This window comes from Psychrobacter sp. NG27 (assembly GCF_016106655.1).
In the GTDB taxonomy this organism is placed as follows: Bacteria; Pseudomonadota; Gammaproteobacteria; order Pseudomonadales; family Moraxellaceae; genus Psychrobacter.
Genome location: NZ_JADGIN010000002.1, coordinates 173,015 through 230,685, shown reverse-complemented (window position 1 = coordinate 230,685; position 57,671 = coordinate 173,015). Strand labels below are relative to the sequence as shown.

Genomic DNA, 57,671 nt, shown 5'->3' with positions numbered 1-57,671 from the left:
GCTTCTTGAGAGGCGCTATTATGAGAACTACTGTCGTTTTGATAGCCGCGCTTTACGTTTTCTTCTATCCAGTTCAAGCGTAGTGGGTTAATCTCGTGTAACGTAGCAAATGCACCCGTGTTGCTCCACCATTCACCAGCCAAGTTATTAAACTTTTCTACTTCGCTGGGATCTACATTGATGATAGTATTTGGTGTATTGTCGAGCGTGCTGCTTGTCGTATCGTTCGAAGAGGATAAAGCTTGGCTCATAGCAGGTTTCCTTGATTGTCTTTCTTGATTTCTGTTATCGTTGTTATCGTCTACATTTCGTAGTTATGCATTTAATATTAGCATGAGCACAGTGGTTTTGCCGTAAGTACATCGTCACCGATTGTGAATAGTTTTAGCAATGTTATGTTATCTCTAGGGTGAAACAACTTCAAAACAAGCGAATGAAAAGTTAACCCATAAGGAAATAGTCATCATTAGCCTAATGGCTCACGACTATTTATGCTTTAAGTAAGACGCCTTAAATAATAGCTAACAGCTTTACAACTATCGGTTAAGAATCCGATTCACAGTCACGTATGTTTTACGTTATCATAGTCGATACTTGAGTATCGTTGGATTATACTCGACGCTGCGTCATGTAGGCACTCTAAAACTGTATATTTAGAGATTGCCTGCTTTAAAGATTATAGATATACCAACCTCTTAACCAATTCTAAATCCCCACATCTCAAGGATAAAGTATGAAACGTGTCATCACACTGACTGGTTTGGCCATGGCCATTGGCCTTTCCTCTATGGGCGCACAGGCTGCGGACTATGTCGCTGGAAAAGATTATCGCGTGATAGACAACCCAGAGACCATCAGCGGTGATGCTATCATTGTTCGTGAGTTTTTCTGGTATGGCTGCCCGCATTGTAATGCGCTCAATCCGCATATGGAAAAGTGGGCAAAAACCAAAGATAAAGATGTTGCATTTTTCAAAACGCCAGCAGCACTGAATCCTGTTTGGGAAGCCAATGCTCGTGGTTTTTATGCAGCACAGTTGTTAGGTTTCGAGAGCAAAACGCATGATGCGCTATTTAATGCTGTACATAAAGATGGCAAAAAACTGTTTGATCAGTCTTCACTCAGCAAATGGTATGCAACTAAAGGCGTGAATGAAAAGAAATTCAACAGTCTTTATAACTCATTTGCTGTTGGTACAAAAATCGGTCGCTCACAAGAAGGTGCCAAACGTTATCAAATCACGGGTGTCCCATCTGTCGTCGTACAAGGCAAATATGTGGTCACAGGCGAAGATGCTAAAGTTGTCAAAGTTGTCGATTACTTAGTTGATAAAGTACGTGCTGAAAAGAAATAATATCCATATAAGTCGCATATCTTTTTATTAATTCTAGAAAATTATGACACAAAAAAGCCAATCATTCAGTGATTGGCTTTTTTATTTGAGCATATCGCTGTTATTTCTTTACCTGTGACAATATAGCCACTTCACGAATATAACTGGCCAAATCTGCTTTTGACTCAGACATCAGCTCTTCATCATTGGTATGCTTGGCATACTCAATCCAGAGTAATAACTGATACATACTATGGTGCTCAGAAGCTTTGTATTGTTTGACAAATTGCTTGAGCGTACCTTCATCGTTGATGTTTAAGCGATCATACCAGCTCTCTATTTTTGAGACCTGCTCTTTCGGAAAAAATGCATCAAATAATGCTTTTATCAGCTCATGGCGATTTTCTTCAATCATAAGCTTGCCAACACGTTTGGTCTGACGATTGCGTGCATTGGCGCTGGTGATATCAGCCAGTGCCATTAGCTCTGCCATAAAATAATCACTGGCAGGCAAGGCTTTTAGCTGTTTTTTCGATAAACTCGCAAGCGGTATCGATAACTGCTGCAAGCGCTCATGGGCTTTTTTGAGTTCTGTGCGCGAGACGCGCATATCCTGTTCTTTCCAGTCGATCATAAAAGCTTTCCAAAATAATAAATAATAAAATGAATAGTGTCTGCTGTTACCAGCGACTTTTTTCGCGATGTTTAGCCAACACCTTGATGCCTGCTGGCATAGTATCTTTAAGACGGCGCTGCAAATGATCAGTGATAAACACTGAACGATGCTTGCCACCTGTACAGCCAATGGCCACAGTCACGGTGTGACGGTTATTGTGTAAAAATTCTGGTAGCCAGCGGGTCAAAAATCGATTGATATCATCTGTCATCTCAGCCACTTCTGGATAGTCGGCAAAGAATGCCCCAACTTCAGAATCGAGACCAGTCGACGCACGCAGTTCAGGATTCCAGTGCGGATTGGGCAGAATCCTGACATCAAAGACGAAGTCAGCATCGATAGGACTGCCATATTTAAACCCAAACGATAGTAGATTGATAACAATCTGATTGTCAGCACCGATATATTCACGCAAAGTGTCTTTTAATTGGTGAATATTCAGACTGCTAGTGTCAATTTTAATGTCGGCATGGCCCGCAATTGGCTCTAGTAATTCAATTTCTTTTTTGATCGCAGCTGGCAGATTGGATGCTATATGTTTAGCATTATCACTGTCGACATCTTGCGACATTAATGGATGCACACGGCGGGTCGCATTAAAACGGGCAATTAGTGTACTTTCTTGTGCGGTCACATAGAGCACTTGAACCGCATCTGCGCCATACATTTTTTTGAGCAGATCACGTGTTTGTGCAAAGTTGGACAAATCAGCACGCGGCGTGCGAATATCGACACCAAGCGCAATACGGTGAATACCGCTTTCGTTGACCAATTTATGCGCCGCATCCGGTAATAAAGACAGTGGCAGATTATCAATAGAGTAATAGCCCAAATCCTCTAAAATATTCAGAACCGACGTCTTTCCTGATCCTGAACGTCCTGACACTACCAAGATACTCAGCTTATCGCTTGATACTTGGTCTGTCATCACCGTATCTTTACGATCTTTTTGATCTTGACTCACATTCATGACTTACCCATTCCGTTTCACAGCGGTTAGTACCATACGGTTGTAACAATACTGACTCGCCCGCACTCATTTATGATAGCTCATTCATTGATTATAATTAATCGACTGCTACTAATGGATTGTCACTAACTGATAGTTAATTAGTGACAGTTACTAATTGATTGTCCAGTAAACGTGCCTGTCCTAACCAAGCAGCGACTAAGATCACAACGTTTGTGCTGCCCGTATTGAAATCTGCTACATCACTGACGACAGGTGTTAGCGCTTCTGTTTTTACGGCCAAATAATCAATGGTAAAGCCAGCATCACTCATACGAGTTTGCGTGTCTGCCAGTGACCTCTCAAAGGCTTGCTGACTCATTTTGCCACTCTCTAACTGCTGTGCCAACACTTGTAGTGCTTGATGCAGTACAGGTGCTGTCTGCCGCTCAGATTTGCTTAAATACTGATTGCGTGAGGAGAGCGCCAAGCCATCATCAGCACGAACAATAGGTGCGCCAATGATCTCAATAGGATAGCTCAAGTGGCGTACTAGCTGCTTGATAATAGCGAGCTGCTGATAATCTTTTTGTCCGAATACCGCCACATCTGGTTGAACGATATTGAATAATTTAGAGACAACAATCCCAACACCATCGAAGTGTCCGGGACGTGATTGGCCACAGAGTTGCTCAGTAATGACACCAGCTAATACAGAGGTCGGCAGCGGCAATACTGGATACATCTCATCGATACTAGGCGCAAAAACATAGTCCGTGCCGACGGTTTCTAGTTTGGCAATATCTTCATCTAGCGTACGTGGGTAGCTGTCAAAATCTTCTCCCACCCCAAACTGCGTAGGATTGACAAAAATACTAACCACTACAATATCGGCGTGTTGCTTGGCGATTTTTACGAGCTCAAGATGACCGTCATGCAGATTGCCCATGGTTGGTACTAAAGCAATACGCTGTAGTCCATCTGGTTTGTCATTGTTTTGACCACGATAAGGCTGCAAAGCAGTACGTAGTGATGAGATATGATGATGAATAATAGGAGACATGATTACGGTTCTTTTTCAGACATTTAGTGGTTCAATGGCTTGTATGAGACTAGCTAAATTGGTGCTGTTCGGTTGGGAAACTGCCTTCTCTGACCGACTGCTGATAGAGTGCAAATGCCCCTTCAACACTATGTTCAGTATTGCGCTCATCCGTCAAAAAGTCATGAATAAAGCGTGGAACACGGCCATGAGCCATGCCGAGCATGTCATGCATCACTAACACTTGGCCATCAGTATCTGCGCCAGCACCAATACCAATCACAGGTACGGCAACGGCTTCGGTGACTGCTTTTGCAAGCTCAGCAGGGACACATTCCAATACTAGCAGTGCCGCACCTGCCGCAACGACAGCCTTAGCATCAGCAAGCAGTTTATCTGCGGCTTCATCACCGCGACCTTGAATCTTGTAGCCACCAAAGACATTGACCGACTGCGGGGTCAGACCAAGATGTACGCACGTTGGTGTGCCCGCTCGCGCTAAGGTTGTGACCAATTCACAGAGCTCATTGCCACCCTCAACTTTGATCACATGTGCGCCTGCTTGCATTAGCTGTCGGCTATTAGCGATGGCTTCTGGTAATGTCACATAACTCATGAATGGTAGGTCAGCTAAAATAAGCGCATGTTTATTACTACGCGCGATATTGGCGGTATGATAGGCCATATCATTGACTGTCACCGGTAACGTTGATTCATGGCCTTGCACAACCATGCCTAAGCTATCGCCAATCAGAATCGTATCAATCTGCGCGTTTTCCATCATACGTGCAAACATCGAGTCATAGCACGTCAAACAAGTAAACTTGGTACCGTCTTTTTTAAATTTATTTAAAGTGGATAACGTCGTCATATGACCCTCAATTATTCTGCTGTGCGGCTACTCATTAATATCGTTCATCAGTTGTTAGTAACGCTAACGACGACTGTTTTGACATTTAAAATCATGCGTCGTTTGACAATAACTTTAAGCCTGTCCAGTCATAACTCTGTGGATGGTCAGCTATTGGCTTGTCCATAATCATTAGATTTGGTGCCAGCTCACGTAGCGGCACCAGTACAAAGTTACGCTCACATAATCCCGCATGCGGTATCGTGAGTTGAGGCTCGGTTATCTGCAGCTCACCATACAATAAGATGTCTACATCTAGGCTACGCTCACCCCAGCGGCGTAAGCGAGCACGTTTGGCTAACTGCTCCAACTGCTGACAAAAGCTAAGCAGCTCAAATGGCGTCAATGTTGTCTCAAAACCCGCAACAGCATTAACGAAGTCCGGCTGATCTTGTGGCCCCATAGGATCTGACGCGTAAAGTGAAGATACGTCAACATTACGTATTTGTGCATGTTGACGCAGGCTCTTGACTGCTTGTTGCAAATGCTCTGCAGGTGAGCCCAACTCATTGGTCAGATTACTGCCCAAGCCCACATAGCTTATAAACCAAATCGGCTCATCCATATCGCTTTACCCAACTGTCTATAGATCATACTTAAGCGTTATCAGTACTTGGCTGACGGCGGCGGCGTTTCGATGGTACAGGGCCTTTGTTGTCTGTCACTTTGATAGCAGGCATTTGACTATCCGCTTGAGCGGTACGATCAGACTTTGCGGTGGTCGCTTTGACTGGTTCTTTAGCTTTTGTAGCAGTCGCGCTACTTTTTATTGCTTTCGGCTCTACAGATTTAGCACCTTTGGCATCAGCTTGATTGTTCATCTGATCCGCTGGTTTCGGCGCTTTTTTGGCATATTGCTTAGTCGTCTGCTTTCTCTCACTGCCTCGTTCATCAATACTGTTTGTCACTTCAGTACTGCTATGTGCTTCGACAGTGTTACTAGTATCCACGGTAGGCTGACGGCGGCGACGCTTATACGGTACCGGCTCGTTGTTCATACTCACTAATGCAGGCGATCTTGCAATAGAGCGCGTAGGACGTGCTTCATCAGATGCTGGCGCTGCCTTTGGCTCATGAGCTTTAGCGGATTGAGCATTGTCTGAACGAGTGACTTTAGCCGTTTTCGGTTGTGCTACTTCGCGCGTTGCTGATTGATTCTTAACAGGAGCAACCGTAGGCTTTGACTCGTCACGATTCGATAACTGCTTTTGTAGCGGCGGTACGACATTGCCGTGCTCGATCACAAACAGCGGCGCAGGTTTAGAGTGATGGCGCTTGTTCGATGATGGCTGACTATTCGCAAGAGACAACTGCTGTAGCTGAGCGAGCTCATGACTGTCTTGTTTCACTTGCTGCCTATTGCTATCTTTACTGTCATTTTGAGCCGCTTTAGAATGACTGGCTGCGCGGCGACGGCGTGCTGGTATATTAGATGGATCGTTCACTGTCGTCTGACCATCTCTGCTGTTTTCTGCACTATCCACTATACGGCTTTGCTTAGTGTTACTCTTCTTGGCTGGTGCGTTGTCAGTATTTGCCTCAGGCTTTTGACGACTGCGTCCGCGACCGCCTTGGGCTTTTTTGTAAGCACCGCGGCGAATATTTTCATCAAAATCATCAATCGCTTGCTGCTGCTCTTGCTCAGACAAAGTCTGATATGTCTGCCACCAGTCACCCATGTCATTGGTTGATTCTGATAGTGGATGCTCAGCATCACCGCATTGCTCACGCAGTAATAAAAAGTCAAAACCTGCGCGAAAGCGTGGATGCTCAGATAGCTGGACGATTTGTTTGCTACGCGGCGCCGCCAATTTTGGCTGTAATATCCAAATGTCACGGATAAACTGCTCTGCAAATTTTGGAATCGCGGTTTTAATACGCTGACGATCAATCACTTTGCCCGCGGCATGCATTTGCGCTTCAGCAAAAGGCATATTGCGTTTTTTGGCTTTTGCCAATTGATGCAGGTAGTTTTCCCACAGTAACGCTGCATAGAAAAATGCTGGATTGATACTCTTGCCTGATGCGATACGTTTATCAGTATTGATGGCCACCTGATTTACTAACGCGCTTGGCTCAGCCGGTGGATAGATGATTAGACTATCAATCGCACCTGACTCAAACAATAGCGGCAACAATGGCACAAGGTAGCCGCCAGTAAACATCTTTTGCGTTTCATCATAGAGACGATGCGGTGATATCTGCTCAAGCAATGCCCAATTACCATCATGGAACTGCTCAGATAACGCTTCATCAAACTCAAAGCCTAACTTGGCTTTGAAACGCAAGGCACGTAACAGGCGTACTGGATCTTCTTCAATACGCACAGGTGCATGACCCAATAGGCGGATGATTTTGTTATCGATGTCATCAAGTGCATCACAAAAATCATGGACAATGCCTTTGAGCGGTTGATAATAAAGCGCATTGATAGAAAAGTCGCGACGGGAGAAATCTTGTTTGATGTCACCCCAAACATTGTCGCGCAAAATCATACCGTCTTGATTGGTATTGGCATCATTGGTTGGTGGACCACGAAAAGTAGCCACTTCTATCAACTCTCGACCAGAATATACATGCGCCAACTGAAAGCGGCGACCGATAATACGGCAGCGCTTGCCAAAGACATCTTTGATCTCATGTGGCTTGGCATCAGTAACAGCATCGAAATCCTTTGGACGTAGGCCCAACAAGGTATCACGCACGCCGCCGCCGACGATATAGGCATCAAACCCAGCTCGGGTTAATGTGGCAATCACTTCAGTAATGGAATTGGGTAATTCAGATTTGTTCAGTTCTAACTGCTTGGCGGCACGCTCGGCCATGCATCTACTCCTCGCCGGTATTCTTTGACCACCCCTGAATAACACAGCGTTTATCAGGCGGATGTACCTGCTAGTTTAACAAATTTTGTGCGTGGTGGGTGTGTTATGACATTTACTTACATGCTATTTTGTCAATATTGGGGTTGATTCATACAAAATATCGCCTTTAATCTTGCACACTCAACCGTCTTCGATTTTTCTCAACCGTTTTTTCACCGATACCTTTGACTTTTGATAATTCATCAACCGTGGTAAAACCGCCAAACATCTCACGATATAAGATAATTGCCTGCGCTTTGCTACTACCGATACCATCTAACGAAACCAGCTCGCCTTCGTTTGCTCGATTGATATTCACAATATATTGCTCACGCGCTTGGGTTTTTGCCGCTTCTTGTGACAATAGATAATCATAGGCCTTTTGCGGGCTATCAAAACAAGGGGCAGCATGACTGTTAGTAACCGCCATAGTCGCCAATATCGAGCAAACCAAAACACGTGTCATCAAGCTAATGGGTATAGTCAAACGAGCAAATAATGCTTTACGAGGATCGTTCATGCTGTTTGGCTTGCTCCCACAGTGCTTCCATCCCTGTTAAGTCGCTATCCTCTAACTGCTTGCTAGCGAGCGCTAACTGCTCCTCGATATAACCAAAGCGTGACTTAAATTTATGGACACAGGTTAAGGTTGCTGTCTCTGCATCCAGATTTAATTTGCGTGCGACATTGACCAGCGCAAACATACAATCACCCAGCTCTTTTTCAATTTCTCTAATATTGGCTTTGCTTATGTCATATCCAACAGCAGTTGTAGAATTATCTGTCAGCTCATGCTTTAGCTCAGCAATCTCTTCATCCAGTTTATCAAAAGCACCGCTAACACCTTCCCAATCAAAACCCAGCTTTGACGCTTGTTTTTGTACGTCTTGTGCTTGCATGAGCGCACTACCCGCTTTGGTATTATCCAAACGTCGCTTTGGTTTACCGCGTGCCTCGCGTGTTTGCTGCTCCTCCGCTTTAATCTCATCCCAGCGTACTTTTACCGCTGCATCGTCTGTTAGTGTTTCGGCTTCAAAAACATGCGGATGACGACGAATCAGCTTCTCTTGTAGAGTAGTAATAACGTCATTCATATCAAAGCGCCCTTGCTCAGCATACATCTGACAATGAAACACCACTTGTAGCAGCACATCACCCAACTCACCTTTGATATCTTCATCATCATCGCCCTGTACCGCTTCGCCTAGCTCATAAGCTTCTTCGATGGCATAGGGAATGAGACTGTGATTGGTTTGCTTCTGATCCCAAGGACAGTCTCGGCGTAGACGCGCCATCAATGCTAAAAGATCATCAAGCTGGCCTGTGGCTTCTGGTGTTCCTTGTACTGGTACAGGCACTGTGATTTTATTATCAGGAGTATTCATAAGGAAGGCTCTTATCGTTTTGTTTGTTATTTTATTCGGTGGCTTAGTATAAAGTTAATCAATAACTATTGGCGCGCGTTTGATTTATCATTGAGTGGTTAGTGTATCATTGAACCCTGATTGGCCTATAATTGTGCTATCTATTTTATTATTTTACCACTGCTCACGCGCAAGGAATTTTTACTATTATGTCTACTTCTGCGACCATTAGCTATCAGCCAAAAACTGAATTCAATCCTATTACGATCAGCTCATTCAAAGCTTATGATATTCGTGGTGAGCTTGGCGTTAATTTGGATGAAGAAATTGCTTACCGTATTGGGCGTGCTTTTGCTCAGATTTTGTATCAACGTTATCATGCCGCTAGCACTCAGCCCGATGATACAACGTCGCTACGACCTGCTATCGTTATCGGTAGCGACATTCGTCACTCGAGTGAACAACTAAAGCAAGCAGCGACCGCAGGTATGATGGATGCAGGTATCGATGTAATCGATCTGGGTATGAGTGGTACTGAAGAGGTGTATTTTGCCACCAGTCACTATCAGGCGTTGGGCGGTATCGAAGTCACTGCCAGTCACAACCCTATCAACTATAATGGCTTAAAACTGGTGAAAGAACACTCAAAGCCGATCAGTGCCGATGATGGTCTGGCAGAAATTCAGGCGCTTGCTGAGTCTGGGCAATTCACGACTGACAACCCATCAGGCAAATTACGATTATTGACTGATAAAAGTGCATATATTGACCATGTCATGACATTTAGCGATACTAAAAAACTACGACCGCTCAAGCTAGTAATCAACTCAGGTAACGGTAGTGCAGGTCCTGTGGTTGATTTATTAATTGATAAACTGATGCAAGTTGGTGCACCAATTGAGGTAATCAAACTACACCACACGCCTGATGGTAGCTTCCCCAATGGTATTCCCAATCCCATGATTGAAGCCAATAGAGTCGCGACCAAGCAGACTGTGTTAGAAAACAATGCTGACCTTGGGATTGCTTTTGACGGGGATTTTGACCGCTGCTTTTTATTTGATGAAAAAGGCGAATTTATCGATGGAAGCTATGTGGTCGGTATGCTTGCGCAAGCCTTTTTGAATAAATACCCTAACGAATCTATCGTCTATGATCCACGAGTGATTTATAATACCGAAGCCGTTATTAACGACCATGCTGGTAGCGCTGTCATTAGTAAATCAGGGCACTCTTTTATTAAGCAGGTCATGCGTGACTCAGGTGCAGTATACGGTGGCGAGATGTCAGCGCATCATTACTTCCGAGATTTTTTCTATTGCGACAGCGGCATGATTCCGTGGCTACTGACTATTGAACTACTGTCTATCACTGGTAAGACCTTGTCAGAGTTGGTCGCAGGTTATATCGAGGCATATCCTAGCTCAGGTGAACTGAACTTTCGCCTCACCACTCACGATGCGCCAGCTATCATTAACGCGATTGAAAAGAAGTTTAGCGTGCAGAATCCAGTCAAATCAACGCTAGATGGCTTAAGTCTGAATTTTGGAGAATGGCGCTTTAATTTGCGAGCATCTAACACAGAGCCATTGATCAGGTTAAATATCGAAAGTCGCGGTGATAGGAAATTATTGGTTACTAAAATACAAGAAATTCAACAGTGGCTAGCAGAACAAGGTGCTGTAACAGCGTAAGACTATAACTTTGAACAAAGACAGTTTGGGTTATTAATCGAAAAAAGCTCGCTAAGTATTATTAGCGAGCTTTTTTAATGATAAAAAATCTTGAATAATATTTTCTTATATAAAGCTATTTGGAACGACCAATACCCATGTAATCACCCACTAGGCTATCTATCTGCGACCGAGTAAAAATATTTTGCGCATCAAATACTGGCATCGCGTACTGATGGATTTTAGCAATATCCAACTGATCTCTGGGTGACCAGCTAATGATCAAAATAGCCTGAGCACTATCCAACTGATGATAAGGATGATCAACCAGCTCAAGCAGTGGTTGCTGCGTATAAATAGCGGCAAGTTCATTCTGTGCTTTATCGCTATAAACGAGCGTACGGATATTATAAGACCACAATAGTGCGAGTAATGGATGGATAGCCGAGCCTGCTGTACGCCCCGAACCTGCTTTGTAACTACCGCCCCAGATCATCACGGTTTTATTATCAATAAATCCATCAAAGTATTGCCAAAACTTACGAAAAATCAGCTCTTTCTGGTCTTCATTGATATGCATAATAGATTGCAAAAGTGGCATATCTAAACTGTGCGTTTGGCTTGATTGCTGCAGTTTTGCCAGTTCAGTCGGTAGCGTGTTGCCACCAAAACCCCAACCTGCCTGTAAATAGCTGCTACCTACTCGCTCATCTAGCCCCATGATACGACTCACTTGACTGATATCAACCTGCTGACTATCAGCCAAGCGTGACATCTCATTCATAAAGCTCACTCGCGTTGCCAGCATCGCCATGATACTACTACGAGCAAACTCTATCGTAGCGATATCTGCATGATGAGCGGCGCGTGCATGCTCAATTAGTGGCTTTAAAACATCTAAATGCTGGCTACTGTCTGCTGTTTTTTCGCCGAGTAACCACAGTGAAGGATTTAACATCGAACTATAAGCATCACCATCTTGTAAAAACACAAATGGTATATAGTAGACCCAAGCACGCTGTAAACGCTCAGCCAGTGCTGAGACAGTACCCAGCTTTTCGATACCACTCATCACGATAGGCTGCGTTTGCTGATGGCTATGATTGAAAGCCGTAATCCAGCTCGCCTCTGTCCATACGGGTTTGATACTGTCTAAAAACAACCAATACAGCGTGACGATATTCTTTACTTGTAGAGTGATACCATCAATGTCATTACTAGCACTACTTGTTGTCTCGTAGTGCTGTATCAGTGTATCAGGACTGTCTGGCAACGCTTGACTGATAATAATCTGCTGCTGCGCATACATCTGCCACAGCGCTTGCAAATGATGCTCAAAGCTATATTGCTGTATCTGCTGAGTTAATAAATCCATATCTGCATACAAATGGACGCGTTGACCTAGACTTGCCAGCACCACTGCACTAGTAATAGCTTCAATGCTGTGGCCGATAAGCACACAGACTGGATCGCTTTGAGCATTTTGCGATGTAGGTTCATGCATAGTATTGTTTATAGAATCAGCGCTCATGAGCTTACCTTTTAATTTGACTGACATATCGGTAGCAGTATTAAGACAGCTGTTTAATATGCTGTAGCAATTGGTCAGTGGAGGTATCAAATTGACCTTCGACATCTTGCTGCATGGCCTGATGTACAGACTCTGCCATTTGCTTACCCATCTCGACACCCCACTGATCAAATGGGTTGATATCCCAAATACTGGCCATGACGTAGACTTTGTGTTCATACAGCGCTATCAAAGATCCCAAACTGTGCGGCGTCAGCTGATCGATAAGCAATGTGGTTGACGGCTGGTTACCATGATAATGTTTGTACTTATCTGCTCTAGCCTCACTTTGAGCGTCCATGCTTGCAGTGCTATTCGCAAGACCTTTGTCAGTATCTATAGCAGGACTTGCAACCGCGTCATTGCCAAAAGCTAAGACTCGGCTTTGTGCCAGACAGTTGGCTAAAGACAGCTCATGCTGCTGCTGTAATGAGCTGTTTTGCACCTCGTCACTATAACGACGTACACAAGCAATAAAGTCGCAAGAGACCTGCTGCGTACCTTGATGCAATAATTGATAAAACGCGTGCTGAGCATTGGAGCCAATTTCACCCCATAAAATAGGACAAGTATCATAGTCGATATGATCGCCATGCTGAGTCACAGACTTACCATTACTCTCCATCTCAAGCTGGGTCAGATAGCTTGGCAGATAGCCTAGCCTGCCATCATAAGGCAGTACCGTATGCGCGTTCACCTGCAAAAAAGTACTGTTCCAAACCGCGAGCAAACCGAGTAACACGGGCAAGTTGTTTGAAAATTCTGCCTGTGCAAAATGCTCATCCATACTATGAGCACCGGCCAACAACTCTTTGAAACCAGACATACCGATACGAATAGCAATGGCCAGTCCAATCGCGGACCACAATGAAAACCTTCCACCAACCCATTCCCACAATTGCAACTGATGCTCAGGATGGATACCCCAAGCACTCATTTTTTTACTATTGGCTGAGATACCAATGAAGTGTCGGCGTAACACACTATCTTCAGTACCTGCCCGCAGTTTTGCCGTCGCGAGCAGCCACGATAATGCCGTCTTAGCATTGGATAACGTATCGACAGTACCAAAGGATTTGGATGAAATGATGAATAGCGTGGTCTCAGGATTCAGATGTTTCAACAAATTATCAAGTTGCGTGCCATCCATGTTGGATACGAAATGCACTTCTATCTCAGTATCCGCCCACTCATCAAGTGCGCTAGTTGCCATGAGCGGACCAAGATCAGAGCCACCAACGCCAATGTTGACCACATCGGTTATAGCCTTACCCGAAAACCCACGCCAGGTGCCTTGACGCACACGCTCAGATAGGCGCGCAACTCGTGACAAACTATGATGCACATCAGCGACGACATTTTGCCCATCTACGTCTAGTTTGGCAGACGCTGGCAATCGTAGTGCTGTATGCAAGGCAGCACGTTCCTCGCTGGTATTGACCATCGCACCTTGCATGAGCCCATTAATACGCGCACTCAAGTCGCAACTGTCCGCTAAGTCTAGTAGACCGGACAACACCGTCGTATCGATACGCTGCTTGCTATAGTCCATATATAGCGCGCCAGCTTGCACACTAAACTGCTTAGCACGATTATCATCCTGTGCAAACAACTCAACAAGCGACCACGGCTGCTTAGCAAGCGTCCGCAGTTGTTGCCAGTATTTGGAATCACGAGCGCTGTTATAGACGGTACCGCCGTTCATATCATTCATCAGCTACTCATCATCGGCTAATTGCTGCTCAGCAAAATAGATAAACGCCTGCATATATGAGCGCATATCGCCTGCATCATAACTGTCACCGCACATGGTCGTCACATTCACACCATATTTACTAATCAAGGCATCAATAGCATCGGTCAGCTGAATCTCACCACCGACAGAGGCTTTGGTATTGGCCAGATAATCAAAGATTTGATTGCTGAACACATAGCGTCCAACGACTGCTAATTTAGAAGGGGCCTCGGCTAAGTTAGGCTTTTCTACAAAGCCTGCTACTTTAAAGCTGGCATTCACATCTGTTTTATTATCGATCTCAATAGCGTCGCTCAGCTTAGCAATACCGTATTTATGCACATCTTCATCGGCAACATTATCGACCAATATTTGTGAATGGTTGTCTTTGCTAAAAGCATCAATCATAAAGGCTAAGTTATCAGCAGCCATATCGCCAGTAAATGGATCAAGCACGACATCTGGGAGGAGAACGGCAAAGTCATGCTCACCAATGATTGGTCGAGCAGCCAATACTGCATGCCCCAAACCTAAAGCTTTACCTTGACGTATCATCGACACTGTCACATCGTCTGGTAGCCAGTTCAAACTATCAGCCAAGGCATCTTTACCTTTTGCACGTAGTTGACTGTCTAGCTCAGCATTGATATCAAAATAGTTTTCAATCGCACTTTTTTGCGCATGACCGACCAAGACGATATGCTTGATACCTGCAGCGATTGCCTCTTCGACGACGTAATGAATAGCAGGACGATTACCAAGCGGCAGTAGCTCTTTTGGTACGGATTTAGACAATGGGAGCATACGAGTACCAAAGCCTGCAACGGGGACAACAGCGTGAGTGATTTTATTCATACTTCAAAAACCCTATTAATTTAATACTTATAATTAGTATTTATCAAAAAATTTTGTCTAAAAAATTAATTTAGCACTTATTTGATGTACAACATATTATATTCAATACTAGCCAATATTTCGATCAATGTTTCCACTAAGGTAGTGAAATTACTAAAAAACCACTTGACCTAAATCTTAAAAAAAACTATAGAAAACTTTAATACAATAACTTAGAGAAAGATTATACTTACTTAAGTGGGAAGGACTTAATAACTCTGTTTTGTATATTTTCAATTTGGTTAAAATATTTAAAATTAGAGATCTGAGGATTCACATCTGATAATGATAAGATATCATCAGGATTGACATTATCCACATACATCCTGTTTATACCTGAAAAATAGTCAAAGAACTTCCACTGACCACCTCTATGCAAATTCCCCTCCCACAGCCAAACATTAGGTATACAATAGCTATCGGCAACGATCAATCCATGTAGACTAGTTGATGCAATATTCTTACAACTGGATATTTGAGCCATTAAATCAGCCATATCTTCATTTTTTACATCAATCAAAATAGAGTTGGGAGTGTTTTTAATTAATTTTTTAACCCATGGTTTCTTTGCCTGAGTAAAATGAACAATAATCCCCCAGTCATGTACCTGTTGAGGATTTTTGCTCCATAAAGTACTCGCTAAAATCCCTGGATCTCCATAAGGGATGATTGATTCTTTTTTCAATAAAGACTTAGTAAGTGGTCCTCTTAATAGAGAAATATTGTAATCTTCGTCATTTAGCAACTCTGTAGGACCTAATGTTCCAGACCCCCATACTTCATAAGTATTTTTCCTTTTAGGAAACCAATTCAGTATACTCCCAATACCCACCAAATCAGTCTGCCTTTTTTCTACACGCTTTACTTTCTTATTACTTAAGTGAGAAACAATATATAGATTTAGTTCATCCCCAAAATTCGTGAAACCCTTACCTCTCCACCAATATAAATTTACTGTATCAGTATTTTTGTAAGTTTTAAGAAAGCTTATGAAGTTGGAAAAAAATCCACTATTTTCTAGTAGCACTACTTCTAAATCAAACTCTTCCCACTCACGAGCTACAACTCTATTAGCAACAAATGTATTTTTGTAGTTTTCGGAACTTAATGGCTTACTAGAAAAGTACATATTTTGATCTAAATTTTTAAATGAGTAGCTATTAACTTTTTTAGCTACTTCTACAAATGAATATATCTTTTCATTATCATGAATAAATCCATATAAATCATCATTTATTGTTAAGTAAACATTCGGATTTTTGTCTTTCATCATAATTAGTTCATTATCTTGAACCACTAATGAAGTAGATTGACTTTTTCTTAATATCACGTACGAACTAATTTTCATAATATTCACCATAGCTTTATTTAAAAAGTACAATACCGCCTAAAAAACGAAATATTTTTTAAATTATTTAGAATGACATTAAATAAAAAATATCTATCATTAGATAACCCAATATTAATAGAATCTAAAACCATGAAGATTATTTTTTGCAAAGATCAATCTATATGTAATAATAAAAATTACGTAATCCATAGAGATATATAAGTTGTTTTCTGTTTTTTACAAAGTAAGATAAAGTTTTCGATGTATACATCCCCCCCATCTAACTAAGATTATTAGTTATAACCATTCGGATTCATTCTCTGCCAACGCCACGTATCTTGACACATATTGGTGATAGATAACTTTGCTTGCCAGCCTAATAACGATGTCGCTTTATCGGCACTGGCATAACAACTGGCAATATCACCCGTGCGACGAGAAGTAAATTGGTAAGGAATAGCCTGTCCAGACACATCAGCAAAGGCAGATATTAATTCCAATACAGAAGTGCCTTTGCCCGTTCCTAAGTTAATGGGTAAAAATCCTACTGAACTAGATTTAGAAATGGTTTGCTTTGTATTGACCGTATCTAAACAGCTTTTTTCTAGGCTCGTTTGTTGCTCTAAATAATTCAGTGCGGCCACATGACCTTGCGCCAAATCAATCACATGAATAAAGTCGCGTACACCCGTACCATCTACGGTAGGATAATCATTTCCAAAGATGCTGAGCTTATCAAGTTTACCGACTGCTACTTGAGAGATATAAGGCATCAAATTGTTAGGAATATCATTTGGGTCTTCCCCGATTTGTCCTGACGAATGGGCCCCTACTGGATTAAAATATCTCAGAGCTATCAGATTCCAACGGTCATCAGATTTTGCTAAATCTTCTAAGATATGTTCAACGGCTAGCTTGCTCTGACCATAGGGATTGGTACAAGAGCGTGGTGATTCTTCATTGATAGGTAGGCTTTCAGGGTCACCATAGACAGTAGCAGAGGATGAAAAAACGAAGTTTTTCACATCATACTCTGACATGACTTCTAATAGAGCAATAGTACCACTAACATTATTGTGATAATACATTAGCGGATTAGCCACCGATTCTCCAACCGCTTTTAAACCAGCAAAATGAATGACGCCAAAAAAATGATGTGCGGCAAATACTTTTTTGAGTGATTCAGCATCTCGTATATCACCTTCGATAAACTCAATAGGCTGATCAATAAGCGTAGAAACTCGCTTGATCGCTTCAGGGCTACTATTAGATAAATTGTCATATACGACAATATCATAGCCTGCTTCATGCAATGCGATACACGTATGAGAGCCTATATATCCCGCACCACCAGTGACTAGTATTTTTTTACTCATGAAATAATCCAATAGTTTTTTGAGCTCATTTTTTCAAAATAGGTATTCATCTTTACTTGTACATGCAACTATACTGGGAACTATAAAACATTGCCAACATAAATACCTTAATAGTGTTTACTTATTCGCCCTCTATAATCCTGAGCTATTAACCATATTATGAAACTCAATACCTACATTCAGCCACTTTTATCGGGCTATTATAAACATTACTGCCATTCCAAACAGCGTTTAGCGTTAGTCGTTGGCATGCAGCCATGGCGAGATATGGTCGACGAGTGGGTATTAGAGTCAGCACATATTCGAATACAAAGGCATTTTAATAAACGCTATTTTAATCGATGGCTTAAACCCTTTATCAAGCGTGTCAATCCTGTTATCTATATTTGGGGCTATAAAGCCCCTGATTACTTTATAGAGTATGTACGAGAGCAGAATTTAGATATTTTCTTTTTAGAAGATGGTTTTATCCGTTCAGGCCCTGATGACGATAGTAGTACACCACCGCTGTCTATCGTGATGGACAGTCAAGCACCCTACTTCGATACCACTCGTCCAAATGATTTAACTGACTTGATTGCCAACTTTGACTTTGGGCAAGATGGTTATAATGAGGTACTAGCCCAAGAAATGCTCGACTACTATGTCACACATCGAGTAAGCAAATATAATCATCAGCCATATGTGGACATTGTACCTATATACGGTATTAAGAATAAAAAACGTATATTGGTACTTGGGCAGGTACTATACGATGATTCATTGAAATACGGTGATGGTATCGGTATTACGCTACTTGATGTGGTCAACAAGGCAATTGATGAAAACCCTGAAGCACAAATCATAGTAAAACCACATCCTATGACGTTAGACAACCCTGACATTGTTAGCACACTCACTGAGCTAGATTGTCTGATCCTGACCCAGTCTATTCATCTGGTTGACGCATTAGAGACAGTTGATCATGTCTACACGATTACGTCACTAGGTGGCTTTGAGGCTTTATTAAGATGCAGAAGGGTCACCGTATTAGGGCGACCTTTTTATTATGATCTGACTAACAGTGTTACATCACTCGATACTAACGATAAGCGCAGATTGATATATTTGTGCTATTACCTCTATCAAAAAACCTTATAGATGAATATGTTGTTAATAGCAATTTTAAATACTTTTTCTATATTTTATCTGTGAAACTCTGTCTTTTTCAACATATTGGCATAACCATTCAATTCTTTTACCGAAACTTGCATTTTCTAAAAAACCTTCATGATAACTTTCTACATAAGAAGAAATAGATTCGGGACTAGTAAATACCATCTGATTACTATTGCCATCTAAATAGAACATACTATCTAAATAGTATGTTCTCATTCTTTTGGGAACTATTAACTCTTTATATCTGTGCTCATTTGCTACTACCATAGTGGGTATTTTTTTCACTAGAAGTTGTACTTCCATTGCTGAAATATCGGAGATCGCATGCGATACATCAATTTTTTTATTTGGAGATATGTACCTAAACCCAGTATAAAAGGCTCTTAGCTTCTCCTTAGTAGACACAATATTTTTTACTATAGAAACTTTTATATTGTTACTAACAAGTGTTGACACAATATTTCCTAGAGATAATATATAGCTTTTATCTCGATGGCCTAAGTTTGGATGTTTTTGAATAATAATATTTTTAATATTGTTATTTTTAATAACTTTTACTAATAGATCTTTAATATTATTTGTAATTGATGAGAAGTTTTCATCTGGCACTCCCCCCTCCCATGTAGGTGCATATAATAAAGTACGACTTTCTTTTTTATAAGAATAGTTATTTTGTCCCACAAAGGTACTACCTAATCTAATAACTCTATTATTTTCTATATCAGATTCAGTAAAAAGACCCGCTTTTAAGTATCTATCAATACCAACCTGTCCCGATGTTATGACATGATCATAAATACGTACTATTGGTTTGACAGAAGATTTTTTGTTACTTTCACCATGTGTAATAAATACGTGTGATACATTTCTAAAAGCAACCATACGACAATTAGATTGGGCATTAAATAGATAAAAAACCACTTTACCATCATCAAATGAAATGTCTGAATATTTCTTGATAAATTTATAACGGATATTATGAGTTTCAAATAATTTTGAAATTATTTTATAATTCTCTTTATAGTATTTTGCATAAATAGCAATACATGCATTAGCATTGAAAACATTCGACTGAAAATAACTTAGTAGCTGCTCAATAGCTCCCTGTATCTTTGTATCAATATAAATATAATAAAGGTCTTTGCTCATATCACCATCTTTCATCGTTGTTGCTCATAATATTACATAATATAAGACTATCTATAGAGGCATAGTTAAAATTTATGAGGAAGCAATCCTACTCAAATAGATTCGGATAACATCTATCGTTTTATTTTTTTCTTCTAGGTCGCCTTCAAATATAAGTATTTTTTTATCTTTTATTCTGATAGCACTTTCCTTTAGGGAATCTAACGAGTCTGCATTATTTCTAGAGAACAACCAAAGCTTTATAGATTTTTTATTTTCTTCTACCTCTAAATCAAAAGCTATTTTATTGTCATCAATAACAAAGTCTAGCACTACAACTTTATTTTTAAATACCCATACTTTATTAAAACCCTCTTCTTTTTTAAAACTATCTTTAATATTTTTTTCAATATCATTGATATTTTTTGATTCATTTACTATTTTATGAAATTGTTTGAAATCCCCTGCTAAGAGCAGTAAGACCAACATTTTCTCATTTTCATAAATTTGTGATAAATCGAAAAAATCTTTTCTAAGATTAAAGTAGCTAGAAACTAGTTGAAACATATGATCGAATTTATTATTCTTAACATTTACTTTTTTAGCAAAGTCTCTTAACCTCTCTACACTTCTTAGCAACCAAGCATTGTAGAGCATTATTTTCTTTTTCTCATCTAGATTAGACATATATATACTGTTCAAAGGTATTAATATAGTATCCATAAAAGAATCTAGGGTGTGCTTAGCTTTTGAAAGATGATCTCCTTCATGTGCTTGTTGAATATAATATGTCTTATCTGCTAAAATTGAAACGATATTACTTTTTGACAGAGCTTGAATAAAAAATATTTGATCTTCAGCTTTCACGATTGAAGGGTTATATAGTATATTATTATCTAAGAGCAATTTTAGCTTAACAAACTTAAATGGCGCTAAAGTTCTTATCAAATGATTTTCTAAAGGATTGGCATCATCTATATTTCCTTTAGTAAAAGGTTTCGATGTCATATGTCTACCTATCGCTTTAACTTTAACATACACCATGTCACTATCATTCTTTAGTGCCATAGCCATACCATTTTCTAAAAGTTTTGAATCAACATAATCATCTGAATCTAGGAAAAATACATACTTGCTTGGGCTGGCGTTTATGCCTTCATTTCTAGGTGCAGAGGCATTTCCTGAGCCTACTGGTCGCCTAAGTATTCTATAGTTTACATTTTTATCGATTAAAGACTCTATAGCATCTATGGAATTGTCTGTTGATGCATCATCTACAAAAATGACTTCCCATTTACTTTTATCATAGGTTTGTGAGTTGATGGATTCAATACAAGGTTTTATGATCTCTTCTCGGTTATATACGGGTACTATTATGCTAACGTCATACTGTTCCATTGCCACTGAATCCTTTTTAGTTACCTATTTATCAATTATATAATTATTTCAACATCATATTTATAAAATACTATCTACCATCTTTACGCACATCAATGACAATACCTGTTTTTTGAGAAAACAATGCTTTCAAGCTAATTCTAGCCACATGTTCAGCGTCTAATAAGAGTTCAGATGGTTCAACTCCAAAATTGGTAGTCCTCATAGGTGTAGCCGTACGTTCTGGATTGATACAATTAATTTTGATCCCATCACTTACCCACTCTTCAGCCAGTGCTTGCGTAAAATTCACAATAGCAGCATTAGTAGATGAATATAGAGCATAGAAAGCACGTCCCCTCGTATAGGAGCTAGAAGTGAAGTTCAGCAGCATACCTCTACTTTTCTTCAAATAAGGCTTACTGGCTATGGCAATATTGACAGCACCTACATAATTGATATTGATTAGAGATGAGATCTCTTCTAATTCAAGTAAATCGATAGGTTTTTTTATGAGAAGACCTGCAGTATTGACGATATAATCAATTTTGCCGTGTTCTGCATCAACGGATTCTAGAAAGCCTTTTACGCCTTCTAAATCAGTAATATCTATCCCATTATGGCTTCGACTAGCAACTTCAACCTTAGCACCGTTCAAGAGTGCCAGATTGTTAATCTCAAGTCCTATTCCAGAAGTTCCACCAAATATAACTATGACTTTACCAAGTAAAAAATCTAAATTGTCATTAGAAATGAAGGCATTCTCATTTCCTGCTTGTAAGAATTTTTCTGCAATAAATAAATCCATAGGATAGGTAACTTTTATATTGCGATCATCACCTGCAACAGTGGCTACTCTAGTATGGGGTAACATAGCTCGGATAACACCACAATCACAGGTAAACTGTTTTCTGCCCTTTTCTATAGCTAGCTTATATGCTTCTTGAATGCTACCTAGCTTAAAGCCTTGAGGTGTTTGGCCACGACGCATCATTGAGCGATTAGGTATATTCGATATACATCCATCATCATATACTTCTACTAAGGTATCTGCAGATGGTATAACAACATCAATTGCATCAAAATTATCTAGTGTTTCAATACAGTCTTTTATAATCTGCTGGGTAACTAGTGGCCTTACAGCATCGTGAAATAATATTTTACAATCAGCTTTATTTTTTTCGAGAGCAGTTAATGCAGAGTAGGTAGAATCAAATCGCTCATCACCACCACTGATAACTCTGGATACTTTTTTCCATTTGTTATTTTTTACAAGATCTAGAGTTCTTTCTATATGTGCAGCTTCTGCAACTATCAATATCTCATCAATGTATTCACTTTGTTCAAAAACATCGATGGTATATTCTATCACTGCCTTACCAGCTAATTTTGTGAACTGCTTGGGCAAAGCTCCTCCAAAACGAGAACCTGAACCACCTGACAAAACTACTGCTATATTTTTATTTAAAGTCATACTTTCCTCACAATTTTCTTAATTTGTACTTAGATTTTGCAAATTCTTTGTAAACTCATCATTTTCTATATAAGAAATACCTATCCAGTACTCAGAAAAATCTTTTTGCCTACGGTATAAATTTTCATATTTGCTAAAAATACTTTGCAATTCTTCCTTTTTTGAGAATTTTGCAATATCATCAAATGATATATATTTATTTTCAAACGTTGCTTCCAAATTTATACCATCAGGTGTATACATACATATTAGTGTGTTTTCTGCTAAAAACTCTTGTTGGTAGTTATTAATATCACAAATAAGGTAGTCGACATCTAACAAAACATCTTTATTAAAACTATCATAGACATGACAATTTATCTCATTAATCAATACAAACTCATCTAATTGAGCTTTTAAATTCTTGAATAATACATTTTTATTATCTAGAGATTGTTCTAATACAATTTTTATATTATAGCCTGTAGGGAAATTACCGACTAACTGAGTCAAAATATTACTATTCGAATATATGTTTTTTTGGCTTGATATTAATAGTAATACTGTTTTTTGATTTTTTTTATCGACTGGATCTTGTATTTTCCTAAATTGTGGCTTACCAATTTTTCTAATGGTTAAGTCTTCGATGTTTATTTTCGATTTTAGTTTATCAACTGAAGATTGAGACGAAAGCCAAAGCTCATCATAAGCTCTTAAAACTTTAGTCACTTGTGCATCTCTATCCGAATTTTCGCTACCTAAAAAAATGTGCTTATACTTATTAAATCGTAATACGTGAATATTATTCGAAGGATTTGACATAAAAAATATAGCTTTTAAATCTATAAGCTTAGTTAATGTAGCTTCTACATCTAGTGCTGACTTTGCAAAAAGTATATTTACCAAACGATATTCTCTTTGCACAAGTCTTAATAACTCTGCATTCCTCACTAATATACTAAATTTAACTTGAGCCTTTATGAATTCTGGAACCCAATATTTCAGGTGATTTAGGCCATTCTTTCCATCACCAGTCAATAAAATAAATTCTGAGCTATCAGTTTTTTCAGAGTAACTATCATTATGCATTATTAACACCTAATTCCTGTAGTTTTTTAACGAAGCTATTATTCATTGTCTCTTCAACACTTATGATGTACTCAGCTGCAATTTTTCTTTTATTAAACAAAAAATCATTGCCATCTAATATTACGGTAACCATCAGCTCCAAAAGCTGTGGTACTGACGAAAAAATATAGCAATATTCAGAATAAGGCATGTTGCTCTTAGATAAATTAAAATCTTTATCCCTAGGGATATATAGAAAAATTGGTGCATTAGCTGCTAAACACTCAGATACTACAGCAGATATATCACAGATAAATATATTTGAGCTCTGGATATGATGTAAAAGACTATCTGATTTGCTTATGACAGTAGTAAAATTAGTTGCTCCTAGTTTCCCTTCATGTTTCAGATCTAAAATATCTTTCTCTAAATTATTGAATTGCAAGTCTCTTCTACCAGTGAAAGGGTGCAGTTTAATCGACGTACTAATATTAGTTATGTTAGAAATCTCTGCTAAGACATTAGTTACTATAGATAGAGACGAGTAGTCCTGTTCTTTATAAGCACCTTCCCATGTTGGAAGATATAGCAATCTATAACACCCGTCAAAACGGTCTTCCCAGTACACTTCAGAGGAGTGAATAGTATCAATCAACGTAGGACGGCCGACCTTAACTTGTTTTAAACCATTTAATTTAAATCCTGCATTTTTGAATCTGTCTATATGTGCTTGACCTGCCGTCCAGTTTTCATCATAAGCTCTAAAGTACTTATGAGCACTTGCACTCTTGTCACTATCACCATGCCCAATAAATATATGTGTAGAATCTACATGGTACAATAAATGTGAGTTATTGCCCGTATTAGACATATAAAAACATGCTTCTATAGAAGCGACACTTTCAAACAATATATCGATATCTTCTTTGTTCTTTGCTAAAGCAATCGTTGCTTCTGGATACTCACTAAGAATATCATCATATGCTTCAACATAACGAGTAACTATAATGAAACTAAAGCCTGATTGACGGAAATACTCATACCAAATTTTTACATGAGATAGTGAAAACTGCTTTTCACCAGTATGTAATATGAAGTATTTTGAAAATAAATTTATTTCTGTATTGATCAGTAGACTTGGCTTAACACTTGGCTTAACACTTGGCTTGTTTTCTGTAATAGAAACATTTAGTATTTCTTGAGATTTATTTATCAACTGTTGCTTACGCTTTTTTATTGAATCTGAAAAAAAAAGTGTAGGATTATTGATTAGCTTAGTTAGTTTACTCATGCATCTATTCCATTATTTTCTTAATTTATATTTGGAGTTAATATTAGTAGTACATACACTTAGAGACTAAAAAGCAGATATGAAGGAAATTCTCAGAAATTGTACTGACTCAGCCTAAGATTTGATATACATCTTCATAAATAATTCCTTCGAAATATAAGTAGAACTGCTTCCATTACAACAATTTAAGCTTACATATCTAACTAATAATTTCTACAAACAAAAAGACACCCCATTGTAGGGGTGTCTTTACTCTTTTTCAATGTAGTTTTAGTAGTTACCTAATAGACTTATGTTTATACTACCAACCAGTAACTTCTTTTAGCTTCTCACCAAGCTTAGACGGGTCACGTGTATACGCGATACCAGCATCTTCAAACGCTTTGAATTTCTCTTCAGCAGTACCTTGACCACCAGAGATGATAGCGCCAGCATGGCCCATACGCTTGCCTTCTGGAGCGGTAACACCAGCGATATAACCAACAACTGGCTTAGTCACATGGTCTTTGATATAAGCAGCAGCTTCTTCTTCAGCAGTACCACCGATCTCACCGATTAGGATGATAGCTTCAGTTTGTGGATCTGCTTCGAACAATTTCAATGCGTCAATCTGGTTCATACCAGGGATAGGATCACCACCGATACCGATACAAGTTGACTGACCAAAACCAAGCTTAGTTGTCTGAGCTACGGCTTCATAAGTCAATGTACCAGAGCGTGAGATAATGCCCACTTTACCTGGCTGATGGATATGGCCTGGCATGATGCCGATTTTGCACTGACCCGGAGTGATAACACCTGGGCAGTTAGGACCAACTAGACGCACATCGCCCGCTTCTTCAAGATAGCGTTTGGCTTTTAGCATATCGATAGTCGGTACGCCTTCCGTGATCACTACGATCAATTTAACGCCAGCATCGATTGCTTCGACGATAGAATCTAGTACGAATGGTGCAGGTACGTAGATAACAGAAGCATCCGCTTGAGTCGCTTCCATGGCTTCTGCCATCGTGTTGAATACTGGTAGGCCTAGATGCGTTTGACCACCTTTACCTGGTGTTACGCCGCCGACTACTTTAGTACCGTATTCGATCGCTTGCTCAGAGTGGAACGTACCATTTTTACCAGTGAAACCTTGTACCAATACTTTGGTATCTTTATCGATTAATACACTCATTATTTATTCCTTGTATTCGGTTGTCTTGTAATAGCGACTCTTAGTACCATTTTATTCAATGTTAATGGTCAATTTTTATATAAGAGTCACTATCACGCGTTGACTACTATGCTTTGGTATTTATTGCTAAATACAAATCATTAAAGACTTAGGCTTTAACCGCATCAACAATTTTCTGAGCGGCATCTGCTAGGCCTTGAGCTGTAGTCAGCTTAAGACCAGACTCTTCTAGAATTTGTAAGCCTTTTTCAGCATTATTACCTTCTAGACGTACAACCACAGGTACTTGTACATCGACTTCTTTAACAGCAGCGATAATGGCTTCTGCAATCATGTCACAACGTACGATACCACCGAAGATGTTGATTAGAACACCTTCGACGCTGCTGTCTTCAAGAATGATCTTGAATGCTTCAACAACGCGATCTTTAGTGGCACCGCCGCCAACGTCCAAGAAGTTAGCAGGCTTGCCGCCATACAATTTGATGATGTCCATCGTTGCCATTGCAAGACCAGCACCGTTAACCATACAACCGATGTTACCTTCTAGGGCAACGTAGTTTAGATCAAACTCAGCAGCTTTAAGCTCACGCTCGTTTTCTTGAGTTTTATCTTGTAATGCTGCAATTTTAGGCAGACGATATAATGCGTTTGAATCGATACCGATTTTGCCATCAACACAAACGATTTCGCCATTTTCACGAACCGCTAATGGGTTGATTTCCATTAGTGCAAAGTCGTTTTCAACAAATGCTTTATAAGCGCCAGTCATCAATTTAACGAACTGATTGATTTGCTTACCTTCTAGGCCAAGTTTGAACGCAACATCACGCGCTTGGAAAGGCATTAGACCAACTAAAGGATCAACATGTACTTTAAAGATTTTTTCTGGGGTGCTGTGTGCAACTTCTTCGATATCCACGCCACCTTCGGTAGATGCCATGAAAGTCACGCGACGAGTCGCACGGTCAACCACTGCGCCAAGATATAGCTCAGTTTGTACTGGATACATATCTTCTGCAACCAACACGAAGTTAACTGGCTGACCATCAGCATCAGTTTGGAACGTTACTAGGTTAGTACCGATCAGCTCTTCAGCAACTTGCTTAGCTTCTTCACGAGTTTTAACTAGCTTAACGCCACCCGCTTTACCACGGCCACCAGCATGTACTTGCGCTTTAATTACCGCAATGTCAGTTGGGGTTTTATCAAAAGCAGCAGCAGCTTCGTCGCCATTATAGGCAATGATGCCTTCTTGAATTGGCAAACCGTAGCTTTTTAATAGCTCTTTTGCTTGATACTCATGTAAATTCATTGATTGTATCCTTTATTTTTTACAATTAATAAAAAGTGAAATCAAGTGCGCGGCAACTTACGTCTAACGCACTCATGACTGTGGGTATCGCCACAATAGCGATACCACAATCAGGTTGTAAATCGATAATAATAGAACTCGTTATTTCTTACGCTTTTTACGCTGGATAGCATGAATAGCACGGCCATCAGCAGATAAGGCTGCTTCATGCACCGCTTCTGAAATCGTTGGATGAGCAAATGTCATCAACTGTAAATCTTCGATACTAGAGACAAACTCCATCGCGATCATACCTTGATGGACGATATCACCAGCCCCAGCAGCGATAGCATGCATACCTAACAAGCGATCTGTTTTAGCATCAGCAACTACTTTAACAGAGCCTTCCGCTTCGCTTTGAGCCAATGCACGACCGTTAGCCGCTAGATTGAACGAACCAGTTTTAACTTCGTAGCCTGCAGCTTCAGCTTCTTGCTCAGTCAGACCTACCCATGCAATTTCTGGGTGAGTATAAATGACATTGATGATAGTGTCATAGTTTACTTGAGGTTTTTCGCCATGAATACGCTCGACAGCCATCATGCCCTCTTCCATTGCTTTATGCGCAAGCATAGGACCGCGTACTAGATCACCGATAGCATAAACGCCATCAAGATTGGTTTTGCACTGATCGTTAACGTCAATAAGACCACGTTCAGTCAACGTGATACCACTGTCATCACCAAGCAATTTCTCAGAATATGCACGGCGGCCAACACAAACGATTAGCTTATCAAAGCTCTCTTCAGATGACTCGCCCTTGCTTTCGCTAGTAACGACGACTTGATCGCCTTTGACTTCAGCATTGGTCACTTTGGTATCGACACGGATATCAAGACCTTGCTTCTTCAGCATTTTACCGGCTTCTTTTGCGATATCTTTGTCAGCAGCAGCTAGGAAACTAGGAAGCGCTTCATACACAACTACTTCTGCACCTAAACGACGCCATACTGAACCAAGCTCAAGACCGATAACACCAGCACCGATCACGCCCAAACGCTTAGGGACTTCAGTGAGATCAAGTGCGCCAGTAGAGTCAACGATACGATCGCCGTCAGTTTTGGCTACAGGAATATCGATAGGTACAGAACCTGCTGCAAGAATCACGTTTTTAGCAGTGATGGTGGTTTCACTTTCATCTGCAAGCGCAGTAAATTTGATTTGCTTGTCAGTACCTTTACCATCAACTAAAGTACCCCAGCCTTGTAGCCAATCAACGCCGTTGCCTTTTAATAGTGCAGCAACACCGCCTGTCAACTGCTTAACGATGCCTTCTTTACGAGCAATCATTTTCTCGATATCGATGGCTACATCGCTAGTGCTGATACCATGCTCAGCAAGATCGTGCTTGGTCGCTTCGTAGCGATGTGAGCTATCAAGCAATGCTTTTGATGGGATACAACCAACGTTCAAGCAAGTACCACCAAGCGCTGGCTCACCTTTATAAACACGTTTTTCGATACAAGCAACGCTCATACCTAACTGACCTGCACGGATAGCGGCTTCATAACCACCAGGACCGCCGCCGATGACGACTAAATCATAATTGTCTTTCATAGTACGTTCCTATTTTTAATTATCATTCTAATTGTAAATATCATTTAACTGAGGATTATCTCGTTAATAAATAAACAATGTTTTTACTCAGTATGCTTCTGCTTAATGGTCAATACACCATGTCAGCGAAACGTTCTTATTTATTAACAAACAACTAATACCATTGTCTAGACTAAAGTTAAAAAGCTTGTATCAGCGGTTGCCAATACAAGCTTAGAAGCTTACAGGTCTAGGAGTAACATGGCTGGATCTTCAACCAATTCTTTGATGGTTACTAAGAACTGTACTGCTTCTTTACCATCAATCATACGATGGTCATAAGATAACGCTAAGTACATCATTGGTAAGATTTCAACTTTACCATCGACTGCCATTGGGCGGTCGTTGATAGCATGCATACCTAGGATAGCAGTTTGTGGTGGGTTCAAAATAGGTGTTGACATCAATGAACCAAATACACCACCGTTTGAGATAGTAAAAGTACCACCAGTCATGTCATTTAGACCAAGCTTACCTTTTTGGGCAAGGCCACCAAGCTCACGAATACGGCTTTCTACATCAGCCATGCTCATGCGATCGGTATCACGTAATACTGGTACCACTAGACCACGGTCTGAAGATACAGCAACACCGATATCATAATAACCATGATAAACGATATCATCACCATCTAGTGACGCATTAACTGCTGGGAAGCGTTTGAGTGCTTCTGTTGCTGCTTTTACGAACAATGACATAAAGCCCAAACGTACGCCATGACGTTTTTCGAACTGGTCTTTATACTTAGCACGCATGTCCATCAACGGCTTCATATTCACTTCGTTGAATGTAGTCAACATCGCAGTATCTTGTGACGCTGACAATAGACGATTTGCAACTGTTTTACGTAGACGCGTCATTGGCACACGTTTTTCAGTACGCTCACCCGTTGATTCAGCAACTGGACGACCGCTGTCAGATTTGATGCTGCTGTCTGATTTTAGTGTTGGGTTAGCCATGTCAGTTTTGGTCACACGACCGCCACGACCACTACCTTCAACTTCTTTAGGATCAACGCCAGACTCTTTTGCTGCTTTACGCACTGCTGGGCTTTGATCTTTATGATCAGCTTCGTCTTTTTTGTCTGTTACTTGTACTGGCTCGCCGCCGTCTGCTGCTTGGTTTTCTTGTGCTGGTGCAGCTGACTGCTCTGCTGCAGCTGGTGCGTCGCCTGCAGTTGCGCCCGCTTCAAACTGTGCGATTAGCTCGTCAGACAAAACAGTATCATCTACTTGCTTGACGATTTTAGTCAATACACCGTTATCAGGTGCCACAACTTCTAATACTACTTTATCAGTTTCGATTTCAGCTAGTAGGTCATCACGATTGACTTGTTGACCTTCAGTGACGTGCCATTCAACGATTGTGCCATCGGCAACCGATTCTGGAAAAACGGGGGCTTTGATGTCAGCCATCGATATACTCCTTAGATTTGGATATTCATACTTATTGTTAAGTCGTGATAGGCAGCCAGTATCAATTTAACGTATGTCGATTAGAGCATATTAAAAAGTACTGACTGTTATCGCCTGATTCATTTATTTTCTATAATCTTTCGGTCAAACAGCCTATTACTTAGCCAACTCGTCAACACTGATACCGAGGCCACCAGCAATTAGTGCTTGCTGCTGCTGAGTATGCAGTTTGGGTGAGCCCGTTGCAGGTGCAGCACTGGCAGGGCGTGCCACTGGTTCCATGACTTTCGCCTTGGTTGGATGTGGTACGACAATACGGAACATACTCGGTGCCAAATAGTACCAAGCGCCTTGATTCAATGGCTCTTCTTGCGTCCATACGATCTCTGTTAGATTGCTGTATTTCTCAATCTCTTCAACCAGACGCTTCTCAGGAAGCGGATACAGCTGCTCAATACGAACGATAGCAACGTGATCAAGTCCCAATGCACGGCGTTGTTCTAACAGATCATAATAAACCTTGCCACCACATAGCACCATACGAGTCACGCTGTCTGCATTGTGATCATCTAGCTCTGGCAATACTGTCTCGAACTTACCATTAGCAAGCTCTTTTAATTGAGACGTTGCCAATTTATGACGTAACAAGCTCTTTGGCGACATAACAATCAATGGCTTACGGATTGGACGTACTGCTTGGCGACGTAGTGCATGATATATTTGCGCTGGCGTCGTTGGCGTAATAACTTGCATATTGTCTTCAGCACACAGCTGTAAGAAACGCTCAAGACGAGCTGATGAATGCTCAGGACCTTGACCTTCAAAGCCATGTGGCAACAGCATAGTCAAACCACAAACACGCTGCCATTTGGTTTCGCCACTTGAGATAAACTGATCAATAACAACCTGAGCACCGTTGACGAAATCGCCAAACTGGGCTTCCCAAACGACCAATGCATTTGGTACTGTCGTTGCATAGCCATACTCAAATGCCAATACTGCTTCTTCTGATAGCAATGAGTTATAGGTTGCAAAGCGCGCTTGGGTTTCACTCATGTGAGCCAGTGGCACATACATGCTGCCGTCATTCACATTGTAAATTTCACTGTGACGATGTGAGAAAGTACCACGGCCAACATCTTCACCAGTGATACGTACTAGGACGTCATCGTTATCGACTAATGAGGCATAAGCCAATGTTTCAGCCGCACCCCAGTTAAGTGGCTCTTCGCCAGTCTGCATGGCTAGACGCTGCTCGACTAATTTTTGAACTTGGCGCTGTAGTTTGTAACCCTCTGGCATCTCAGCCATACGGCGTCCATAACCTTTAAGTTTTTCGATATCAACACTGGTGTCCCACTCATCAACCAATTCATGGCCGAGATATGGTGTCCAATCTACAAATAATTGCTCGTTAGGTTCTTGAACCAAAGAGCTGACAACATAATCACCACGATCTAAAGACTCGCGATAATCATCTTCATACTGCTTTTCTTTGTCCGCAGTCAAGATACCTTCTGCAATGAGTTTCTGTGCATAAAGCGTGCGAGTCGTTGGCAATTGCTTAATAACAGCATACATCAATGGCTGAGTTGCTGAAGGCTCATCAGCCTCGTTATGGCCGTTACGACGATAACAGAACAAATCAATGATGATATCTTTGTCAAATTGATGACGGTAGTCCAATGCCAATTGAGCCGCAAAGACTACTGACTCAGGGTCATCGCCATTCACGTGCAAGATAGGTGCATGTACCATCTTGGCAACGTCAGTACAATATTCGGTTGAACGAACATCTTCTTGACGGCTGGTGGTAAAACCAACTTGGTTATTGATAACGATATGTACAGTACCACCAGTGGTATAAGCACGGGTTTGTGACATCTGGAAGGTTTCTTGAACCACGCCCTGACCAGCAAAAGCGGCATCACCATGGATGACGATTGGCAATACTGAGTTACCACCTGTGTTATCCAATAGTGGTTGATCGTTGCGACGTACTTGGCGGGCACGTACTGACCCTTGTAGTACTGGTGCGACAATCTCAAGATGCGATGGGTTAAATGCCAATGCTAGATGCGCCTCACCGCCCGGTGTCATCACATTAGATGAAAAACCGTTGTGGTATTTTACATCGCCTGAGCCTTTTTCTGGCTGTACTTTGCCATCGAACTCGTCAAACAAGTCCGCTGGGTTTTTACCCAATATGTTGACCAACAAGTTAAGGCGGCCACGGTGAGCCATGCCAATGACCATCTCTTTAGTGCCATAACCGCCTGCACGTTGGATGATTTCATTGATCGCAGGAATGAAACTTTCGCCCCCTTCCAAACCGAAACGCTTAACACCTGTGTATTTACGCGCTAGATACTTTTCTAAACCTTCAGCCGCCGTCAGACGCTCAAGAATAGACAGACGCTTTTCTTCGTCAAATTTGATGTAACCTAAGTTGGTTTCTACATACTCTTCCATCCAGCGTTTTTCGGTGCTGGTGGTCACGTGCATGTATTCGATACCGATATGACGGCAATAGACACGCTCCATAATTTCAATGATTTCATGCAATGGCGCTTCATCTTTGCCAATGACCAAATCATTGGTAGGAAATACAGTATCAAGGTCAGCTTCTGAAAGGTTGTGATAGGCGAGTGTTAGATCTTCCACTTCTGCACGTGGATGTAAATCTAAAGGGTCTAGCTTGGCACGGCGGTGACCACGGCGGCGGTATGCTGAGATAAGCTGCTGCACACCCATTTGCTTGGGATCGCCATTATCTGACTTGCTGCCTGACTCAGCGCTCTCGCTGCTGCTCTTATTCGCAGTCTGATTGCGTGCTAAGAGTAAAAACTGATCTTTGATAGCATTGTGCTGAGCATCGTTTTGCGATTTATACTGCGCAAAGTACGTCTGCCACTCTTCATCAACACTACTCGGGTCAGTTAGGTACTGCTCATAAAGAGCTTCTATATAGTTGGCGTTGTCTGCGGCCAGCTCAGTATGCCCTGAGCCTGCTTTTTCTTTGGTTATACTATTCATAATAATCGTCTATTTGATAGATAAATGAATGGAATCGTGCTTATGATTGTGTCAATCGTCATATATTAGATGTTTGGACAATTTGTCATATCTCATCTAACACTGGTCGATAAAACACTTTTACCCTCAAGTATTGCCACTACTCTAAACCGATGTCATTGTCTAAATAAGCAAGTGATGCTACATAGTGATGACAACGCCTATTGCAATACCTATATCAAAAATAAAATTATTTGTGAACGTACAGTTTTCTGATCTGTCTCGATTCACAACATTAATTTATATATACTTCTTTTAGTCATAACCAATTTATTAATAACCGTCTATCAATAAACTGTCGAATTATTTGGCTGGCCTATTAAACTGGCTTTTTTGCCAAAGCGTTCCTGAGATGACGATACATCAAGTCTTACCAGACAAACATACACTGCTGTATAGAATAACATGTTTGTTTTTTATCACATAGTTTGTTTGCTCAATAATAGTTATTTACATAATGAATAACTATTATCAATCCTAGATGTATCATTATAGTATTCAAAATAAACATCAAACTTATACAAACACATTTTATCAATCATCTGCTTAAACTTGTGGCGTGATTATACCAAAATTTGCTCGCGTCCATATCTGAATTATATCGTCTGCCTATTTATATATCAGATATCCTTACATATGACCAACGCATTACTTGTACAGTTTTACTGTCATATCACCTGCCAATTATATATCAATTGTCATATCGTATTTAAAAGTCTATTAAATAAACAAAAACACCACCCAATAAAATAGGTGGTGTTTTTGTTTTGCAATTATCTAGAGCGATTAACCGGCTTGGTCAATCAACATATTACGTAAATGACCAATTGCTTTGGTTGGATTCAGGCCTTTTGGACAAACTGATACACAGTTCATGATACCGCGGCAACGGAACAGGCTAAATGGATCGTCCAAACGAGCCAAACGTGCTTGAGTATCACCATCACGGCTATCAGCAACAAAGCGATAAGCATGCAACAATGCTGATGGACCTAAGAACTTATCAGGGTTCCACCAGAATGATGGGCAACTGGTTGAACAGCAAGCACATAGGATACATTCGTACAAACCATTCAGTTTTTCACGCTGCTCAGGCGATTGTAGACGCTCTGTTGGCGGTGCTGGCTGATCATTGATTAAGTACGGATGCACTTTTTCATATTGCTCGTAGAATTGGTTCATATCGACGACCAAATCACGAACAACTGGCAGACCAGGCAACGGACGTACCGTTACTTTTTCTGGCAAGGTGTTCATGTTGATTAGACATGCTAGACCATTTTTGCCATTGATGTTCATGCCATCAGAGCCACAGATACCTTCACGGCAAGAGCGACGGAAGGTCAGTGTTTCATCTTCCTTTTTTAGGCGTAATAACACGTCAAGCAACATACGATCTGAGTCTAACAACTCAACCGTATACGTTTGCATGCGTGGCGCTGCGTCCAGATCAGGATCGTAGCGATAGATTTCGATGGTGCGAGTACCTCGGCTCATAATGCTAAACTCCACACGTAGGTGATGGCGGGCATACAAAGATTGCAACAGGATAACGCTAACTATTAATCGATACTGATAAAAAATATCAAATACCGATTAATAGTGTGTTAGCGCTGGCAAGTGCATGTAGCTGGCGGTCACCTTTTTAATAAATTAATAAAGGATAAAACATTAACTCTGCTGCTGTATATCAGGCGCAACATCTAAGATTAATAGACGCGAACTTTTGGCTCGATATAATCAACCGTCAATGGAACTTTGCGAACTGGCTTATAAATAATGCGGTTGCCTTCAGAATACCATAAGGTATGCTTCATCCAATCGTGGTCATTACGGCCGTTTGGTGCATAGTCATCATCTTCTGGACGATCATAGTCAGAGACACTGTGGGCGCCGCGACTTTCATGACGCATCGCTGCTGAGATCATCGTCGCTTTGGCCACTTCATACAAGTTGGCAACTTCGAAAGCTTCGATACGCGCAGTGTTAAAGACTTGTGATTTATCAGCCAAATGAATCTGGTCGATTTTGTCACCTAGCGCTAGAATTTTCTCAACGCCTTCGTCCATCATTGCTTGGGTACGGAATACGCTAGCATGCATCTGCATAGCTGCACGAATCTCATCAGCTACGTCTTGAGCATTGTAACCTTCAGTAGACTGTTGCAACTTGTCCAAACGACGCATAGTGTAATCAAGCACACGAGGATCAAGTGGCTTGTAGTTATGGTCAGCGTGATGGAATTCATCAACGATATGCTTACCAGCAGCACGACCAAATACCAATAGATCAAGTAGTGAGTTCGTACCTAGACGGTTGGCACCATGGACACTTACACAAGCACATTCGCCGATAGCGTAAAGACCTTTAACGACATTGCCCTTCGTGTATAGACCTTCTTCATCCGTACCCGCTTCTAGATCAGGCGTGATTACTTGACCATGAATCGTGGTTGGAATACCACCCATCATATAGTGAATGGTTGGGATAACTGGAATCGGCTCTTTAGTGATATCTACGTTGGCAAAGTTTTTGCCAATCTCGAATACTGATGGCAGACGCTTCATGATGGTTTCAACACCCAAATGCGTCATATCCATAACGATATGGTCAGCATTAGGACCACAACCACGGCCTTCTTTGATTTCTTGGTCCATAGAGCGTGATACTAGATCACGTGGTGCCAAGTCTTTTACGGTTGGCGCATAACGCTCCATGAATGCTTCGCCATCTTTATTACGTAAGATAGCGCCTTCACCGCGGCAACCCTCGGTCAATAGTACGCCTGCACCATGAACGCCCGTCGGGTGGAACTGCCAGAATTCCATATCTTGTAATGGAATACCTGCACGAACCGCCATGCCAATACCGTCACCAGTATTGATATAAGCATTGGTGGAAGCCGCAAAGATACGGCCTGCGCCACCTGTCGCTAGAACAGTAATCGGTGACTGGAATACAGCAATAGTACCGGTTTCTTGCTCAAGTGCGATGACGCCGTTGATATTACCAGCTTCATCTTTAATCAAATCAAGCGCAATCCACTCGATGAAAAACTCAGTACCTTGCTCAAGGTTTTTCTGATATAGCGTATGTAGCAGTGCATGACCTGTACGGTCAGCAGCAGCACAAGCACGTTGAACGGCTTTTTCGCCATAGTTAGACGTATGACCACCAAACGGACGCTGATAAATCGTGCCATCTTCGTTACGGTCAAACGGCATGCCCATGTGCTCAAGCTCATAGACGACTTTTGGCGCTTCACGGCACATATATTCGATAGCGTCTTGATCACCTAACCAATCGGACCCTTTAACGGTGTCATAAAAGTGAAAATGCCAGTTATCGTTACTCATGTTACCCAAACTTGCACCGATACCACCCTGCGCCGCAACTGTGTGCGAACGCGTTGGGAATACTTTGGTAAGGACTGCAACCTTCATACCTGCTTCAGCCAAATGTAGTGAAGCACGCATACCTGAGCCGCCACCACCAACGATGACTGCATCGTAGTTGAGGGTCTTAATATTACTAATGGTATTATCTTGTCTAGTTGCCATTACGGTTTTCCTAATGCCTGTTAATGCTTAGAATTAAATAAAAAAGCTGTATTAATCGTCATCTCATTGCAGGGCCAAATGTCATATTTATTCGGCCATTGAACGTAATTATTTAAGACGGTGACGCAAACAACCTTTAACCACTTAATTTGCATATCTATCGTTATATTGGGCTAATTTCGTTTACTTTCAATTTGACTCAGCTATCTTTAAATGACTGCTTAAGTCAGAAACTGCCCAATGCTATGACTATTATCGGCTATAACGGACGGCTTTGGAGTCATTCAGCAGCCAATAGTGCTGCTAAGTGCATCCGTTATTATTTATAGATAGTAAAGGTATAAATTATTGGTTAAACGGCAACAACACTGAAGCCACTACCCCAAAAAATCATGATACCCCAAAATAGAAATACTAAAATAGCGATAATCATCAATGACTGTAGCACTAAACGTAAACCTGCTGCGCTTGAGCCTAATTTGCCAGTAGTAATGTAATCAGTAAACACTGTCCACATGCCAACCCAAGCATGGCCAGCTAGTGCAAGTACTGCCACTAAGCTAAACAAACGCATTGGTAGGCTGGTCATGAATGATGACCATTCAACGAAAGTGACATTGCCATGGGTCAAAAAGAAGCCTAGCAATACCACACTATAAACGGCTAAAACGACAGCACTAATACGCTGAATAATCCAATCACGTGAGCCTGAACCTGTCAGACCAGTCGCGCTTTTGATTCCTGAATCATTTTTTATCATTAGAACATCACCCATACAAATGACGCGACAACTAAAATCGCTGCAATCACAAAACTGACCATAGAGGCAGTGCGGCCAGATTTCAGCTCTTCATTCATGCCCATATCAGCAAATAAATGTTTGATACCCATCACAAAATGATATGCGATGGCTGCAACAAATATCCATGCCAAAAAGCGCACAAGTACATTGTCAAATACAGTTGCAAAACTCTCAGGCGATGCCAGTGAGTTCTGTAGTATCCACAGCATGACAGGAATCAATAAAAATAAAATAATGCCAGAGATACGATGCAAGATAGAGGCGATCGCGATCGGTGAGCGATTAACGCTAATCACTTGGCTTAGAGGCAGATCAATAGGTCGGTTGCTTTTCACAGCGGGCATCCTTTTGCGGTTATACTCCTGTATCTGCTATCAATGCTAGACATAAATAGTGTCAATTAAGCATCGAGCAACACACGAGACGAATAAAGTAAGGAAGAGCTAGCTGACTTCGTTTAGTTTGCGCTAAATATGAAGAAAGGATCATGTATATAAAGGTATGGATAGACGGCTCAATATCGCTTGTCGAACTGACAGGCCTATCAAACAACCTATCTATTATACAACAAAGAGAATAAACATGAGTAAGATCGACTAACCAGTCTATTTTTATAGGTCGTATGAAGAACAAGACAGCGTTACTATGTCTTCTATATCAGAGCAGACCTTATGCTGAGCAATCAAAACACTGTGCCAAACAAATAGAAAAGATTGGTTAAGAACAAAATTCAAACCATAGAATGCGGTTTGGCCTATCGTAATACCAGACAATCGTAAATAAGCATGAATAGAATACGCTCTGAGCGACACTATAGCATGATCATTTGTTCATTCGCGCAAAGCTAGTGCTAGTTAATGGCTACAATTATAAAATGACTGAGCGATAATTACAAACTTATCCATCTAGTAAGAATATATACATACTGGATCGATAAATTCGTGAAAAAAGACAATGCTAATTTCCAATAGCAATTATTATCAAAAACCGTCACTTGCTTGCTAGGTATACTCTGCCAGTTTTTGCTGTGATTGTTTGTGAGATTTGTCTCTGAATTATATTGAAAAACCGAAAATATTAGACTCGTAATGCTGCTGTAGACTTTCTCATGAAGAGATGTATTTTAAGTAAAATAACCTGACAGACATATTTTGATACAAAGTTTACAGCCGATACGCACTATTAGCGCACGTCTATTGGTGGTCTAGCGAGTAAAAGTCTTTTCAAAACTTAAGTAATAACTGCTAATATAGCCTGCATATTAAATGGGTCACATTCATTTTGGCCATTTGACTATTTATGACGCGAGGGTGTGCGTCACTATTATTTTTGTTCTAACAAGTTAAAACAATGGAGATTAAATTATGGCTGACAATCAAGCCACATTGACCGTAGATGGTAAGGACTACCAACTTCCTATTACTGAAGGTACTTTAGGACCGTCAGTAATCGAAGTTGCTGCTTTCCAACAAGCTGGCTACTGGACCTATGATCCAGGTTTCATGGCAACCGCTCCTGTCGAATCAAAAATCACCTTCATTGATGGTGGTAAAGGCGAGCTATTGCATCGCGGCTACCCTATTGACGAGTTAGCAAACAATGCTGAATACCTAGAAGTCGCTTATGCGCTGATTCATGGTGATCTGCCTAACAGCGATCAAAAAGCTGTTTTCTTTGAAAAAATCCGCGAGCATACTGCTGTTCATGATCAATTGCGTAAGTTCTTTGAAGGCTTCCGCCGTGACGCGCATCCGATGGCTATTATGGTTGGTGTCGTTGGTGCTTTATCAGCGTTCTATCATGAAGACCTAGACGTGAGCAATGAAGAACATCGCGAAATCACAGCTATTCGTCTGATTGCTAAGATGCCTACGCTTGCTGCGATGAGTTACAAATACTCTCAGGGCGAACCGTTCATGTATCCGCGTAATGACTTTAACTACGCAGAAAACTTCTTATACATGATGTTTGCAACGCCTGCTGATGTGGATTATCAGAAAAACGATGTCATCACTCGCGCAATGGACAAAATCTTTACTTTGCACGCTGACCATGAGCAAAACGCTTCTACCTCAACGGTACGTTTAGCAGGCTCTACAGGTGCTAACCCTTATGCATGTATCGCTGCTGGTATCGCTGCACTTTGGGGACCATCACATGGCGGCGCGAATGAAGCTGTTCTTGAGATGCTAGATGAAATCGGTACGGTTGAAAATGTGCCTGAATTCATGGAAAAAGTGAAAAGCCGTGAAGTGAAGCTAATGGGCTTTGGTCACCGTGTCTACAAAAACTTCGATCCACGTGCTCAAGTAATGAAAGAGACTTGTGATGAAGTACTAGAAGCACTCGGTATCAATGATCCTAAGCTTGAGCTAGCGATGGCGCTTGAAAAAATTGCTTTAGAAGACCCGTTCTTCATCGAGCGTAATCTGTATCCAAACGTTGATTTTTACTCTGGTATCATCTTGAAAGCCATTGGTATCCCAACGTCAATGTTTACCGTAATCTTCGCATTGGCTCGTACTTCTGGTTGGATCAGCCATTGGTTAGAGATGCACAGTGCACCATTCAAAATTGGTCGCCCACGTCAGTTATATACTGGTGAAACGCGCCGTGATTTTGTAAAGGTCGAAGATCGCAAGTAAGCTAAATAGTATTTGAGCAATAAAAAATCCCGCCATCGTGCGGGATTTTTTATTGCTTTATTTTTAGATAAAAGTATTAGCTCTATTTAATACGATTACGGGTTCGAGCGTGCTCAATATCTTTAGTTATTGAAACTCTTTTAAAGTCTGCTCGTACTTGGCAATCTGTTCATCATATCCTTCGATGGTGTCATTAAATTTGGTCATCAATGTCTCAAACTCTGTTTGTTGGTCGAGCTTCATTTGTTGCATATCGATGACTTGCTGAGCTTCTATTTGTTCCCATACCTGATGCTGAATGATCAAACGTGCCAGCGCTGGGCTCTTTGCACTGACCCGTCCAGCAATCTCTGCGTGTTCAAATAACTGCGGCACCAAAGTTGCTATATCGATTAGCGTGTCAGAATCTTCTGCACTGAGCGGTGTGGTCACAGGCTGATACAGTGCATCCATCGTTTGTTGATAGCGTTCTATGATTTGATCTTCGGTCAACATGACAGGTTTACGCGGCTCAAGACTGATACGCTTTAATACAGTCAAATCACGTTCACCCACCTCAGTACTTGTATTGATATCGGCATCTACGTCTACGTCTGTTTTGCTATCTACAGTGGTAGGTAGTACTGGGCTAGTCGCAGTTGTACCTTGTCCAGTGCTGGTTTTCGGATTATCCGCGCCACTAGTATCTATTGTAGAAGCTGCTGGAGACGCAAGCTCACCCGTTGTTGTCTCATTGACGTTACTACTGGTGCCCGTATCATTATCTAAGAGCAAGGCTTCGCTGTCTGAGGCATCAGCAGCTTCCAACGATTCATACTCTGCCTGCAAACGACGTTGCAATCCCAATGCTTGGGTAACATATATCGGCTGAAACTGTTTTATACGTGCTTTAGCCGAATCACTTTGCGGCATCGTTTGACTGTCTTCTTCACTTGTTTTTTCACTGGGCTGACTGTTATCTGTCGCAGGCTGTGTCTCTGATTGCTGTTGGCAACCCGTTAAAAACAACGTGCCTGCCAACGCACTGGCCAGTAAGGCTGACTTATAATAGGTGTCACTATTTGGTGTCACTGACAAAAGTCTAAACATGAGCGTACACATCCTTTGATAAAGCAAAGCAATTAAGGGTTAAATGATAACCGTCGTTCGTTATTAACGTGTTTCTGAGCATATGATTGAATGATCAGTGACAGAGACGGTCAATTACTGACTATCCTTATCATTGACGACGGCGGATATTGTCAGTTATCAAAAATGGAATGCAATCTTCTAAATCTTGGCAGTTTTGGCCGCGCTGATGACGTACAAAATAATCTTGAACCATACGTGCTTGCTGCTCAATACCATACTTAAAAAACGACTTTCCAGTCTCTAGTACATAATGGTAGCGCCTATCCATCATCGCACCGCGCACGACTTTCAAGCCTTGTTGCAACTGCCACACATGCGTAAGCTCATGTATGAGCCAACTTTGCTTACTTAATGAAGCCTCGCTAAAATCTGCAATCCAATCGGCTGGATTAAAATAAATATTACCATTTGGGCTTACGGCATAGTTTTTTAGTACCCACCAAGCAGTCTTTAGTTGCACTTCACCCAGTCTGATACTGTCACCAAAGACCGATTGCGCCAGTACAATTTCGCCAGCTGTCAAGAGACGTGATTGTTGCTTATACGCAGCACGACGTAGGTAACGATTGAAAAAGCCTTTACGAGTCGTTTCAGTCATCTTCAATGTTATCCCTTATGTTTGACAGGTTATTTCTAGTAGCCATACTTAACGAACAGTACTTAGCGAGCAGTGCCTATCAGTACGTTAAAACTATTAATAGTAGAGCCGTTAATATAGGTCAATAATGAAAACTAAAGTGCTCAGGACATAAGCTATACGCTTAGTTAGCTTTCATTAACATATTTTTGCGTTAGCCTAGGGCGTGTATGTATTCCCTATAAGTACCTACAACAAATACCACCCTTATAAACTAGCCTATTTTCGCTATTAATGTCTAATACTCATTGCTATTATAAAATTGCTGCGAGAATCATGCCAGAAAATAAGGGTTCCAAATCAATGAGAGTAATTTGAGTAGCATAGTACATTGCTATATAGGTTTTACTATCAAAACCGTCGAATGATGCCCATTGTAGCCAACAGATAGATTTTTAATTTTCCAATAGAGAGTCTTATGTCACCTAATTTCCATGCGGACACCCCACTTGCTCAGCGCATGCGCCCTACTTCTCTTACCGATATCATAGGTCAAGAGCATCTTTTGGCAGCTGGCGCACCTTTGCGACGTTTGGTCGATCAAGGACATTTGCCATCAATTATCTTGCATGGTGAGGCAGGTATCGGTAAAACGACTATTGCTATGCTGCTAGCAGATGCCGTTGGTCGACCCTTTCATGCGCTCTCCGCGTTGAATACCGGGGTTAAACAGTTACGCGAAGTATTAGATAATAAAGACTCATTAGCATTTGAATCGCCTGTGGTGTTCATCGACGAGATTCACCGATTTAATAAGGCACAGCAGGATGCACTACTGGGCGCGGTAGAGTCTGGCGATATCACCCTAATCGGTGCCACGACTGAAAACCCTTCATTTAGTGTCAACAATGCCCTGCTATCACGTTGCCAAGTGTATCGCCTAGAGCCGTTGACACCAGAGCAAATCAGCGCAGTATTGCAGCGAGCACTGTCGGAAGACAACGTGCTAAAAGAACTGACTGTCGATTTGCAAGCAAAAGACACTATCAGCCAACTGGCACATGGTGATGCTAGAAAATCGTTGAACTTATTAGAGCTTGCCATTCAAACGGCTGATGCCAATCAATCACCGATTATCGTCGATGACGCATTGGTCGGTCGGGTAGCACAGACTGCACTGATCCGCTACGATAAAAACGGTGAGCAGCATTACGATATCGTATCAGCAATGATTAAATCCGTCCGTGGATCTGACCCTGATGCTGCACTATATTGGATGGCGCGGATGCTGGTGGGCGGCGAACCTGCTGACTTCATTGCGCGACGCTTGGTCATTTTGGCAAGTGAAGATATCGGTAATGCCAACCCTAATGCCCTACTGTTGGCTGATGCCGCATTGCGCAGCGTGCAGTCCATTGGCATGCCTGAGGCACGTCTAATTTTAGGGCAAGTGGTGGTTTATCTGGCGACCAGTGCCAAAAGCAATAGCACCTATAAAGCGATCAATGCTGCGATGGCGTTGGCAGAAAAAGATGCCTCGCCTGTGCCACTACATCTACGCAATGGCGTGACCAAGCTGATGCGACATCAAGGCTATGGTCAGGACTATGTCTATCCTCACGATTATCCCAACCATTATTATCCGCAGTCTTATTTACCAGAAAACTTAATCGGCACACGCTTTTATGAGTTTGCAGACAATCAACGAGAGCAACATAGCAAACAATTTATGGATTGGCTAAGAACTCAAGCAGCAAGTAATGAATAACCATGTATAACACGGTTCGGTTCATTGTCTAATGTACACTTTAATGCATAAATGGTAGCGGTCATTGATAATACTTATGACGATTTTTGACATACTGAACGATATAGTGGGAAGATGACACAGCACGTTGCGATGAAAAGCGTTAAAATGACCTCATAATGAACCATACAAGCAATTAAGTGCGTCACTTTTTATTGAACGACATTGCTGATAGCGCGCTTTGCTTGACCGTAATAGCGCTTTGCTTGACCGTAACAGCGCTTTGTATTATCTACTGCTCTAATAGACAGATAATGCTCTATATTCCAAATCACACCTATCTATCAATAATAAGACATTGAGATTTACTATGAGTTTAAATACGATCCCTGAGATTATCGAAGACATTCGTGCTGGTAAAATGGTCGTCTTGATGGATGATGAAGACCGCGAAAACGAAGGTGATATCATCATGGCAGCGACCCATGTGCGCCCTGAAGACATTAACTTTATGATTACCCATGCTCGCGGCTTAGTCTGTCTAACCATCTCACAAGCGCGTGCGCATCAGCTGTCTTTACCGCTGATGTCTGAACGCAACGAAGCAAAATTCAGCACCAACTTTACCGTATCAATTGAAGCCGCTGAAGGCGTTACGACTGGTATTTCTGCTGCCGATCGCGCTCGTACCATTCAAGCAGCCGTTTCTGCTACTGCTAAAGCTGAAGATATTGTACAGCCTGGCCATATCTTTCCTATCATCGCGCAAGATGGTGGCGTATTGCATCGCGCTGGCCACACAGAAGCAGGTTGTGACTTATCACGCTTAGCCGGTCTTGAGCCAGCATCTGTACTGGTCGAAATCATCAATGCTGATGGTACGATGGCACGCCGTGATGATCTAGAAATATTTGCTAAAGAGCATGATCTAAAAATAGGTACGATTGCTGATCTTATCAACTATCGTATTGCCAATGAGCAAACAGTAGAAGAAGTAGAATCACATCCATTTGAGACTGAACATGGTACGTTCACCTTGCATCGCTTCCGTGAGTTTGGTGCTGATGAGACCCATTTAGCATTAGTCAAAGGTGATGTTAGCGAAGGTATCAGTACGGTACGTGTTCATGGCTTCCATCCATTACGTGATTTGTTTGCGGCTAAAAATGATATGACTGGCCGTAGTGGCTGGAGCGTACAAGCCGCATTAAAAGAAATTAGCGCCTCAGATCGCGGTGTATTGGTTTGGATTGGTAGTAACCAACCCGTTGATTTAGGGGATGCGTTAGATAAAGCTGCAGACAATGAATCGCAATCAACGCTCACTCAACAGCCGTATCGTAGCGTTGGTGTTGGCGCACAAATATTACGTCACTTAGGTGTCCGTGATATGCGCCTATTGTCATCACCGATGAAGTTTTTTGCTCTTTCAGGCTTTGATCTAAACGTGGTTGATTTTGTTCAAGCACCGCAGCAAGACTAAAACCTGTTTGTGTTATTGAGTCGAAGAATTAAGCCTAAAAAAGGCACGCTAGCGTAATGTTAGCGTGCCTTTTTATTTTAACTGCTGAGGTTATCAGCAGTTTAGCAGTTCACTGACTATATAGTCAGTCCAATATGAAAAAGATACAGCGGGACTGGGATGAATTTTTTACAGCCTCTGTCGGCATAGGCACAGCAAGCCAGAAAAATTTATACCAGTTTCGCGTTATTAGATACTGTATCCGTTTCATTTAGTATCGGCTCTAGACAGTGATTGGTATAGATAGACCTTACGCTAAAGCTCAGGTACGTGACCAAACTCTGCCTCTAATGCCAATAGTTTTTCGCGCTCCTCAGTCGTCCACGGCAATTTATTTACCCCATCACTATCAAGACGCACCACAACTGCTGATGCTGTGGCGACAACTATATTCTGCGCGGTACTGTAGTAACTATACTCCATTACCATACTGGTATTACCCAAACGCTGGCAGCGAACCCCTAATAGTAGGGTATCAGGATACGTTACTGGGCGTAAATACTGGCAACTCGACTGCGCCAATACGGTCACCATACTGCCATCAAACATGTCTAGCGCATGTAAATAACCAATGCGTGCTGACTCTGAGTAACGATAATAAACCACGTTATTCAAGTGATTAAAGGCATCCATTTCACCCCAGTGAATAGGCTGATGATGAATCACTGCATAGTGTGCCAGTGCTTCAGGACGAGGATAATACTCTGGTGCAGACACCAAACCTGATTGCTTATCAAAACTGCTCATAACTTACCTTATTGCTTGTATTGTCTGTGTCTCAATTTTTGAGAATTCGCCTAAATTTGGGGTTTTTCCAAAATTTGCGTGGTCAGTAACGGCGTGGGTTTGGGTGCATTAGCGATCAGCTGATCAAGCCAAGCGATCACTTCTGACACATCGCTAGGTGATGTCATCGTCTCTACGTTATTCTGTTCACTGACTGGTTTTTTATTGGACTGTACGATGCCGATTGCACTGTCTTGTACAGATTTTCCATGGTCACTGGTGGGTACTTTGGGTACCAAGGTTTTGAGCTGTTTGCGGGCTTGGGTCAAATACCCAATCAGCTGATCTTGCTTACGCATATTGCTCGATTGACTGGCTAAATTTAATGTCATGATGACTTCATGAATCGTCAGCTGTCTGCGTGTCAGTGTCGAGTCATTGCTAATAGACGTCTTGTTTGTGACACGATTGGTCTTGTCCTTAGTCACTGTATCTACTAGCTCACGTCGCTGGATATCGGCACTCTCATAGCTGCCAAGGCGCTCGTGACTGTGTAAAAAATCTTGGATGTTTTGAATCGCAAGATTTTGTATCTGCCAAGGGCTCGGTTGCGAGCTTTGTGCCTGCAAGCGTTCAATATCTTTCATAAGGCTTTGCTTAATCACAATGGTCAACGCTGGCGCAATCTCATTGCTCTTTTGTGTAAGCTGCCAATGCAAACCTCGTAACAGCTCTATGGCTGCACCATCATCGCTGTCTGCCAACAATCTATCAGCTGCTTTTATCTGAAGGCGCAATAGATCGAGCTGATTCTGTGCTTGGCTACTAGCTTTGACGCTAGGTGTTGGCAAGGTCTGCTGGCTCACAGCAAACAAACGATCGTCCATCTCATTTAAACGACTGACCACTTGTTCGTTGCTTTGCAAGCGCTCATTTATACTATGTTGAAAGCGCTGCTGACTGATATACAGCCATAATAATGCAGCGATAAGCAATAGAATAACGAACCACTGCATGCGCAATAACAGAATATTTGCTTGACGGCGCTGTTGAACCGTAGAAGGATCTTTAGGTAAAGATTCAGAATTCATTGACATAGGGCAGTACCGTTATGGATAGGTATAAACGTGTTTAGAGCAAATAATAAATTTGAGATATTATGTTTGAGAAGTAATGGCACAAAGAATCGTATCTGGTGCCAAATCTTCTACGCGCCAGTGATGTAAGTGCTGAGCGGCGACTATATTGGCCAAACGCTCACCCAGTACCACATAAGAGAAATCTGATAATGTGAGCTGGGTACTATGCTGCGTATGAGTTACTGTATGACTGTCCATTGCTAGAGACGTAGCTGGTGCAGGTTTGATAGCCTGTGTTTGTGCTTCTTTGACAGTAGTTGTCCAGTGCTCAAAGGCTACTCCACTGCTCACAATCACAATTGGCTTTGGTCGCTGTGGGGCTGCGACACTTGATACTGCATCACCTGCCAAAAATTGCTGTTGCCACTGCTGATAGTGAATTTCCGCATCGCTAGGCATGCTGCGCTCATACCATGCAATACTATCGATATGAACACCTCGCGCCTCTAAGGTATCGACCAATAGTCGTCGCCCACCCAACCCGCGCCATATCAGCAGCTTATCCCCTGCTTGCAAATCCTCAATTTCGGGCATGGCCAGCATACTTTCATTATTGGCTACTGTAGGCTGTAATATCTGGTAGCTTGCCGTGTCTATATCTGATATGTCTGACTGGCTGAGTACAGCAGCAGTTGCTGACCCAACCGCAATGAGAGGGCTTGGCGGCGGCAAAATCTGATAGTTTGTCTCTACTCGCTTATCATTATTAGCCTGAACGTGATTTTTAAGGGACTGCCAAACCGCCAATCCTGCAGCGGCAGCCGTCGGACTGATAATGACCAATGCTTTGTACTCACCTGCCAGCCATTGTCGCATCATTGCCATGTCACTATCAGTCGTAGGACGGGACTGTAGCGCCAGCATCGGTATCTCAACCACTGTCATCCCCGCCGCTTGTAGATACTCAGTCAGTGCTGCTGCACGCGCCAACGGTCTTGTATTGATGACAATTTTTGGCACTGATGAAGGCGTGTCAGTGGATGCGTCACTATGAATCGAGGTCGTATGAGTTGACATTGATGACATAAAAGTACCACAGTGCAATGATGAATAACTGACGATTAATAACACTAAATAGGCTCAATCGCAGACTAACCTAGTCTATGGCTAATCTATCAATTGAGTATCCTATAGTCACTCCACTATATAAGTATTACTTCGTTAACCTCGCTTGAAGTATTTAATATACATCTACATTCGGTTGCCTTGTACTACTTTTAAATTGAATCGACTATATAACCAATGCATTATTCAGGATGATAAATCGCTGATAAAATAGCGCCCGCACCCTCAGCAAGTAGCATTTCTGCAACATCAATACCCAGCTGATTGGCCTGTATTTCCTGCTCATCTTGAGTACCAACCAAGGTGACTCTTTTATCTGATTTTAGCAGTTGACTACCATCCGCTTGCCCGACTCGGCCACGCAGCCACAACACATTGCCTTGGTCATTATTGCCACTTTCACCATTATCATCGTTATTAGCGCTCGTCTCTTCTGCTATTTGTAAAACGGCATAAGCGGCAATCGGTACTTGACAGCCACCCTCTAAATGACGGTTCAGGGCACGTTCAGCGATGAGGCGGATACGGGCCTTGGCATCATTCAGCGGGGCAAGTAATCTTAATACCTCGTCATCACCTTCACGGCATTCGATTGCTAGTGCACCCTGTCCAACGGCAGGCAAGCAGGCATCGATATCGAGCTCACCGCGAATTCGTTCATCAAGCTCAATACGTTGCAGCCCACTGGTCGCTAAAATAATGGCGTCATATTCACCAGCATCTAGTTTACCCAACCGTGTACCCACATTGCCGCGTAGGGTCTTGATTTGTAGGTCAGGTCGATAGGCTTTGATCTGACATTGACGACGCAAACTTGAGGTGCCAACAACGGCTCCCTGTGGCAGCTCATCGATACTATTATAAGTGTTTGAGACAAAAGCATCTGTTGGGGAAGCGCGTTTGCAGTAGACGCCTAGCATCAAACCTTCAGGCAGCTGCATCGGTACGTCTTTCAACGAATGGACTGCAATATCTGCTTGGTTCTCATATAAGGCTTGCTCGAGCTCTTTCACGAACAATCCTTTACCACCGATTTTGGCTAAAGGTGTATCCAAAATCTTGTCACCCTTAGTGACAATTTTTAGCAGGTTAATGGTCAAATCAGGATATAACGCCAATAAACGATCGCGAATATGCTCAGCTTGCCATAGCGCCAAAGGACTCTGACGTGTCGCGATGTTTAGAGTAGTCAAAGCAGATGATTTTGGATTGCTCATAAAAGGCCTCAATAAGTTCAATACGATCGTCAGTGCTAATCATATCCGCGGCAATCATGTCATTACCAAGTGATACTGTCAGTCAGTATCAAGCAATAGGTATGTTTGTCATAAATAGCACGCGATATGGATCAGTGATAGTCAATACTGACGCAAAAAAATCCCCCTATTTAAGCATAAATAAGGGTTCGATGATATGGGATGATTATGTCGCTCTTACCACAGCAGTATAAACTCACAACAATAGGGTCGGCCGTATCACACTCATCTAGTCTACGATGCATCGTATGAGTACGGTATGGCTATTGGTTTCCTGGCTGTTCTTATTTTGCGAATGTTTAAGTTACATGCTTTGAATTTTATCACGCAATGCAGGCAAGTGACGACGGCTAACGGCTAATGTCTCATCAATGCCTTTAAAACGTATCTGGTACTGTCCTGCATCTAGCGTCTCTAAAAAATCCAAAAAACTCAAATTGATAATGGCATTGCGATGCACTCGAAACAGGCGATCATCGAACTCTAGCTCAAGCTCTTTTAGCGTCTCATCAATTAATACAATACCATCTTTATGACGCACTTTGACGTACTTTTGGTCTGCTGCAAAATAGTAGATGTCTTTTAGCTTAATCAATTCTACACCGCGATGGGTGCGAGCAGCAATATGTTCACGTATTGGCCTAGCAGTGGGATCTTCGAGTTTACGGATCTCATTTAACTGTGCGGCATTCAAGTTTTTGGCTTTATTCAGTGCCTCTAATAGCTCATCTTTATTTGCAGGTTTTAATAAATAGCCAATAGCATTGGCTTTTAATGCAGCTATTGCATAATGATCATAAGCTGTGACAAATATGATTGCTGGTGGATGGTCAAGCTTTGCAAGCTCTTGAGCACAGCGTACACCGTCCATCTCAGGCATGCGAATATCTAATAATATGATATCTGGTTGCTGAGTCTTGACGGCGACGATGGCCTCTGACCCTGTGGTCGCTTGAGCAACAACGTCATGTCCTGACTCTTGTACGATTCTGACCAAACGCTCTCGCGCTAATGGCTCATCATCACAAACTACGATACGCATGTAAACTCCTATCCAAGGACGTACTTAATTTTTTGCTAAATAGTATGACCATAGTATTCATAGTCATTATCAATCACTTAGTATAAAAAATCTCAATTATTTTCTATCAATTTTTTAATAGTATTTTGACGAGATACGTCAGTTTTGTAGCGGTCAATATACGCGCGATACTTGTACGTTTACCACGGTGCAATTGTGTTGTATCGTATGTTGACGCTACTTACTGTTAATCGATATTTAACAAATAATAAGCAGTGCTATTTTCGAACGTTTAAGACTTTAATATATTTAAGATTCTGCAATAAGCGTGCCATATAAATATTTACAGCCAGAACGCTTAAGGGAATCATTTAAAAATATAGCGTTATAGACCGACGTCTTGGAGGGGATAATCAATAACCGTCACGATTTGAGTGCTGGCCACTGTGCTATGAATATCGGCACTTTGGCCAAAATAGGCACGCAGACGATCCGCTTGAATATAAAAATTCATGTGCTGACGTAAATCGTGATTGATGATGAGTGTTTTTTTGGGAAGGGCGACATTGATTGTGATTGTGACTCGGTGCTGATGCCAAGTGACTTGAATGTCGATATAAATCGTTTCAGTGGTCATCTCCACCACGTTGAGCAGTATTTTTTCTAGTACGCTTTGTAGCGTCAGTGCTGTGATGACCATATCATACATCACGTCCTCATCAGGTAGCTGCCAACTGACTTTGAGCTTATCGGCTAGCCGGCTAGACTCGATGGCCAAATAGTGCTCACACAAATTGATCTCTTCTTCAAAGCTGATTTCACGCGCGCCACTAAAACTGGCACGAAAAAGCGCAGAGACGTGTTGCAATAAGGCCGCCGCTCTTGCCGGATTAGATTCGATCAAAGAGATCAGGGTATTAATAGTATTGAAAAAGAAATGCGGGGCAGTACGAGTTTTGATCAAGTCGTTCTGAGCGGTTAGCTTATATTCAAATGACAATTTTAGCGCATTGAGCTCACGGTGACTGCGCAAAAAATACAACAAAAATACCAGCGTGAAACCACCTGTGAGTACCGTATTAAATAATAAGTTTAGCGCAAACAGTTGAAAGTTGTATTCTATCCAGCCTACATTGATCATGATCAACTCTACTAAGGTATTAGCAATAATAGAGGCTGTCATGAGTAGTAAAACGATACGTATGCTGACACTAGGAATACTGCCTTGCTTAAAGATAGGCCGCAAATAATCAACCAAGTATAACGATGGCATAATGATTAGGGTGTTTTGTACCCAGCTACGCGTGAATTGCATAATAAATGCAGACCACGTGGCCAGACCGTGACGCTCAATCACTGTTAAGCATATAGACCAGAAAAAGATATACGTCAGCCACTGCCAAGGTCTCATAACCTCCATGAGTTTGGGAATAAAAAACTCTAAGCGCGTGGCTAGTAAGGCCACCTCATCATTTGCTATACTCGAGTTCTTATTCTGCTGACTTGTCTTGTACCGATATGAACGCCAATTCTTCAAAACCTAGTAATCCTGAATCAAGTAAAAGTTCATCTGTCTCTGATTTTAGCACAGATGGTTCTACAACAAACGTCCCAACACAAAACAGCGCTGCAAGTGGTCAAGGTCAGCAAATGTGGGGTGGCCGCTTTAGTGAAGCCACCGACAGCTTTGTTGCGGCTTTCACAGCCTCTGTGGGCTTTGACCAACGCTTTGCTCGTCACGATATCCAAGGCTCGATTGCTCATGCAACGATGCTAAAAGAATGCGATATTTTGACCGCTGACGAAGTGGCCACTATTATTGATGGTCTTCATCAAGTGCTGCGCGAGATTGAGGCTGGAGAATTCAACTGGTCAATCGCGCTCGAAGACGTCCACATGAACGTCGAATCACGCCTCACTGACATCATCGGTGCGGTTGGCAAAAAGCTCCATACTGGTCGTAGTCGTAACGACCAAGTGGCCACTGATATTCGTCTTTGGTTACGTGAAGAGACCGACAATATCATTGCGCTATTGGTGCGTCTACAAAGCGGCTTGCTAGATTTGGCTGAGCAACATACTGATACCATCATGCCAGGATTTACCCACTTACAGACCGCGCAGCCGGTCAGTTTTGGTCATCATGTGATGGCATGGTTTGAGATGTTGTATCGTGATACCGAACGTTTGGTCGACGCGCGTCGCCGCATCAATCAGATGCCACTTGGTAGCGCAGCACTCGCTGGCACGACGTTCCCAATCGACCGTACTATTACCGCTGAACTGCTTGGCTTTGAAGGTATTTGCCAAAACTCACTCGATGCCGTTTCTGATCGTGATTTTGCGATTGAGTTCACCTCTGCCGCGTCTATTCTTATGATGCATATGTCACGCATGAGTGAAGAGATTATCCTGTGGATGTCAGCGCAGTTTAACTTTGTGCAGATTCCAGATCGCTTCTGTACTGGCTCATCTATCATGCCGCAAAAGAAAAACCCTGACGTGCCAGAACTGGTCCGCGGTAAAGCAGCACGTGTCTTTGGTCAACTGATGACTCTGCTTAGCCTGATGAAAAGCCAGCCCCTCGCCTACAACAAAGACAATCAGGAAGACAAAGAGCCACTCTTTGATTGCGTCGATACCCTTACTGGCTGTTTATTGGCATTTGGTGACATGCTACCAAACATCACGCCAAATAAAGAAAGTATGCGCGCTGCTACCATGAAAGGCTATGCAACAGCGACTGACCTTGCAGATTATCTGGTACGCCAAGGCGTGGCGTTCCGTGATGCTCATGAAGTAGTGGGTAATGCCGTTGCTTTGGGTATTAAAGAAGGCGTTGATTTGAGCGATTTGTCATTGGCACAGCTACAGCAGTTTAGCGATGCTATCGGTGAGGATGTCTTTGAGTATCTCACGCTAGAGGGCTCATTGGCAGCTCGTGACCATTTAGGTGGCACTGCGCCAAACCAAGTTAAGCAAGCCGTTAGCCGTGGCCGTAGCCGCTTAGAAGTATTTGCTTAACAGCTACTCTGTGATTAAGTAGTGTATTAATCCAAAACTACAAACACCCGCATTAGTAGCGGGTGTTTTTTGTTGATGACCCTATACTAGCACTTGCAAACAATACACCAGATACCCTTTGCTAAATGGCCCAAGACCGTTATCATAGAATCATATGACCATTTGGTCTCACCACTTACTATCACGAATAAGGAATGCCTGATGACTGAGACTTTTAATCCTCAAGCCAACACTGTATTTTGCCGTAAGTACAAACAAGACCTGCCAAAGATGCCGCATCCACCTTTTCCTAATAAAAAAGGTCAAGAGCTCCAAGAAACCGTCTCTGAAAAAGCGTGGAAAGAGTGGCTAGAGCATCAAACGATGCTTATCAATGAAAACCACTTGAGCATGCTAGATCCAGCAGCTAAGAAGTTTCTGACAGAGCAACGTGATAAGTTTTTAGATAATGAAGACTATGAGCGTGCACAAGGTTGGACGCCAGAAAGCTAATCTAGCCTGACTTTGTCATCACCAATAAAAAACGCGCTATATTCAGCGCGTTCTTTGTTGATCATAAGATATTAGCTGTTATTAATTGTCTTCATTGTTTATTGAGTCAAAGTCTGCAACTGAGATGTTACTGACTTGTCGGGCAGCCAAGCGATCATTGGCTTCTTGCACGGCTTTTTCGACCATTGCATAATCCGAATGGCGTACATCTTGGCCACTAATATAGTTAATCACCAGCTCTGCTACGTTTTGAGCATGGTCACCGATACGCTCAAGCGAGCGAAGTATCCACATGATATTGATGACTTTTGAGACTTGTCTTGAGTCTTCCATAATATAGGTCATTAAAGCACGAATAGCAGATTGATATTCGTTATTGACCACACTGTCGTTACGCATGACTTCAAATGCTTGCTCAGCATTCGATTGGCTAAAGGCTTCTAATGCATTGTTGAGCATCAATCTTACCTGATTACTCAAGTGTTGCACCTCGGCATAGCCGTATGCCGATTTACCTTGTGCCGCGAGCTTGCTTGCCATTTTCGCGATTTTTACCGCCTCGTCACCGACACGCTCTAAATCTACCACCCCTTTACTGATCGACATGACCAAGCGCAAATCACTGGCGGCTGGCTGACGCTTTGCAACCAATAATAAAATATGTTCATCAAGCTCAACCTCCATCCGATTGATATCAAAATCCATATCAATGACTTCTTGTGCCAATGTCTCGTCTTTGTCGATGAGCGCACGAATGGCTTTGGCTACTTGGTTGGCAGCACTGTCGCCCATGTACAAAAATAAACGGATGGCTTCATCAAGATCTTGGTCAAAACTTTTGGAGATATGCTTGTCACTTTGCATAAGAGGTATTCCCTAAAATCCATATTTTGGTAGCGCAGTTATTTGCTGAATCGTACGAGCTGGCTTGTGAATGAAGTCTGTTTAGACGGATGAACCATGTCGTATTTATTGGCTCACACTATTAGCCATAGCGACCTGTAATATAGTCTTCTGTCGCCTTTTGCACAGGCTTGGTAAATACTTGATCGGTCTCACCCATTTCAATCATATCGCCCAAATACATATAAACCGTATAATCAGACACGCGCGCGGCTTGCTGCATGTTATGAGTGACAATAGCAATGGTGTAGTCGTTTTTTAGGTCTTCAATCAAATCTTCAATCGCGCCAGTCGATATGGGATCGAGCGCTGATGTCGGCTCATCAAGCAATAAAACTTCAGGCTTGGTCGCGACACTTCGAGCGATACACAGACGCTGCTGCTGACCACCTGATAGCGACAGTCCCGATGCTTTGAGCTTGTCTTTTACTTCTGGCCACAATGCGGATTTTTTTAGTGCCCACTCTACGCGATTGTCCAGCTCAGCTTTGCTGAGTTTTTCATACAGTCGTACCCCAAAAGCGACATTGTCATAGATAGACATAGGGAACGGTGTTGGCTTCTGAAAAACCATGCCGACTTGGGCACGTAGCAAGTTTACATCGATGTCTCTACCCAAGATATTATTACCATCAAGGTTAATGATGCCTTCTGCTCGCATACCTGGATATAAATCATACATACGGTTGAAGGTACGTAACAGCGTAGACTTACCGCAACCTGATGGACCAATAAAGGCTGTGACTTTTTTATCAGGGATATCGATATTGATGTTTTTTAATGCTTGGAAATCACCGTAATAGAAGTTTAGATCTCGAACCTCCATTTTTGCGGTAGGCATGTTTTTAGGCAAATCATGCAGCGTTTGTTTGGTCAGGCTGGCAGTATCGGGTTGCTGCATTTGTGTGCTCGTAGACATGGATCGATTCAATAAATTGCCAGTTGTCGTATTGAATGTATCAACCGTGCTTTTGGTGCGTGTTTTGCTTGCGACGTCATTCATCATATTATCCAACCTAGCTTAATTGATTTCGTATAAGTGTGAGTAAATGCTTGGTATCTTGGTCTCTTCGTGCTGTGTCATCTGACATCAGGCTTTATTTGACCTGACCTCGATTGCCTATGAATCTTGCCAAAACATTCAATACCAAGACAGATGCTGTAATCAGAAGCGCCGCGGCCCACGCCAATGTATGCCAATTATCATAAGGACTCATCGCAAACTGATAGATGGTATTGGGCAAGTTGGCAATCGGCTGACCCATATCGGTACTGAAGTACTGGTTGTTAAGCGCCGTAAATAGCAACGGTGCAGTCTCACCAGTGATTCGGGCAAAAGCCAATAACACCCCTGTCGTCAGACCCGCTTTGGCAGCCTTGATCGTCACTTGCGTTACCAATTTCCACTTAGGTGTGCCCAGTGCATAAGCAGCTTCACGCAAGCTATTAGGGACTAAATTTAGCATGTTTTCAGTCGTACGTACGACGACAGGGATGACAATCAATGCCAATGCCAACGCGCCTGCCCAACCAGAGAAGCTCTGACCTTTTACCATTAAAGCATATATGAATAGACCAATGACAATTGAGGGTGCCGATAACAAGATATCGTTTAAAAAACGGGTGACCTTGCCAAGCATACTGCCTTTAGAAAACTCAGATAAATAAATACCGGTCATGAGACCAATGGGCGCACCGATGAACAATCCTGAAAACGCTAGCATGACTGAACCAACAATCGCATTGCGTAGACCGCCTGGGCTCATCGGTGGCGGTGTATCAGCCGTAAATATCGGCAGCTGCACTATGCCTTGAAAGCCTTCAACAAATAAAGTCACCAAAATCCATGACAACCAAAACAACCCAAAGATCATCGCTGACATCGCAAAGCCTAAACCCAACTTATTGGTCCAGCGGCGCTTGTTGTACAGGCTTTGGTTATAACGCCCAGCGCTGCTTGGCTTATTAGGCATTGGGGCATTGATCACATTGTTAGCAGGCATAATATTTAGTTCCCATATCTTTTATCAATATCTATCAAGGTCTAATGACTCCGTTTGGAGCTAATCAGTTGCCTGCTTTGTGATCCATGCGCATGAGCATTAATTTGGCTAAAGACAACACAATGAAGGTGATGACAAACAAGATTAAGCCTAAATGTAATAAAGACGCCAGATGTAGCTCGCTCGATGCTTCAGCAAACTCGTTGGCCAAGGCTGAGGTAATGGTCACGCCTGAGGTAAACAGGCTTGG

The 57,671-nt window shown here is 41.9% G+C and carries 48 protein-coding genes (2 of these 48 running past the window's edge); 8 read left to right on the top strand and 40 right to left on the bottom strand.

Going from position 1 to position 57,671, the window contains the following annotated elements; all coding sequences use genetic code 11:
- Positions 1 to 251, bottom strand: the start of a protein-coding gene (gene ubiG, locus IP485_RS04400) for a bifunctional 2-polyprenyl-6-hydroxyphenol methylase/3-demethylubiquinol 3-O-methyltransferase UbiG (protein ID WP_198326200.1). It extends 598 nt beyond the left edge of the window; the window shows 251 of its 849 coding nt (coding positions 1-251); its start codon is at positions 249 to 251; its stop codon lies beyond the left edge, outside the window.
- Between the two features lie 482 nt (positions 252 to 733).
- Here ubiG and IP485_RS04395 point away from each other — a divergent pair, with 482 nt between their 5' ends.
- A complete protein-coding gene (locus tag IP485_RS04395) occupies positions 734 to 1,354 on the top strand; it encodes a thiol:disulfide interchange protein DsbA/DsbL (protein ID WP_194363444.1) in 621 nt (206 codons plus the stop codon).
- A gap of 100 nt (positions 1,355 to 1,454) precedes the next feature.
- Here IP485_RS04395 and yjgA read toward each other — a convergent pair whose 3' ends face one another.
- The 8 genes from yjgA to mazG all read right to left on the bottom strand — a co-directional run bounded on the left by yjgA (position 1,455) and on the right by mazG (position 9,159).
- Positions 1,455 to 1,967, bottom strand: coding sequence for a ribosome biogenesis factor YjgA (yjgA, locus tag IP485_RS04390; protein WP_198326199.1), 513 nt, complete (start codon positions 1,965 to 1,967; stop codon positions 1,455 to 1,457).
- 46 nt (positions 1,968 to 2,013) lie between these two features.
- Positions 2,014 to 2,937: an RNase adapter RapZ gene (gene rapZ / locus IP485_RS04385; RefSeq protein ID WP_227686434.1), complete on the bottom strand. Its 924-nt coding sequence runs from the start codon at positions 2,935 to 2,937 to the stop codon at positions 2,014 to 2,016.
- Positions 2,938 to 3,115: 178 nt separating this feature from the next.
- A complete protein-coding gene (gene panC, locus IP485_RS04380) occupies positions 3,116 to 4,021 on the bottom strand; it encodes a pantoate--beta-alanine ligase (protein WP_198326197.1) in 906 nt (301 codons plus the stop codon).
- Between the two features lie 49 nt (positions 4,022 to 4,070).
- Complete coding sequence (gene panB / locus IP485_RS04375) at positions 4,071 to 4,871, bottom strand: 3-methyl-2-oxobutanoate hydroxymethyltransferase (RefSeq protein WP_198326196.1); 801 nt, start codon at positions 4,869 to 4,871, stop codon at positions 4,071 to 4,073.
- A gap of 91 nt (positions 4,872 to 4,962) precedes the next feature.
- The gene (folK, locus tag IP485_RS04370) at positions 4,963 to 5,475 is read right to left on the bottom strand and encodes a 2-amino-4-hydroxy-6-hydroxymethyldihydropteridine diphosphokinase (protein ID WP_198326195.1); all 513 of its coding nucleotides are present in this window, start codon (positions 5,473 to 5,475) and stop codon (positions 4,963 to 4,965) included.
- A gap of 31 nt (positions 5,476 to 5,506) precedes the next feature.
- The gene (gene pcnB, locus IP485_RS04365; RefSeq protein ID WP_198326194.1) at positions 5,507 to 7,735 is read right to left on the bottom strand and encodes a polynucleotide adenylyltransferase PcnB; all 2,229 of its coding nucleotides are present in this window, start codon (positions 7,733 to 7,735) and stop codon (positions 5,507 to 5,509) included.
- Positions 7,736 to 7,901: 166 nt separating this feature from the next.
- A complete protein-coding gene (locus IP485_RS04360; RefSeq protein WP_198326193.1) occupies positions 7,902 to 8,294 on the bottom strand; it encodes a ComEA family DNA-binding protein in 393 nt (130 codons plus the stop codon).
- Entirely contained in the window at positions 8,278 to 9,159 is an 882-nt protein-coding gene (mazG, locus tag IP485_RS04355) for a nucleoside triphosphate pyrophosphohydrolase (RefSeq protein WP_198326192.1), read from the bottom strand. The genes IP485_RS04360 and mazG overlap by 17 nt, the downstream gene beginning before the upstream one ends.
- Before the next feature lie 188 nt (positions 9,160 to 9,347).
- On the opposite strand from mazG, the gene IP485_RS04350 reads away from it, so the two are divergent.
- The gene (locus IP485_RS04350; protein ID WP_198326191.1) at positions 9,348 to 10,832 is read left to right on the top strand and encodes a phosphomannomutase CpsG; all 1,485 of its coding nucleotides are present in this window, start codon (positions 9,348 to 9,350) and stop codon (positions 10,830 to 10,832) included.
- 115 nt (positions 10,833 to 10,947) lie between these two features.
- On the opposite strand, the gene IP485_RS04345 is transcribed toward IP485_RS04350, so the two are convergent.
- From IP485_RS04345 to galE, 5 genes are all read right to left on the bottom strand, one after another.
- The gene (locus tag IP485_RS04345; RefSeq protein ID WP_198326190.1) at positions 10,948 to 12,342 is read right to left on the bottom strand and encodes a UDP-glucose/GDP-mannose dehydrogenase family protein; all 1,395 of its coding nucleotides are present in this window, start codon (positions 12,340 to 12,342) and stop codon (positions 10,948 to 10,950) included.
- Between the two features lie 40 nt (positions 12,343 to 12,382).
- On the bottom strand, positions 12,383 to 14,095 hold the full coding sequence (gene pgi, locus IP485_RS04340) for a glucose-6-phosphate isomerase (protein WP_198326189.1): 1,713 nt from the start codon (positions 14,093 to 14,095) through the stop codon (positions 12,383 to 12,385).
- A gap of 3 nt (positions 14,096 to 14,098) precedes the next feature.
- A complete protein-coding gene (locus IP485_RS04335; protein ID WP_198326188.1) occupies positions 14,099 to 14,971 on the bottom strand; it encodes a UTP--glucose-1-phosphate uridylyltransferase in 873 nt (290 codons plus the stop codon).
- A gap of 229 nt (positions 14,972 to 15,200) precedes the next feature.
- Positions 15,201 to 16,283 carry a polysaccharide pyruvyl transferase family protein gene (locus tag IP485_RS04330; protein WP_198326187.1) on the bottom strand — a complete coding sequence of 361 codons (1,083 nt, stop codon included), beginning with the start codon at positions 16,281 to 16,283 and terminating at the stop codon, positions 15,201 to 15,203.
- Positions 16,284 to 16,633: 350 nt separating this feature from the next.
- Entirely contained in the window at positions 16,634 to 17,716 is a 1,083-nt protein-coding gene (gene galE / locus IP485_RS04325; protein WP_198326186.1) for a UDP-glucose 4-epimerase GalE, read from the bottom strand.
- 159 nt (positions 17,717 to 17,875) lie between these two features.
- On the opposite strand from galE, the gene IP485_RS04320 reads away from it, so the two are divergent.
- Positions 17,876 to 18,856 (top strand): hypothetical protein, encoded by a 981-nt coding sequence (locus tag IP485_RS04320; protein ID WP_198326185.1) that lies wholly within the window; start codon positions 17,876 to 17,878, stop codon positions 18,854 to 18,856.
- Between the two features lie 24 nt (positions 18,857 to 18,880).
- Here the strand turns inward: IP485_RS04320 and IP485_RS04315 are convergent, their stop codons facing one another.
- From IP485_RS04315 to sdhC, 14 genes are all read right to left on the bottom strand, one after another.
- Positions 18,881 to 20,038 (bottom strand): hypothetical protein, encoded by a 1,158-nt coding sequence (locus IP485_RS04315; RefSeq protein WP_198326184.1) that lies wholly within the window; start codon positions 20,036 to 20,038, stop codon positions 18,881 to 18,883.
- A 57-nt stretch (positions 20,039 to 20,095) separates the two neighbouring features.
- A complete protein-coding gene (locus IP485_RS04310; protein ID WP_198326183.1) occupies positions 20,096 to 21,400 on the bottom strand; it encodes a glycosyltransferase family 2 protein in 1,305 nt (434 codons plus the stop codon).
- 70 nt (positions 21,401 to 21,470) lie between these two features.
- The gene (locus IP485_RS04305; RefSeq protein ID WP_198326182.1) at positions 21,471 to 22,853 is read right to left on the bottom strand and encodes a bifunctional cytidylyltransferase/SDR family oxidoreductase; all 1,383 of its coding nucleotides are present in this window, start codon (positions 22,851 to 22,853) and stop codon (positions 21,471 to 21,473) included.
- An 18-nt stretch (positions 22,854 to 22,871) separates the two neighbouring features.
- On the bottom strand, positions 22,872 to 23,921 hold the full coding sequence (locus IP485_RS04300) for a hypothetical protein (protein ID WP_198326181.1): 1,050 nt from the start codon (positions 23,919 to 23,921) through the stop codon (positions 22,872 to 22,874).
- Positions 23,914 to 25,191, bottom strand: a complete 1,278-nt coding sequence (locus IP485_RS04295; protein WP_198326180.1) for a hypothetical protein — start codon at positions 25,189 to 25,191, stop codon at positions 23,914 to 23,916. Before IP485_RS04295 ends, IP485_RS04300 begins: the two co-directional genes overlap by 8 nt.
- A 301-nt stretch (positions 25,192 to 25,492) precedes the next feature.
- Entirely contained in the window at positions 25,493 to 26,368 is an 876-nt protein-coding gene (sucD, locus tag IP485_RS04290; RefSeq protein WP_110922029.1) for a succinate--CoA ligase subunit alpha, read from the bottom strand.
- 148 nt (positions 26,369 to 26,516) lie between these two features.
- The gene (sucC, locus tag IP485_RS04285) at positions 26,517 to 27,683 is read right to left on the bottom strand and encodes an ADP-forming succinate--CoA ligase subunit beta (RefSeq protein WP_194363427.1); all 1,167 of its coding nucleotides are present in this window, start codon (positions 27,681 to 27,683) and stop codon (positions 26,517 to 26,519) included.
- Positions 27,684 to 27,824: 141 nt separating this feature from the next.
- Entirely contained in the window at positions 27,825 to 29,279 is a 1,455-nt protein-coding gene (gene lpdA, locus IP485_RS04280; RefSeq protein ID WP_198326179.1) for a dihydrolipoyl dehydrogenase, read from the bottom strand.
- 221 nt (positions 29,280 to 29,500) lie between these two features.
- Positions 29,501 to 30,733: a 2-oxoglutarate dehydrogenase complex dihydrolipoyllysine-residue succinyltransferase gene (odhB, locus tag IP485_RS04275; protein ID WP_198326178.1), complete on the bottom strand. Its 1,233-nt coding sequence runs from the start codon at positions 30,731 to 30,733 to the stop codon at positions 29,501 to 29,503.
- 156 nt (positions 30,734 to 30,889) lie between these two features.
- Positions 30,890 to 33,769: a 2-oxoglutarate dehydrogenase E1 component gene (locus IP485_RS04270; protein WP_198326177.1), complete on the bottom strand. Its 2,880-nt coding sequence runs from the start codon at positions 33,767 to 33,769 to the stop codon at positions 30,890 to 30,892.
- A gap of 825 nt (positions 33,770 to 34,594) precedes the next feature.
- The gene (locus IP485_RS04265) at positions 34,595 to 35,305 is read right to left on the bottom strand and encodes a succinate dehydrogenase iron-sulfur subunit (protein WP_194196177.1); all 711 of its coding nucleotides are present in this window, start codon (positions 35,303 to 35,305) and stop codon (positions 34,595 to 34,597) included.
- 212 nt (positions 35,306 to 35,517) lie between these two features.
- Positions 35,518 to 37,368, bottom strand: coding sequence for a succinate dehydrogenase flavoprotein subunit (sdhA, locus tag IP485_RS04260; protein WP_194196178.1), 1,851 nt, complete (start codon positions 37,366 to 37,368; stop codon positions 35,518 to 35,520).
- A 352-nt stretch (positions 37,369 to 37,720) separates the two neighbouring features.
- Positions 37,721 to 38,125 carry a succinate dehydrogenase, hydrophobic membrane anchor protein gene (gene sdhD / locus IP485_RS04255; protein WP_320159119.1) on the bottom strand — a complete coding sequence of 135 codons (405 nt, stop codon included), beginning with the start codon at positions 38,123 to 38,125 and terminating at the stop codon, positions 37,721 to 37,723.
- A gap of 2 nt (positions 38,126 to 38,127) precedes the next feature.
- Entirely contained in the window at positions 38,128 to 38,514 is a 387-nt protein-coding gene (gene sdhC / locus IP485_RS04250) for a succinate dehydrogenase, cytochrome b556 subunit (protein ID WP_082624524.1), read from the bottom strand.
- 1,020 nt (positions 38,515 to 39,534) lie between these two features.
- On the opposite strand from sdhC, the gene gltA reads away from it, so the two are divergent.
- Positions 39,535 to 40,815, top strand: a complete 1,281-nt coding sequence (gene gltA / locus IP485_RS04245; protein ID WP_197174815.1) for a citrate synthase — start codon at positions 39,535 to 39,537, stop codon at positions 40,813 to 40,815.
- 126 nt (positions 40,816 to 40,941) lie between these two features.
- On the opposite strand, the gene IP485_RS04240 is transcribed toward gltA, so the two are convergent.
- Positions 40,942 to 41,904, bottom strand: coding sequence for a hypothetical protein (locus IP485_RS04240; protein ID WP_198326175.1), 963 nt, complete (start codon positions 41,902 to 41,904; stop codon positions 40,942 to 40,944).
- Between the two features lie 130 nt (positions 41,905 to 42,034).
- Complete coding sequence (locus IP485_RS04235) at positions 42,035 to 42,544, bottom strand: type IV secretion protein Rhs (RefSeq protein WP_198326174.1); 510 nt, start codon at positions 42,542 to 42,544, stop codon at positions 42,035 to 42,037.
- 457 nt (positions 42,545 to 43,001) lie between these two features.
- Between IP485_RS04235 and IP485_RS04230 the strand changes: the two genes are divergently transcribed.
- Positions 43,002 to 44,291, top strand: a complete 1,290-nt coding sequence (locus tag IP485_RS04230) for a replication-associated recombination protein A (RefSeq protein ID WP_198326173.1) — start codon at positions 43,002 to 43,004, stop codon at positions 44,289 to 44,291.
- A 349-nt stretch (positions 44,292 to 44,640) separates the two neighbouring features.
- Complete coding sequence (gene ribBA, locus IP485_RS04225) at positions 44,641 to 45,753, top strand: bifunctional 3,4-dihydroxy-2-butanone-4-phosphate synthase/GTP cyclohydrolase II (protein ID WP_198326172.1); 1,113 nt, start codon at positions 44,641 to 44,643, stop codon at positions 45,751 to 45,753.
- A 294-nt stretch (positions 45,754 to 46,047) separates the two neighbouring features.
- Here ribBA and IP485_RS04220 read toward each other — a convergent pair whose 3' ends face one another.
- The 6 genes from IP485_RS04220 to IP485_RS04195 all read right to left on the bottom strand — a co-directional run bounded on the left by IP485_RS04220 (position 46,048) and on the right by IP485_RS04195 (position 52,410).
- Positions 46,048 to 46,539, bottom strand: coding sequence for an acyl-CoA thioesterase (locus IP485_RS04220; protein ID WP_198326171.1), 492 nt, complete (start codon positions 46,537 to 46,539; stop codon positions 46,048 to 46,050).
- A 50-nt stretch (positions 46,540 to 46,589) separates the two neighbouring features.
- The gene (locus IP485_RS04215) at positions 46,590 to 47,615 is read right to left on the bottom strand and encodes a hypothetical protein (protein ID WP_198326170.1); all 1,026 of its coding nucleotides are present in this window, start codon (positions 47,613 to 47,615) and stop codon (positions 46,590 to 46,592) included.
- A gap of 60 nt (positions 47,616 to 47,675) precedes the next feature.
- Positions 47,676 to 48,683, bottom strand: a complete 1,008-nt coding sequence (locus IP485_RS04210) for a uroporphyrinogen-III synthase (protein ID WP_198326169.1) — start codon at positions 48,681 to 48,683, stop codon at positions 47,676 to 47,678.
- 221 nt (positions 48,684 to 48,904) lie between these two features.
- Complete coding sequence (gene hemC, locus IP485_RS04205; protein ID WP_198326167.1) at positions 48,905 to 49,939, bottom strand: hydroxymethylbilane synthase; 1,035 nt, start codon at positions 49,937 to 49,939, stop codon at positions 48,905 to 48,907.
- Positions 49,940 to 50,282: 343 nt separating this feature from the next.
- Positions 50,283 to 51,020: a LytR/AlgR family response regulator transcription factor gene (locus IP485_RS04200; protein WP_194363412.1), complete on the bottom strand. Its 738-nt coding sequence runs from the start codon at positions 51,018 to 51,020 to the stop codon at positions 50,283 to 50,285.
- Positions 51,021 to 51,384: 364 nt separating this feature from the next.
- A complete protein-coding gene (locus tag IP485_RS04195) occupies positions 51,385 to 52,410 on the bottom strand; it encodes a histidine kinase (protein ID WP_227686411.1) in 1,026 nt (341 codons plus the stop codon).
- A 239-nt stretch (positions 52,411 to 52,649) separates the two neighbouring features.
- Here IP485_RS04195 and argH point away from each other — a divergent pair, with 239 nt between their 5' ends.
- Both argH and IP485_RS04185 read left to right on the top strand, forming a co-directional pair.
- The gene (gene argH, locus IP485_RS04190) at positions 52,650 to 54,023 is read left to right on the top strand and encodes an argininosuccinate lyase (protein WP_198326459.1); all 1,374 of its coding nucleotides are present in this window, start codon (positions 52,650 to 52,652) and stop codon (positions 54,021 to 54,023) included.
- Between the two features lie 201 nt (positions 54,024 to 54,224).
- Positions 54,225 to 54,515, top strand: a complete 291-nt coding sequence (locus tag IP485_RS04185) for an oxidative damage protection protein (RefSeq protein ID WP_194363410.1) — start codon at positions 54,225 to 54,227, stop codon at positions 54,513 to 54,515.
- An 81-nt stretch (positions 54,516 to 54,596) separates the two neighbouring features.
- Here IP485_RS04185 and phoU read toward each other — a convergent pair whose 3' ends face one another.
- The 4 genes from phoU to pstC form a co-directional block, all read right to left on the bottom strand.
- A complete protein-coding gene (gene phoU / locus IP485_RS04180; RefSeq protein WP_198326163.1) occupies positions 54,597 to 55,379 on the bottom strand; it encodes a phosphate signaling complex protein PhoU in 783 nt (260 codons plus the stop codon).
- A gap of 121 nt (positions 55,380 to 55,500) precedes the next feature.
- Positions 55,501 to 56,421 carry a phosphate ABC transporter ATP-binding protein PstB gene (gene pstB, locus IP485_RS04175; protein ID WP_198326458.1) on the bottom strand — a complete coding sequence of 307 codons (921 nt, stop codon included), beginning with the start codon at positions 56,419 to 56,421 and terminating at the stop codon, positions 55,501 to 55,503.
- A gap of 94 nt (positions 56,422 to 56,515) precedes the next feature.
- Positions 56,516 to 57,421, bottom strand: coding sequence for a phosphate ABC transporter permease PstA (pstA, locus tag IP485_RS04170; RefSeq protein WP_197174824.1), 906 nt, complete (start codon positions 57,419 to 57,421; stop codon positions 56,516 to 56,518).
- A gap of 64 nt (positions 57,422 to 57,485) precedes the next feature.
- On the bottom strand, positions 57,486 to 57,671 hold the end of the coding sequence (pstC, locus tag IP485_RS04165) for a phosphate ABC transporter permease subunit PstC (protein ID WP_197174825.1). The gene runs 765 nt beyond the window's last position; only the last 186 of its 951 coding nucleotides appear in the window; the start codon falls outside the window, past its right edge; it ends in the stop codon at positions 57,486 to 57,488.

Bases quoted from the DNA above. Each gene is read 5' to 3' on its own strand.
- IP485_RS04395 (WP_194363444.1), top strand. From the start codon at position 734: ATGAAACGTGTCATCACACTGACTGGTTTGGCCATGGCCATTGGCCTT.
- yjgA (WP_198326199.1), bottom strand. From the start codon at position 1,967: ATGATCGACTGGAAAGAACAGGATATGCGCGTCTCGCGCACAGAACTC.
- rapZ (WP_227686434.1), bottom strand. From the start codon at position 2,937: ATGACAGACCAAGTATCAAGCGATAAGCTGAGTATCTTGGTAGTGTCA.
- panC (WP_198326197.1), bottom strand. From the start codon at position 4,021: ATGTCTCCTATTATTCATCATCATATCTCATCACTACGTACTGCTTTG.
- panB (WP_198326196.1), bottom strand. From the start codon at position 4,871: ATGACGACGTTATCCACTTTAAATAAATTTAAAAAAGACGGTACCAAG.
- folK (WP_198326195.1), bottom strand. From the start codon at position 5,475: ATGGATGAGCCGATTTGGTTTATAAGCTATGTGGGCTTGGGCAGTAAT.
- pcnB (WP_198326194.1), bottom strand. From the start codon at position 7,735: ATGGCCGAGCGTGCCGCCAAGCAGTTAGAACTGAACAAATCTGAATTA.
- IP485_RS04360 (WP_198326193.1), bottom strand. From the start codon at position 8,294: ATGAACGATCCTCGTAAAGCATTATTTGCTCGTTTGACTATACCCATT.
- mazG (WP_198326192.1), bottom strand. From the start codon at position 9,159: ATGAATACTCCTGATAATAAAATCACAGTGCCTGTACCAGTACAAGGA.
- IP485_RS04350 (WP_198326191.1), top strand. From the start codon at position 9,348: ATGTCTACTTCTGCGACCATTAGCTATCAGCCAAAAACTGAATTCAAT.
- IP485_RS04345 (WP_198326190.1), bottom strand. From the start codon at position 12,342: ATGAGCGCTGATTCTATAAACAATACTATGCATGAACCTACATCGCAA.
- pgi (WP_198326189.1), bottom strand. From the start codon at position 14,095: ATGAATGATATGAACGGCGGTACCGTCTATAACAGCGCTCGTGATTCC.
- IP485_RS04335 (WP_198326188.1), bottom strand. From the start codon at position 14,971: ATGAATAAAATCACTCACGCTGTTGTCCCCGTTGCAGGCTTTGGTACT.
- IP485_RS04330 (WP_198326187.1), bottom strand. From the start codon at position 16,283: ATGATGAAAGACAAAAATCCGAATGTTTACTTAACAATAAATGATGAT.
- galE (WP_198326186.1), bottom strand. From the start codon at position 17,716: ATGAGTAAAAAAATACTAGTCACTGGTGGTGCGGGATATATAGGCTCT.
- IP485_RS04320 (WP_198326185.1), top strand. From the start codon at position 17,876: ATGAAACTCAATACCTACATTCAGCCACTTTTATCGGGCTATTATAAA.
- IP485_RS04315 (WP_198326184.1), bottom strand. From the start codon at position 20,038: ATGAAAGATGGTGATATGAGCAAAGACCTTTATTATATTTATATTGAT.
- IP485_RS04310 (WP_198326183.1), bottom strand. From the start codon at position 21,400: ATGGAACAGTATGACGTTAGCATAATAGTACCCGTATATAACCGAGAA.
- IP485_RS04305 (WP_198326182.1), bottom strand. From the start codon at position 22,853: ATGACTTTAAATAAAAATATAGCAGTAGTTTTGTCAGGTGGTTCAGGT.
- IP485_RS04300 (WP_198326181.1), bottom strand. From the start codon at position 23,921: ATGCATAATGATAGTTACTCTGAAAAAACTGATAGCTCAGAATTTATT.
- IP485_RS04295 (WP_198326180.1), bottom strand. From the start codon at position 25,191: ATGAGTAAACTAACTAAGCTAATCAATAATCCTACACTTTTTTTTTCA.
- sucD (WP_110922029.1), bottom strand. From the start codon at position 26,368: ATGAGTGTATTAATCGATAAAGATACCAAAGTATTGGTACAAGGTTTC.
- sucC (WP_194363427.1), bottom strand. From the start codon at position 27,683: ATGAATTTACATGAGTATCAAGCAAAAGAGCTATTAAAAAGCTACGGT.
- lpdA (WP_198326179.1), bottom strand. From the start codon at position 29,279: ATGAAAGACAATTATGATTTAGTCGTCATCGGCGGCGGTCCTGGTGGT.
- odhB (WP_198326178.1), bottom strand. From the start codon at position 30,733: ATGGCTGACATCAAAGCCCCCGTTTTTCCAGAATCGGTTGCCGATGGC.
- IP485_RS04270 (WP_198326177.1), bottom strand. From the start codon at position 33,769: ATGAATAGTATAACCAAAGAAAAAGCAGGCTCAGGGCATACTGAGCTG.
- IP485_RS04265 (WP_194196177.1), bottom strand. From the start codon at position 35,305: ATGAGCCGAGGTACTCGCACCATCGAAATCTATCGCTACGATCCTGAT.
- sdhA (WP_194196178.1), bottom strand. From the start codon at position 37,368: ATGGCAACTAGACAAGATAATACCATTAGTAATATTAAGACCCTCAAC.
- sdhC (WP_082624524.1), bottom strand. From the start codon at position 38,514: ATGCCCGCTGTGAAAAGCAACCGACCTATTGATCTGCCTCTAAGCCAA.
- gltA (WP_197174815.1), top strand. From the start codon at position 39,535: ATGGCTGACAATCAAGCCACATTGACCGTAGATGGTAAGGACTACCAA.
- IP485_RS04240 (WP_198326175.1), bottom strand. From the start codon at position 41,904: ATGTTTAGACTTTTGTCAGTGACACCAAATAGTGACACCTATTATAAG.
- IP485_RS04235 (WP_198326174.1), bottom strand. From the start codon at position 42,544: ATGACTGAAACGACTCGTAAAGGCTTTTTCAATCGTTACCTACGTCGT.
- IP485_RS04230 (WP_198326173.1), top strand. From the start codon at position 43,002: ATGTCACCTAATTTCCATGCGGACACCCCACTTGCTCAGCGCATGCGC.
- ribBA (WP_198326172.1), top strand. From the start codon at position 44,641: ATGAGTTTAAATACGATCCCTGAGATTATCGAAGACATTCGTGCTGGT.
- IP485_RS04220 (WP_198326171.1), bottom strand. From the start codon at position 46,539: ATGAGCAGTTTTGATAAGCAATCAGGTTTGGTGTCTGCACCAGAGTAT.
- IP485_RS04215 (WP_198326170.1), bottom strand. From the start codon at position 47,615: ATGTCAATGAATTCTGAATCTTTACCTAAAGATCCTTCTACGGTTCAA.
- IP485_RS04210 (WP_198326169.1), bottom strand. From the start codon at position 48,683: ATGTCATCAATGTCAACTCATACGACCTCGATTCATAGTGACGCATCC.
- hemC (WP_198326167.1), bottom strand. From the start codon at position 49,939: ATGAGCAATCCAAAATCATCTGCTTTGACTACTCTAAACATCGCGACA.
- IP485_RS04200 (WP_194363412.1), bottom strand. From the start codon at position 51,020: ATGCGTATCGTAGTTTGTGATGATGAGCCATTAGCGCGAGAGCGTTTG.
- IP485_RS04195 (WP_227686411.1), bottom strand. From the start codon at position 52,410: ATGAGACCTTGGCAGTGGCTGACGTATATCTTTTTCTGGTCTATATGC.
- argH (WP_198326459.1), top strand. From the start codon at position 52,650: ATGTGGGGTGGCCGCTTTAGTGAAGCCACCGACAGCTTTGTTGCGGCT.
- IP485_RS04185 (WP_194363410.1), top strand. From the start codon at position 54,225: ATGACTGAGACTTTTAATCCTCAAGCCAACACTGTATTTTGCCGTAAG.
- phoU (WP_198326163.1), bottom strand. From the start codon at position 55,379: ATGCAAAGTGACAAGCATATCTCCAAAAGTTTTGACCAAGATCTTGAT.
- pstB (WP_198326458.1), bottom strand. From the start codon at position 56,421: ATGAATGACGTCGCAAGCAAAACACGCACCAAAAGCACGGTTGATACA.
- pstA (WP_197174824.1), bottom strand. From the start codon at position 57,421: ATGCCTGCTAACAATGTGATCAATGCCCCAATGCCTAATAAGCCAAGC.